This is a genomic window from Streptomyces sp. NPDC044984 (assembly GCF_040646935.1).
Taxonomy (GTDB): Bacteria; Actinomycetota; Actinomycetes; order Streptomycetales; family Streptomycetaceae; genus Streptomyces.
This window is the reverse complement of sequence record NZ_JBEZBE010000016.1, coordinates 55,239-109,497: the sequence shown is the minus strand read 5'-3', so window position 1 is coordinate 109,497 and position 54,259 is coordinate 55,239. Positions and strand designations below refer to the sequence as shown.

General features: G+C 73.8%; 57 protein-coding genes and 1 riboswitch (1 of these 58 running past the window's edge). Of the genes, 32 read left to right on the top strand and 25 right to left on the bottom strand.

Annotation, left to right across the window (positions count from 1 at the left end; translation table 11 throughout):
* Positions 1 to 10 precede the first annotated feature (10 nt).
* The 3 genes from AB0A94_RS19290 (at position 11) to AB0A94_RS19280 (ending at position 1,975) form a co-directional block, all read left to right on the top strand.
* Positions 11 to 646, top strand: coding sequence for an ATP-dependent Clp protease proteolytic subunit (locus AB0A94_RS19290; protein WP_361745764.1), 636 nt, complete (start codon positions 11 to 13; stop codon positions 644 to 646).
* A gap of 7 nt (positions 647 to 653) precedes the next feature.
* Positions 654 to 962, top strand: a complete 309-nt coding sequence (locus tag AB0A94_RS19285) for a hypothetical protein (RefSeq protein WP_361745762.1) — start codon at positions 654 to 656, stop codon at positions 960 to 962.
* A 333-nt stretch (positions 963 to 1,295) separates the two neighbouring features.
* A riboswitch (cyclic di-AMP (ydaO/yuaA leader) is annotated at positions 1,296 to 1,498 on the top strand.
* 3 nt (positions 1,499 to 1,501) lie between these two features.
* Entirely contained in the window at positions 1,502 to 1,975 is a 474-nt protein-coding gene (locus AB0A94_RS19280) for a C40 family peptidase (RefSeq protein WP_361745760.1), read from the top strand.
* A gap of 69 nt (positions 1,976 to 2,044) precedes the next feature.
* Here the strand turns inward: AB0A94_RS19280 and AB0A94_RS19275 are convergent, their stop codons facing one another.
* Positions 2,045 to 2,506 (bottom strand): ATP-binding protein, encoded by a 462-nt coding sequence (locus AB0A94_RS19275; RefSeq protein ID WP_361745759.1) that lies wholly within the window; start codon positions 2,504 to 2,506, stop codon positions 2,045 to 2,047.
* Positions 2,507 to 2,718: 212 nt separating this feature from the next.
* Here AB0A94_RS19275 and AB0A94_RS19270 point away from each other — a divergent pair, with 212 nt between their 5' ends.
* On the top strand, positions 2,719 to 3,579 hold the full coding sequence (locus AB0A94_RS19270; protein ID WP_361745757.1) for a helix-turn-helix transcriptional regulator: 861 nt from the start codon (positions 2,719 to 2,721) through the stop codon (positions 3,577 to 3,579).
* Between the two features lie 9 nt (positions 3,580 to 3,588).
* Entirely contained in the window at positions 3,589 to 3,813 is a 225-nt protein-coding gene (locus tag AB0A94_RS19265) for a DUF397 domain-containing protein (RefSeq protein ID WP_217135416.1), read from the top strand.
* A 53-nt stretch (positions 3,814 to 3,866) separates the two neighbouring features.
* On the opposite strand, the gene AB0A94_RS19260 is transcribed toward AB0A94_RS19265, so the two are convergent.
* Entirely contained in the window at positions 3,867 to 4,994 is a 1,128-nt protein-coding gene (locus AB0A94_RS19260) for an 8-amino-7-oxononanoate synthase (protein ID WP_361745755.1), read from the bottom strand.
* A 147-nt stretch (positions 4,995 to 5,141) separates the two neighbouring features.
* Here AB0A94_RS19260 and bioB point away from each other — a divergent pair, with 147 nt between their 5' ends.
* The 4 genes from bioB to AB0A94_RS19240 all read left to right on the top strand — a co-directional run bounded on the left by bioB (position 5,142) and on the right by AB0A94_RS19240 (position 9,055).
* A complete protein-coding gene (gene bioB, locus AB0A94_RS19255) occupies positions 5,142 to 6,293 on the top strand; it encodes a biotin synthase BioB (protein ID WP_361745753.1) in 1,152 nt (383 codons plus the stop codon).
* Positions 6,286 to 7,566 carry an adenosylmethionine--8-amino-7-oxononanoate transaminase gene (locus AB0A94_RS19250; RefSeq protein ID WP_361745751.1) on the top strand — a complete coding sequence of 427 codons (1,281 nt, stop codon included), beginning with the start codon at positions 6,286 to 6,288 and terminating at the stop codon, positions 7,564 to 7,566. Before bioB ends, AB0A94_RS19250 begins: the two co-directional genes overlap by 8 nt.
* A 1-nt stretch (position 7,567) precedes the next feature.
* Positions 7,568 to 8,284 carry a dethiobiotin synthase gene (gene bioD, locus AB0A94_RS19245; RefSeq protein ID WP_361745749.1) on the top strand — a complete coding sequence of 239 codons (717 nt, stop codon included), beginning with the start codon at positions 7,568 to 7,570 and terminating at the stop codon, positions 8,282 to 8,284.
* Positions 8,285 to 8,353: 69 nt separating this feature from the next.
* Complete coding sequence (locus tag AB0A94_RS19240; RefSeq protein WP_361745747.1) at positions 8,354 to 9,055, top strand: class I SAM-dependent methyltransferase; 702 nt, start codon at positions 8,354 to 8,356, stop codon at positions 9,053 to 9,055.
* Here the strand turns inward: AB0A94_RS19240 and AB0A94_RS19235 are convergent, their stop codons facing one another.
* Positions 9,056 to 9,430 carry a fic family toxin-antitoxin system, toxin component gene (locus tag AB0A94_RS19235; protein WP_361745745.1) on the bottom strand — a complete coding sequence of 125 codons (375 nt, stop codon included), beginning with the start codon at positions 9,428 to 9,430 and terminating at the stop codon, positions 9,056 to 9,058. It lies immediately after the preceding gene.
* Positions 9,431 to 9,434: 4 nt separating this feature from the next.
* Positions 9,435 to 9,674, bottom strand: coding sequence for a toxin-antitoxin system HicB family antitoxin (locus AB0A94_RS19230; RefSeq protein WP_361745743.1), 240 nt, complete (start codon positions 9,672 to 9,674; stop codon positions 9,435 to 9,437).
* Between the two features lie 112 nt (positions 9,675 to 9,786).
* Between AB0A94_RS19230 and AB0A94_RS19225 the strand changes: the two genes are divergently transcribed.
* The 6 genes from AB0A94_RS19225 (at position 9,787) to mug (ending at position 15,689) form a co-directional block, all read left to right on the top strand.
* Positions 9,787 to 10,212, top strand: coding sequence for a GNAT family N-acetyltransferase (locus AB0A94_RS19225; RefSeq protein ID WP_361745742.1), 426 nt, complete (start codon positions 9,787 to 9,789; stop codon positions 10,210 to 10,212).
* 159 nt (positions 10,213 to 10,371) lie between these two features.
* The gene (locus AB0A94_RS19220) at positions 10,372 to 11,784 is read left to right on the top strand and encodes a hemolysin family protein (protein ID WP_361745740.1); all 1,413 of its coding nucleotides are present in this window, start codon (positions 10,372 to 10,374) and stop codon (positions 11,782 to 11,784) included.
* Entirely contained in the window at positions 11,781 to 12,794 is a 1,014-nt protein-coding gene (locus AB0A94_RS19215; RefSeq protein WP_361745738.1) for a hemolysin family protein, read from the top strand. Before AB0A94_RS19220 ends, AB0A94_RS19215 begins: the two co-directional genes overlap by 4 nt.
* Before the next feature lie 58 nt (positions 12,795 to 12,852).
* On the top strand, positions 12,853 to 13,629 hold the full coding sequence (locus AB0A94_RS19210; protein WP_361745736.1) for an SGNH/GDSL hydrolase family protein: 777 nt from the start codon (positions 12,853 to 12,855) through the stop codon (positions 13,627 to 13,629).
* Between the two features lie 72 nt (positions 13,630 to 13,701).
* Complete coding sequence (gene purB / locus AB0A94_RS19205) at positions 13,702 to 15,144, top strand: adenylosuccinate lyase (RefSeq protein ID WP_361745734.1); 1,443 nt, start codon at positions 13,702 to 13,704, stop codon at positions 15,142 to 15,144.
* Entirely contained in the window at positions 15,141 to 15,689 is a 549-nt protein-coding gene (gene mug, locus AB0A94_RS19200) for a G/U mismatch-specific DNA glycosylase (RefSeq protein ID WP_361745884.1), read from the top strand. Before purB ends, mug begins: the two co-directional genes overlap by 4 nt.
* Before the next feature lie 10 nt (positions 15,690 to 15,699).
* On the opposite strand, the gene AB0A94_RS19195 is transcribed toward mug, so the two are convergent.
* The 3 genes from AB0A94_RS19195 to AB0A94_RS19185 are packed head-to-tail and all read right to left on the bottom strand — an operon-like array spanning position 15,700 to position 17,826.
* On the bottom strand, positions 15,700 to 16,122 hold the full coding sequence (locus tag AB0A94_RS19195; protein WP_361745882.1) for a hypothetical protein: 423 nt from the start codon (positions 16,120 to 16,122) through the stop codon (positions 15,700 to 15,702).
* A 55-nt stretch (positions 16,123 to 16,177) separates the two neighbouring features.
* A complete protein-coding gene (locus AB0A94_RS19190; protein WP_361745732.1) occupies positions 16,178 to 16,903 on the bottom strand; it encodes an ABC transporter permease in 726 nt (241 codons plus the stop codon).
* Between the two features lie 2 nt (positions 16,904 to 16,905).
* On the bottom strand, positions 16,906 to 17,826 hold the full coding sequence (locus tag AB0A94_RS19185; protein ID WP_361745730.1) for an ABC transporter ATP-binding protein: 921 nt from the start codon (positions 17,824 to 17,826) through the stop codon (positions 16,906 to 16,908).
* A 108-nt stretch (positions 17,827 to 17,934) separates the two neighbouring features.
* Here AB0A94_RS19185 and AB0A94_RS19180 point away from each other — a divergent pair, with 108 nt between their 5' ends.
* The 3 genes from AB0A94_RS19180 (at position 17,935) to AB0A94_RS19170 (ending at position 21,034) form a co-directional block, all read left to right on the top strand.
* Positions 17,935 to 19,104 (top strand): histidine kinase, encoded by a 1,170-nt coding sequence (locus AB0A94_RS19180; RefSeq protein ID WP_361745729.1) that lies wholly within the window; start codon positions 17,935 to 17,937, stop codon positions 19,102 to 19,104.
* Positions 19,105 to 19,118: 14 nt separating this feature from the next.
* Positions 19,119 to 19,781, top strand: a complete 663-nt coding sequence (locus AB0A94_RS19175; RefSeq protein ID WP_361745727.1) for a response regulator transcription factor — start codon at positions 19,119 to 19,121, stop codon at positions 19,779 to 19,781.
* Positions 19,782 to 19,876: 95 nt separating this feature from the next.
* A complete protein-coding gene (locus AB0A94_RS19170) occupies positions 19,877 to 21,034 on the top strand; it encodes an ROK family transcriptional regulator (protein WP_361745725.1) in 1,158 nt (385 codons plus the stop codon).
* A 267-nt stretch (positions 21,035 to 21,301) separates the two neighbouring features.
* Here the strand turns inward: AB0A94_RS19170 and AB0A94_RS19165 are convergent, their stop codons facing one another.
* Both AB0A94_RS19165 and AB0A94_RS19160 read right to left on the bottom strand, forming a co-directional pair.
* Positions 21,302 to 22,063 (bottom strand): GntR family transcriptional regulator, encoded by a 762-nt coding sequence (locus AB0A94_RS19165; RefSeq protein WP_361745723.1) that lies wholly within the window; start codon positions 22,061 to 22,063, stop codon positions 21,302 to 21,304.
* 174 nt (positions 22,064 to 22,237) lie between these two features.
* Complete coding sequence (locus AB0A94_RS19160) at positions 22,238 to 23,125, bottom strand: RNA polymerase sigma-70 factor (protein ID WP_361745721.1); 888 nt, start codon at positions 23,123 to 23,125, stop codon at positions 22,238 to 22,240.
* Positions 23,126 to 23,280: 155 nt separating this feature from the next.
* Here AB0A94_RS19160 and AB0A94_RS19155 point away from each other — a divergent pair, with 155 nt between their 5' ends.
* From AB0A94_RS19155 to AB0A94_RS19140, 4 genes are all read left to right on the top strand, one after another.
* On the top strand, positions 23,281 to 24,111 hold the full coding sequence (locus AB0A94_RS19155; RefSeq protein ID WP_361745719.1) for an alpha/beta fold hydrolase: 831 nt from the start codon (positions 23,281 to 23,283) through the stop codon (positions 24,109 to 24,111).
* 54 nt (positions 24,112 to 24,165) lie between these two features.
* Positions 24,166 to 25,605, top strand: coding sequence for a PLP-dependent aminotransferase family protein (locus tag AB0A94_RS19150; RefSeq protein ID WP_361745717.1), 1,440 nt, complete (start codon positions 24,166 to 24,168; stop codon positions 25,603 to 25,605).
* 113 nt (positions 25,606 to 25,718) lie between these two features.
* Positions 25,719 to 27,305: an alkaline phosphatase D family protein gene (locus tag AB0A94_RS19145; RefSeq protein ID WP_361745715.1), complete on the top strand. Its 1,587-nt coding sequence runs from the start codon at positions 25,719 to 25,721 to the stop codon at positions 27,303 to 27,305.
* 97 nt (positions 27,306 to 27,402) lie between these two features.
* Positions 27,403 to 28,674 (top strand): GNAT family N-acetyltransferase, encoded by a 1,272-nt coding sequence (locus AB0A94_RS19140; RefSeq protein WP_361745714.1) that lies wholly within the window; start codon positions 27,403 to 27,405, stop codon positions 28,672 to 28,674.
* Positions 28,675 to 28,857: 183 nt separating this feature from the next.
* On the opposite strand, the gene AB0A94_RS19135 is transcribed toward AB0A94_RS19140, so the two are convergent.
* Positions 28,858 to 30,033 carry a PLP-dependent transferase gene (locus tag AB0A94_RS19135; RefSeq protein ID WP_361745712.1) on the bottom strand — a complete coding sequence of 392 codons (1,176 nt, stop codon included), beginning with the start codon at positions 30,031 to 30,033 and terminating at the stop codon, positions 28,858 to 28,860.
* A gap of 72 nt (positions 30,034 to 30,105) precedes the next feature.
* Here AB0A94_RS19135 and AB0A94_RS19130 point away from each other — a divergent pair, with 72 nt between their 5' ends.
* Positions 30,106 to 30,597 carry an Lrp/AsnC family transcriptional regulator gene (locus AB0A94_RS19130; RefSeq protein WP_030822187.1) on the top strand — a complete coding sequence of 164 codons (492 nt, stop codon included), beginning with the start codon at positions 30,106 to 30,108 and terminating at the stop codon, positions 30,595 to 30,597.
* Between the two features lie 32 nt (positions 30,598 to 30,629).
* Entirely contained in the window at positions 30,630 to 32,318 is a 1,689-nt protein-coding gene (locus tag AB0A94_RS19125) for a DUF885 domain-containing protein (protein WP_361745710.1), read from the top strand.
* 24 nt (positions 32,319 to 32,342) lie between these two features.
* On the opposite strand, the gene AB0A94_RS19120 is transcribed toward AB0A94_RS19125, so the two are convergent.
* The 3 genes from AB0A94_RS19120 to AB0A94_RS19110 form a co-directional block, all read right to left on the bottom strand.
* Positions 32,343 to 33,188 (bottom strand): SDR family oxidoreductase, encoded by an 846-nt coding sequence (locus AB0A94_RS19120; RefSeq protein WP_361745708.1) that lies wholly within the window; start codon positions 33,186 to 33,188, stop codon positions 32,343 to 32,345.
* 215 nt (positions 33,189 to 33,403) lie between these two features.
* Entirely contained in the window at positions 33,404 to 33,916 is a 513-nt protein-coding gene (locus tag AB0A94_RS19115) for an immunity 21 family protein (protein ID WP_361745706.1), read from the bottom strand.
* A gap of 43 nt (positions 33,917 to 33,959) precedes the next feature.
* Positions 33,960 to 34,436 (bottom strand): rhodanese-like domain-containing protein, encoded by a 477-nt coding sequence (locus tag AB0A94_RS19110; RefSeq protein WP_361745704.1) that lies wholly within the window; start codon positions 34,434 to 34,436, stop codon positions 33,960 to 33,962.
* A gap of 93 nt (positions 34,437 to 34,529) precedes the next feature.
* Between AB0A94_RS19110 and AB0A94_RS19105 the strand changes: the two genes are divergently transcribed.
* Positions 34,530 to 34,976, top strand: a complete 447-nt coding sequence (locus tag AB0A94_RS19105; protein WP_361745702.1) for an Lrp/AsnC family transcriptional regulator — start codon at positions 34,530 to 34,532, stop codon at positions 34,974 to 34,976.
* Between the two features lie 7 nt (positions 34,977 to 34,983).
* On the opposite strand, the gene AB0A94_RS19100 is transcribed toward AB0A94_RS19105, so the two are convergent.
* Together AB0A94_RS19100 and AB0A94_RS19095 are read right to left on the bottom strand one after the other, a co-directional pair.
* The gene (locus AB0A94_RS19100) at positions 34,984 to 37,980 is read right to left on the bottom strand and encodes an SMC family ATPase (RefSeq protein ID WP_361745700.1); all 2,997 of its coding nucleotides are present in this window, start codon (positions 37,978 to 37,980) and stop codon (positions 34,984 to 34,986) included.
* A complete protein-coding gene (locus tag AB0A94_RS19095; RefSeq protein ID WP_361745698.1) occupies positions 37,977 to 39,140 on the bottom strand; it encodes an exonuclease SbcCD subunit D in 1,164 nt (387 codons plus the stop codon). Before AB0A94_RS19095 ends, AB0A94_RS19100 begins: the two co-directional genes overlap by 4 nt.
* Positions 39,141 to 39,909: 769 nt before the next feature.
* Here AB0A94_RS19095 and AB0A94_RS19090 point away from each other — a divergent pair.
* Positions 39,910 to 41,127 (top strand): MFS transporter, encoded by a 1,218-nt coding sequence (locus tag AB0A94_RS19090; RefSeq protein ID WP_361745696.1) that lies wholly within the window; start codon positions 39,910 to 39,912, stop codon positions 41,125 to 41,127.
* A 509-nt stretch (positions 41,128 to 41,636) separates the two neighbouring features.
* Here the strand turns inward: AB0A94_RS19090 and AB0A94_RS19085 are convergent.
* From AB0A94_RS19085 to AB0A94_RS19075, 3 genes are read right to left on the bottom strand one after another with little or no spacing between them, the layout of a single operon-like run.
* Positions 41,637 to 42,263, bottom strand: coding sequence for a YigZ family protein (locus AB0A94_RS19085; protein ID WP_361745694.1), 627 nt, complete (start codon positions 42,261 to 42,263; stop codon positions 41,637 to 41,639).
* A gap of 28 nt (positions 42,264 to 42,291) precedes the next feature.
* Entirely contained in the window at positions 42,292 to 42,834 is a 543-nt protein-coding gene (locus tag AB0A94_RS19080; RefSeq protein ID WP_361745693.1) for a histidine phosphatase family protein, read from the bottom strand.
* Positions 42,831 to 43,544, bottom strand: coding sequence for a hypothetical protein (locus AB0A94_RS19075; protein ID WP_361745691.1), 714 nt, complete (start codon positions 43,542 to 43,544; stop codon positions 42,831 to 42,833). The genes AB0A94_RS19080 and AB0A94_RS19075 overlap by 4 nt, the downstream gene beginning before the upstream one ends.
* Positions 43,545 to 43,747: 203 nt before the next feature.
* On the opposite strand from AB0A94_RS19075, the gene AB0A94_RS19070 reads away from it, so the two are divergent.
* Positions 43,748 to 44,155 carry a CoA-binding protein gene (locus tag AB0A94_RS19070; protein ID WP_361745689.1) on the top strand — a complete coding sequence of 136 codons (408 nt, stop codon included), beginning with the start codon at positions 43,748 to 43,750 and terminating at the stop codon, positions 44,153 to 44,155.
* A 39-nt stretch (positions 44,156 to 44,194) separates the two neighbouring features.
* Positions 44,195 to 45,418, top strand: a complete 1,224-nt coding sequence (locus tag AB0A94_RS19065; protein WP_361745687.1) for a 4-hydroxybenzoate 3-monooxygenase — start codon at positions 44,195 to 44,197, stop codon at positions 45,416 to 45,418.
* Positions 45,419 to 45,431: 13 nt separating this feature from the next.
* Here AB0A94_RS19065 and AB0A94_RS19060 read toward each other — a convergent pair whose 3' ends face one another.
* The gene (locus tag AB0A94_RS19060) at positions 45,432 to 45,791 is read right to left on the bottom strand and encodes a metalloregulator ArsR/SmtB family transcription factor (RefSeq protein ID WP_361745685.1); all 360 of its coding nucleotides are present in this window, start codon (positions 45,789 to 45,791) and stop codon (positions 45,432 to 45,434) included.
* A gap of 61 nt (positions 45,792 to 45,852) precedes the next feature.
* Here AB0A94_RS19060 and AB0A94_RS19055 point away from each other — a divergent pair, with 61 nt between their 5' ends.
* The gene (locus tag AB0A94_RS19055) at positions 45,853 to 46,890 is read left to right on the top strand and encodes a cation diffusion facilitator family transporter (protein ID WP_361745683.1); all 1,038 of its coding nucleotides are present in this window, start codon (positions 45,853 to 45,855) and stop codon (positions 46,888 to 46,890) included.
* Positions 46,891 to 47,032: 142 nt separating this feature from the next.
* Here the strand turns inward: AB0A94_RS19055 and AB0A94_RS19050 are convergent, their stop codons facing one another.
* The 4 genes from AB0A94_RS19050 to AB0A94_RS19035 all read right to left on the bottom strand — a co-directional run bounded on the left by AB0A94_RS19050 (position 47,033) and on the right by AB0A94_RS19035 (position 50,007).
* Positions 47,033 to 47,851 (bottom strand): siderophore-interacting protein, encoded by an 819-nt coding sequence (locus AB0A94_RS19050; protein WP_361745681.1) that lies wholly within the window; start codon positions 47,849 to 47,851, stop codon positions 47,033 to 47,035.
* A 71-nt stretch (positions 47,852 to 47,922) separates the two neighbouring features.
* Positions 47,923 to 48,480 carry a YbaK/EbsC family protein gene (locus tag AB0A94_RS19045; RefSeq protein ID WP_361745679.1) on the bottom strand — a complete coding sequence of 186 codons (558 nt, stop codon included), beginning with the start codon at positions 48,478 to 48,480 and terminating at the stop codon, positions 47,923 to 47,925.
* Between the two features lie 23 nt (positions 48,481 to 48,503).
* The gene (locus AB0A94_RS19040; protein WP_361745678.1) at positions 48,504 to 49,076 is read right to left on the bottom strand and encodes an XRE family transcriptional regulator; all 573 of its coding nucleotides are present in this window, start codon (positions 49,074 to 49,076) and stop codon (positions 48,504 to 48,506) included.
* Positions 49,077 to 49,209: 133 nt separating this feature from the next.
* Positions 49,210 to 50,007, bottom strand: a complete 798-nt coding sequence (locus AB0A94_RS19035; protein ID WP_361745880.1) for an acyltransferase — start codon at positions 50,005 to 50,007, stop codon at positions 49,210 to 49,212.
* A 115-nt stretch (positions 50,008 to 50,122) separates the two neighbouring features.
* Between AB0A94_RS19035 and AB0A94_RS19030 the strand changes: the two genes are divergently transcribed.
* Positions 50,123 to 50,653: a gamma carbonic anhydrase family protein gene (locus AB0A94_RS19030; RefSeq protein WP_361745676.1), complete on the top strand. Its 531-nt coding sequence runs from the start codon at positions 50,123 to 50,125 to the stop codon at positions 50,651 to 50,653.
* Between the two features lie 92 nt (positions 50,654 to 50,745).
* On the opposite strand, the gene AB0A94_RS19025 is transcribed toward AB0A94_RS19030, so the two are convergent.
* Together AB0A94_RS19025 and AB0A94_RS19020 are read right to left on the bottom strand one after the other, a co-directional pair.
* Positions 50,746 to 51,375, bottom strand: coding sequence for a DedA family protein (locus AB0A94_RS19025; protein ID WP_361745674.1), 630 nt, complete (start codon positions 51,373 to 51,375; stop codon positions 50,746 to 50,748).
* Positions 51,376 to 51,477: 102 nt separating this feature from the next.
* Positions 51,478 to 51,915, bottom strand: coding sequence for a DUF4442 domain-containing protein (locus tag AB0A94_RS19020; protein WP_361745878.1), 438 nt, complete (start codon positions 51,913 to 51,915; stop codon positions 51,478 to 51,480).
* 135 nt (positions 51,916 to 52,050) lie between these two features.
* On the opposite strand from AB0A94_RS19020, the gene AB0A94_RS19015 reads away from it, so the two are divergent.
* Entirely contained in the window at positions 52,051 to 53,073 is a 1,023-nt protein-coding gene (locus AB0A94_RS19015) for a hypothetical protein (protein WP_361745672.1), read from the top strand.
* 60 nt (positions 53,074 to 53,133) lie between these two features.
* Positions 53,134 to 54,259 carry the 5' portion of an MFS transporter gene (locus AB0A94_RS19010; RefSeq protein WP_361745670.1) on the top strand. The gene runs 176 nt beyond the window's last position, so 1,126 of the gene's 1,302 nt are visible here — the first part of the coding sequence; the start codon lies at positions 53,134 to 53,136; its stop codon lies off the right edge, out of view.

Sequence of the window (54,259 nt, the reverse complement as noted above, 5' to 3'; positions counted from 1 at the left end):
AGGGGCCCTCATGACCCGACCGTCCGCCCGCCACGTCCTGCCCGAGCTCACCGAACGCACGGCAGCCGGGAGCCGGACGACCGACCCCTACTCGAAGCTGCTCGAGGAGCGGATCGTCATCCTCGGGACACGGATCGACGAGACCTCCGCCAACGATGTGATGGCGCAGTTCATGTACCTGGAGCACCACTCTCCCGACCGGGACATCTCGCTCTACGTCAACTCCCCCGGCGGCTCCTTCCACGCCATGTCGGCGATCTACGACACGCTGCGCTACGTCACCTGTGACGTGGAGACGGTCTGCCTGGGCCGGGCGGAGGGCGCCGCCGCGCTGCTGCTGGCCGCCGGCACCCCGGGCAAGCGACTCCTGCTGCCCGGCTCCCGTCTGGTGCTCCGCCAGCCCTCCCTCCTGGAGCCGGTCGAGGGACAGACCAGCGATCTGGCGATCCAGGCCGAGGAGTTGACCCGTGTCCGGTCGCGGATGGAGGAGATCCTGGTCCGGCACACGGGCCGCACCGCGGAGCAGGTCCGGGCGGACGTCGAGCGGGACAGGGTCCTCGACGCGCGGGCGGCGGTGGAGTACGGCCTGGCGGACCGGATCGTGCCCGGCCGCAGGAGCGCGTCCCCCGCTCCCGGCGCGAGGTGAGCCGCGGATGCTGCCACCGGAACTGCCGCCGCTGCCCGCGCTGACCCGCGCGGAGGCCGAGTTGATCGACCGTTACCTCGAGGCCGTCGACCTGCTCGGCCGGGTCAACCCGGCCCTGGGCGGTGACACCTACCGCGGACTGCGCGCCGCTCAGGCCCTGGTCGGCAAGGCCGTCGCGCTGCGCGACGCGCTGACCCTGATGCACCGGCGCGGTGAGAGCGAGCTGCACTCCGGCACGCTGGCCCGGGCCCTGCGGGTGCTGGACGGCGAGCGGCGCACGGCCCGGGTCACACTGCCGCCGGATCCCGGCAGTTGACGTCCGGGTCACCCGGACGGCGGCCCCGGTCGACAGTGCGCTCCTGCCGGGGTTGAAACGGACCAAACGACGTACCCCCGTCCGGCGTAGACGAACCTGCTGTTTTCGGGCCTTCGAAGTTGCGCAGCGTGCGTACCGCACGACCGGAACGATGCTTTTCATCCCTGGTCCGGGGCTCCCCGGGCCCTCGTCGGGGACCCGGACAGGAAGGTGTCCACCCGAACGGATGAGTGGTGAGTAACAACACAAATCCCTCGTTCCGTTGGGATTTCGATCGCGTCATGAGCCAAGATCCCTGACTGACGACAAGACCCCGCCGCCGCGGCGGGGCGATCCGGGCGGACGCCGAGTCCTGCCGCCGCCCGGGTGACCGGTCGACAGGAGTGGATCGGCAGGAGTGGAGGACCCAAGCACGACGGGCCGCCGGGACGTCAGTTCCGAGCAGTCCTTGGGGTGAAGCCGCACGTGTGCGGCCGGGCCACTTCGCCAGCCCGAATCCGACAGGTCATCCTTCACAGGCGGCTGACGAAGGGTTGCGCATGACTGCGCTCAATCGTGTCCCGTCTCTCATGGCCCGGGCCGGTACGGCCTCGGCTCTCACCCTGGCCGCGGTGGGCGGCTCCATCGTGGTCCCCGGAGCCGCCTCGGAGGCGGCCGCCGCGAGCCCGGCCACCAAGGCGCTGCGCATCGCCGCCTCCAAGCAGGGCGCGCCCTACAAGTGGGGCGCCACGGGGCCGTCCCGGTTCGACTGCTCGGGTCTGACGCTGTATTCGTTCAAGAAGGCGGGCAAGAAGCTGCCGCGCACCGCCGCCCAGCAGTACAACAAGACGCGTCACATCTCCGCCGGTAACCGCAGGGCGGGAGACCTGGTGTTCTTCCATTCGGGCAGCTACGTCTACCACGTCGGCATCTACGCGGGTAAGGGCAAGATCTGGCACGCCCCGAAGACCGGGGACGTGGTGCGCCTGCAGAAGATCTGGACCCGCAGCGTCTGGTACGGCCGGGTGAAGTGACCGCGGGGGCCGGGGCGGCGGCGCCCCCGCCGTGCCGCCGCCCCGCCCCCTTCGGCCGAGGTGCGATTCCTACTGCTCCTGCTGTCCGGCCGCCGTGGCCGCTTCGGCGGCCCGGACGGCCCACGGGAGTTCGACCGATACGGTCTTGCCGCCCTCACGCGTGGGGCGGACTCTGAGCCTGCCGCCGCATTCCGCGGTCAGCCAGCGGATGATGACCAGCCCGCGGCCGTTGTCCTGCTGGACCGCCGCGGGCAGCCGCCTGGGGAGCCGCGGGTGGCTGTCCGTGACACCGATGTGCAGCCGTTCGTCCCGGACCAGGACGACGTCCACGGTGAAGGTGGGCGACTGCCCGAACGTGTGCTGCACGGCGTTGGTGGCGAGTTCGGAGACGATCAGCCGGACGGTTTCGCACAGTTCCGTGTCCGCCGGCACGCCCCATTCCTCCAGTGCGCCCACCACATGGGCACGGGCGGCCGAGACCGAGGCGGGATCGCTCGGCAGAGTGACGGATGCTTCCAGATGGTCTGCCATGGCGACGTCGTCCCTTTCCCACGGGACCGCGGTCCGACACGGAGCGGATGGTTCGAGTACGGTCCCGCACTGGTGGTTCGCCGCCAGACTGCCATCACCGCGCGGCACAGGACGGCGATCCGCCAAGATGTGCATATATCTGTCGCTCGAAGCGGTGAACTCTGCGACGGGAGACCGTATCCGGGCGACTCGGAAGGAGTAAGGAGAAGCCCATGCAGCACGGTCCCGCGGTGCGCCGCCGGAAACTGGGCGCCGAACTGCGCGCGCTGCGCATCTCGGCGGGACTCACCAGCGGCGAGGCGGCCCGCCTCGCGGGCTGGCACCAGTCGAAGGTGAGCCGGATCGAGACGGGCACGAGCGGGGTGAAACCGCCCGACGTGCGGTTACTGCTCGACGTCTACGGCGTGGCCGACCGGCAGTTGCGGGAGTTGCTGCTGGTGCTGTCGGGCTCCGGCGACGGGGACGGACGGCACCACTGGTGGCACGCCTACCGCGGGGTACTGCCGCCGACCTACCGGGACTTCATCAGCCTGGAGTCGCAGGCGAGCACGATGCGCACCCTGGAGACCACGGTGATCCCGGGACTGCTGCAGACGCCGGAGTACGCGCGTGCGGTGACGGAGGCGGCCCTGGAGGACGCGTCGGAGGAGCGGCTGGACGCGCTGGTGGAGGTGCGGCTGGCCCGGCAGGACGTGCTGCGGGCGACGCCGCCGCTGGAGCTGAGCGCGGTCCTGGACGAGGCGGTGCTGCGCCGGGAGGTCGGCGGTCCCGGCGTGATGACCCGTCAGCTCAACCGGCTGGTCGAGGCGGCCCGACTTCCCCAAGTGCGGTTGCAGGTCCTGCCGTTCGGCGCCGGCGCACACATCGGCATGACCGGTCCTTTCGTAATCTTTTCATTTTCGCGCACTTCTGATCTGGACGTGGTTGTTCTCGACCACTTGACGAGTAGCCTCCATCTGGAGCGGAAAGAAGACCTCCGGGTGTACTCGGAGGCCTTCGACGCCCTCTCGATCCACGCCCTTTCACCCGAGGACTCGTTGGATTTCATCGCCGGTGCAGCCACCGGCGCGTAAGGAGGCACGATGCCCGTACCGCCTCGGACCATCCCTTCCGGCCTCGCACTGCACGATGTGAGGTGGCTGCGCAGCAGCTACAGCACGGGTGCGAACAACTGCGTGGAGACGGCCCGGCCGGCCGCCGGCCCCCTGGCCGGACTGCTCGCCGTGCGCGACTCCAAGGCCCCCGACGGGCCCGCGCTGCTCTTCTCCCCCGCCAGCTGGACGGAGTTCGTGACCGCGGTCGGCTGACGCCCCGACCGGTCAGCCCGTCATCGGGCGACACACGGCCGTGTCCCGCCGACTCATGGCCGCGTCTCGCCGATCACCCGTACAGCGCGTTCGATCTCCGCCCCGGACAGGTCCGCGCGGGCGGTCAGTCTGAGCCGTGAGACGCCGTCGGGCACGGAAGGAGGACGGAAGCAGCCCACGGACAGGCCGGCCGCCCGGCAGTCGGCCGCCCATCGCACGGCCTGCTCCGGGGAAGGGGCCCGCACGGAGACGACCGCGGCGTCCGGACGCACCGCTTCCAGACCCGCGGCCGTCAGCCGGTCGTGCAGTTCCCGCGCCACCTCGCCCGCCCGCGCCGCGCGCCCGGGTTCGCGGCGCAGCAGCCGCAGGGCCGCCAGGGCCGCACCCGCGGCGGCGGGCGCGAGTCCCGTGTCGAAGATGAACGTCCGGGCCGCGTTGACCAGGTGCTCGATCACCCGGGCCGGGCCGAGCACCGCTCCGCCCTGGCTGCCGAGCGACTTGGACAGCGTCACCGTCACGACGACGTCGTCGGCGCCCGCCAGTCCCGCCGCGTGCGGGGCCCCGCGCCCGCCGTCGCCGAGCACGCCGAGACCGTGCGCGTCGTCGAGCACCAGACCCGCGCCGTGCTCCCGGCACACCGCGGCGAGCCCGGTGAGCGGGGCGGCGTCGCCGTCCACCGAGAACACCGTGTCGGACACCGCGACCGCGGGTCCTTCGTGCCCGTCCAGCGCCTTGCGCACAGCGTCGGGATCGGAGTGCGCCGCGACCTGTGTCGTCCCGCGGGCCAGCCGGCAGCCGTCGATCAGCGAGGCGTGGTTGCCCGCGTCGGAGACGATCCTGGAGCCGTGCGGGGCCAGTGCGGTGACGGCGGCGAGGTTGGCCGCGTAGCCGGAGGAGAAGACCAGGGCCGCCTCGAAGCCGCAGAAGGCGGCCAGTTCGCGTTCCAGTTCGGTGTGGAGTGCGGTGGTGCCGGTGACGAGCCGGGAGCCCGTCGACCCGCCGCCCCAGGTCCGCGCCGCCCGTGCGGCGCCCTCGGTGACCTCCGGATGCCGGGCCAGGCCCAGGTAGTCGTTGCTCGCCAGATCGAGCAGCGGCGTGTCGGCGGCCCGGGGACGCAGGGTGCGTACGAGTCCGGCCCGGCGGCGCAGTTCCGCCTGCTCGTCGATCCAGCCGAACGCCATGGGTCCTCCGGGGTTTTTGTAGGCAGTGCACAGACATTAGCGGGAGGCCGGACGGACCACTGTGTGGCAATACCCACACCTCGAAGTGCCCCTGTTGTACGAACCCGCCTTGGCCCGGACGGGTCGGGTAGGACAGGATCGGCTCCCATGGACCTGCTGAACACGCTGGTGGACAAGGGGCTTCGGCGCGAGACGCCGTCCCGCGGGGAAGCTCTGGCCGTGCTGGCCACCTCCGACGACGACCTGCTCGATGTGGTGGCCGCGGCCGGGAAGGTGCGGCGGCACTGGTTCGGCCGACGGGTGAAACTCAACTATCTCGTCAACCTCAAGTCCGGCCTGTGCCCGGAGGACTGCTCCTACTGTTCCCAGCGGCTCGGCTCCAAGGCCGACATCCTGAAGTACACCTGGCTCAAGCCGGACCAGGCGTCACAGGCGGCCGCCGCCGGTCTCGCGGGCGGCGCCAAGCGGGTGTGCCTGGTGGCCAGCGGCCGGGGTCCGACCGACCGGGACGTAGACCGGGTCTCCGACACCATCAGGGCCATCAAGGAGCAGAACGAGGGCGTCGAGGTGTGCGCCTGCCTGGGACTGCTCTCCGACGGCCAGGCGGAGCGGCTGCGCGAGGCGGGCGCGGACGCCTACAACCACAACCTCAACACGTCCGAGGCGACGTACGGGGACATCACGACCACGCACACCTACGCCGACCGCGTGGACACGGTGCGGAAGGCGCACGCGGCCGGGCTGTCCGCCTGCTCGGGCCTGATCGCCGGCATGGGCGAGAGCGACGAGGACCTGGTCGACGTGGTCTTCTCGCTGCGCGAGCTGGACCCGGACTCGGTGCCGGTCAACTTCCTGATCCCGATGGAGGGCACGCCGCTCGCCAAGGAGTGGCACCTGACCCCGCAGCGCTGCCTGCGCATCCTGGCGATGGTGCGGTTCGTCTGCCCGGACGTCGAGGTGCGGATCGCCGGCGGCCGTGAGGTGCACCTGCGCACGATGCAGCCGCTCGCGCTGCACCTGGCCAACTCGATCTTCCTCGGCGACTACCTCACCAGCGAGGGCCAGGCCGGCAGGGCGGACCTGGAGATGATCGCCGACGCCGGGTTCGAGGTGGAGGGCACCGGCGAGGTGACGCTGCCCGAGCACCGCGCGGGGGGCGGCTGCGGGTCCCACGAGGGCGGCGGTGCGTGCGGTCCGGCGACGACGGGTTCCTGCGGGAGCACGGCGGACGAGCCTCGTACGGACCTGGTCGCCGTCCGCCGCCGGGGAGCCGGAACGGACCTCGCGCCCAATGCCTGAGCGGTCCGTCGCCGAACTGCTGGAGCTGGACCGGCGGCACGTCTGGCACCCGTACGGGCCCATGCCGGGCCGTCAGGAACCGCTCGTCGTGGAGTCGGCGAGCGGGGTGCGGCTGAAACTCGCCGACGGCTCGGGCGAACTGGTCGACGGGATGTCGTCCTGGTGGTCGGCGATCCACGGCTACAACCACCCGGTGCTCAACGAGGCCGCGCGCGGGCAGCTGGAGCGGATGAGCCACGTGATGTTCGGCGGGCTCACCCACGAGCCCGCCGTGCGGCTGGCGAAGCTGCTCGTCGACATGTCCCCGGAGGGTCTGGAGCACGTGTTCCTCGCCGACTCCGGATCGGTGTCGGTCGAGGTCGCGGTCAAGATGTGCCTGCAGTACTGGCGTTCGCTGGGCCGGCCGGAGAAGCGGCGGCTGCTGACCTGGCGGGGCGGCTACCACGGCGACACCTGGCAGCCGATGTCGGTGTGCGACCCCGAGGGCGGGATGCACGAGCTGTGGTCCGGGGTACTGCCGCGTCAGGTGTTCGCCGAGGCCCCGCCCGCGGAGTACGAGGAGTCCTACGCCGGCCATCTGCGGGAGACGGTCGAGCGGCACGCCGGCGAGCTGGCCGCGGTGATCGTGGAGCCGGTGGTGCAGGGCGCGGGCGGGATGCGGTTCCACTCCCCCGCGTATCTGCGGGTGCTGCGCGAGGCGTGCGACGCGCACGGCGTGCTGCTGGTGTTCGACGAGATCGCGACCGGGTTCGGGCGCACGGGCGCGTTGTTCGCGGCGGGGCACGCGGCGGTGACGCCGGATGTGATGTGCGTGGGCAAGGCGCTGACCGGCGGTTATCTGACCATGGCGGCGACGCTGTGCACCGCGCGGGTGGCTGGGGGCATCTCGCGCGGTGAGGTGCCGGTGCTGGCGCACGGTCCGACGTTCATGGGCAATCCGCTGGCGGCGGCCGTGGCCTGCGCCTCCGTCGAGCTGCTGCTCGGCCAGGACTGGCGCGCGGAGGTCGAACGGATCGAGGCGGGCCTGCGGGAGGGGCTGGCACCGGCGGCCGGGCTGCCCGGGGTGCGGGACGTGCGGGTGCTCGGTGCCATCGGGGTCGTCCAGCTCGATCACGCCGTCGACATGCGGGCGGCCACGGAGGCCGCCGTGCGTGAGGGCGTGTGGCTGCGGCCGTTCCGCGATCTGATCTACACCATGCCGCCGTACGTCACGGGTGACGCGGACGTGGTGCGCATCGCCCGCGCGGTGTGCGCGGCGGCGAAGGAGGGATGACATGCCGGTGTGGGTGATCACGGGCACGGGCACCGAGGTCGGCAAGACGGTGGTGACGGCCGCCCTCGCCGCGACGGCGCTGGCGGCGGGCCGGTCGGTGGCCGTGCTGAAGGCGGCGCAGACGGGGGTGCGGCCGGACGAGGCCGGGGACGCCGAGGAGGTCGCGCGGCTCGCCGGTGCGGTGACGACGGCCGAACTGGCCCGGTACCCGGACCCGCTGGCGCCGGCCACGGCGGCCCGCCGGGCCGGCCGGGCGCCGGTGCATCCGCACGAGGTCGCGGAGCGGGCCGCCAAGCTGGCCACGGAGCACGATCTGGTGCTGGTGGAGGGCGCGGGCGGGCTGCTCGTACGGTTCGACGCGGCCGGCGGGACGCTGGCGGACGCGGCGGCGCTGCTGTCCGCGCCGGTGCTGGTGGTGGCGTCGGCCGGGCTCGGCACCCTGAACGTCACGGAGCTGACGGCCCGTGAGCTGCGCGGCCGGGGGCTGGACCTGGCGGGTGTGGTGATCGGCAGCTGGCCCGCCGAGCCCGACCTGGCCTCGCGGTGCAATCTGCTGGACCTGCCGGACGTGACCGGTGTCCCGCTGCTGGGCGCCGTACCGGCCGGGGCGGGCGCGCTGGACCCCGCCGGGTTCCGGGCCTCGGCACCGCACTGGCTGGCGCCCCGGCTGGAGGGAACCTGGGACGCGGAGACGTTCCGGGTGCGCGAGGCGCCCTGACGGCGAGCGGGGGTGCGGGGCGCCCGTCCGGGGGAGAATCGGCATAGGCCCGTCCTGGGGGAGGCCCTCATGCAGCTGTCGTCCGGCCGGTCCACGAAGGTGGAGCGGGATGCCGTGCACCATCCGCTGTTCGCGCGGTACTACGCCCGGCTCAGCGTCGCCGCCGAGACCCGCGCGGGAATGGCCGGGGTGCGGCGCGGACTGGTCGGCGGGCTGTCCGGCCGGGTGATCGAGGTCGGCGCGGGCAACGGCCTGAACTTCGCGCACTATCCGGGCACCGTCTCGGAGATCGTCGCCGTCGAGCCGGAGCGGGGGCTGCGGGCGTCGGCCGTGGAGGCCGCCCTGCGCGCCCGGCTGCCGGTGGACGTCGTGCCGGGGGTGGCGGAGGCGCTGCCGGTCAAGAGCGAGGCGTTCGACGCGGCGGTGCTCTCCCTGGTGCTGTGCAGCGTCCGGGACGTGCCGCGGGCGCTCGCGGAGCTGAGGCGGGTGCTGCGGCCGGGCGGCGAGGTGCGGTTCTTCGAGCACGGCCGGGGCGGCGGCCCGGTCATGCGCCTCACCCAGCGGGTGCTGGACCGGACGGTGTGGCCGCCGCTGGCCGGTGGCTGCCATCTGGCGCGGGACCCGGTCGGCGCGCTGCGTCGGGCGGGGTTCGAGCTCGGCCCCTACCGGCGGGTGCTGATGCCGGAGAAGGGACCGGCGCTGCCCACCTCGTACTGCGTCATGGGCACCGCGTGGCGGCCGGCGGGCGACGCGGCGGCCGGCGGGAGCTGATCACTCGCACCAGCGGCGCAGCTCGGCCGCGATGTCGTCCACGGTCGCCTCGCCGTCCTTGACCAGGCGGGCCAGATCGCGCACCTGTTCCGGCGAGGTGACGACCTTGAGACCACTGGCGACGAGATAGGCGTACGCGACGGCGGAGGCGAAGAGGGCGTTGGACCGCTCCAGCGCGGGGATGTGGATCAGCAGCTGGAGCAGTGAGGCGGCGCGGGCGTGCGGACCTTCGTAGACGGGGACGTCGAAGATCTCGGCCTCGTGGCGTGCGACGGCGGCGACGAGGGCGCCCCAGTCGGTGACCTGGGGGTCTCCCGGGGTCTGCCGCTCGGCGAGCATGAGCAGCCACGCGAGGTCGATGCGCAGGTCGTTCAACGGCTCAGCGACGACCTTCGCGCGCGCCCTCGCGGTCCTTGCCGAACTCCTCGGCGAAGACGCTCTCGTACTGCTTCATGAAGTCGGCGGCGGCGTCGACGAAGGCGCGGCCCGCCTCGCCGGTGTCCTGCCGGACCAGTTCCTCGATGTAGCGGTTCACGCTCATCCCGCGCGCCAGGGCACGTTCCCGCGCCGCGCGGGCGGTGCCCTCGTCCACGCGCACGTTCAGCTGGGTCTTCGCCATACCTCGAAGCTAGTGCCGGGACGCTAGCAACGGCAAGTGCCGCGGCGGGGCGGCCGGAGTCCGGATCGTGGAATGCCGTGCCGTGCGGGATTCCGCGTGCTGTGATCACCACATGACCGAGCTGCGCATACGGGCCGCGACGCCCGAGGATCTCGACACCGTGCTGGTCTTCTGGAAGGTGGCCGCCGAGGGCACGAGCATCAGTGACGACCGGGACGGCGTGGAGCGGCTGGTCGCCCGCGATCCCGGGGCGCTGATCCTCGCGGAGAGCGGCGGCGAGCTGGCCGGCACGGTGATCGCGGGCTTCGACGGCTGGCGGTGCCATCTCTACCGGCTGGCGGTGCACCCGGACCGCCGTCGCCGGGGCGTCGGCTCCGCGCTGCTGGCCGCCGCGGAGGAGCGGTTCGTACGGCTGGGCGGGCGCCGTGCGGACGCGATGGTGCTCCAGGACAACGAGACGGCCCACCATGCATGGGGCGCCGCGGGGTACGCGCGGGAGGAACGCTGGCGGCGCTGGGTGAAGCCCCTCACCGGGTGATCCACGGCCCGGCGGCGCCCTTTTGCCGATCCTTTACCCTTGGACGGCCATTCGGTCCTCCATGAAAGGTTGTGTGCGTCCTCCCATGGGCGAACCCTCCGGTCCGCGACATCGCGCATCCGTCCCCGTCCTGTCCGACCATGGGACAGAGGTGACCCGATGACCGAAGTGCTCCTCCTTCTGGCGGCGATCCTGCTGTCACTCGCCTGCGGCGCCTTCGTCGCGGCCGAGTTCTCCCTCACCACGGTCGAGCGGGCCGAACTGGAACGGGCCGCCGAGCGCGGCGAGCGGGGGGCCGCGGGCGCCCTCAAGGCCGTACGGAACCTCACCTTCCAGCTCTCCGGCGCGCAGCTCGGCATCACGGTCACCAACCTGGTGGTCGGCATGCTGGCCGAGCCGTCGATCGCCGCGCTGATCGCGGGCCCGCTGGAGGACGTCGGCGTCTCCGGTTCGGTGGCTCGCTCCCTCGCCCTGGTGATCGGCACGGCCCTGTCGACGGTGTTCCTGATGGTGGTCGGCGAGCTGGTGCCCAAGAACTGGGCGATCTCCTCGCCGCTCGCCGTCGCCAGACGGGTGGGCAACGCGCAGCGCTGGTTCAGCGCCGCCTTCCGCCCGTTCATCACCCATCTGAACAACACGGCCAACCGCATAGTGCGCCGCATCGGCGTGGAGCCCGCCGAGGAGCTGGAGTCCGCGCGCGGGCCACAGGAACTCGCGGCGCTCGCCCGGCACTCCGCCCGGGAGGGCGCCCTGGAGCCGGACACCGCCGAGCTCTTCGTCCGCACCCTGAACCTCGCCGACCTCACCGCCGAGAACGTGATGACACCGCGCGTCCAGGTCATCGCGCTGGAGGTGCACGCCACCTGCGAGGACGTGGCGAACGTGACCCGGGCGACCGGACTGTCCCGGTTCCCCGTCTACCGCGACACCCTCGACGCGGTCGTCGGCACCGCGCACGTCAAGGACGTACTGGCACTGCCCGCGGAGCGCCGTGCCCAGGTGCCCGTGTCGGAGCTGATGCGCGAGCCGCTGCTGGTCCCCGGATCGCTCACCGTCGACCGTCTCCTGGACCGGCTCTCCGGGCGGCGCACCATGGCCGTGGTGATCGACGAGTACGGCGGCACGGCCGGTGTGGCCACGCTGGAGGACATCGTCGAGGAGGTCGTCGGCGAGGTCCGCGACGAGCACGACCCGCACGAGACCCCCGACCTGGTCCGGGCCGGCACCGACGAGAGCGGGCGCTCCCTGTTCTCGGCCGACGGCTTCGCGCGCGTGGACCAGCTCGCCCGGGTCGGCCTGCGCGCGCCGGACGGGCCCTACGAGACCCTCGCCGGACTCGTGGCCGTCGAGCTGGGCCGGATACCGGCCGCCGGCGACACCTTCGAGGTCGCCGGCTGGCGCCTGGACGTGGTGGACGCCACCGGCCGCCGCGCGGCACGCGTCCTGCTGCACGCGCCCCTCGACGACCGGCACACGACGGACCGGCACACGACGGGCCAGTACACGACGGGCCAGTACACGACGGAACGGCGGACGGCCGGGACCACGGATGACAGGGGGACGCGGCGATGACCGCCGTACAGCTGCTGATCGGTCTGGCGACGCTGGTCGTCAACGCCTTCTTCGTCGGCGCCGAGTTCGCGCTGATCTCGGTCCGCCGCAGCCAGATCGAGCCGTACGCCGACCGGGGCGACCGGCGCGCGAAGAGCGTGCTGTGGGGTCTGGAGCACGTGTCCGCGCTGATGGCGGCCGCGCAGCTCGGCATCACGCTGTGCACGCTGATCCTCGGTGTCGTCGCCGAGCCGGCCATCGAGCACCTGCTCGAACCGGTGTTCCACGCGGTGGGTGTCCCGGAGGGCGCGGGGCACGCGGTGTCGTTCGTGATCGCGCTGACGCTCGCGACGTATCTGCACATGCTGCTCGGCGAGATGGTGCCGAAGAACATCGCGCTCGCCGAACCGGTGCGCAGCGCCCTGGTGCTGGGTCCGCCACTGGTGGCGCTGTCCCGCGCGCTGCGCCCGGTGATCTTCACGATCAACGCGTTCGCCAACGCGCTGCTGAAGCTGCTGCGGGTCGAGACCCGCGACGAGGTCGTCGCGTCCTTCTCGGACGCCGAGCTGGCGCAGATCGTGAAGGACTCCGGCGAGGCGGGCCTCATCGACGAACGCGCGCTGGAGCGGCTGCACGACGCGCTGGAGCTGGGCCGGCGGCCCGTGCGGGACGTGGTGCTGCCCCTGGAACGCGTCGTCTACGCGAGCGTGGGGGTCACCCCGGAAGGGCTGGAGCGGCTGTCGGCGGAGTTCGGGTTCTCCCGCTTCCCGGTGGTGGACGAGCAGCGGCGGATCGTCGGCTACCTGCACGTGAAGGACGCCCTGGACGCCTCGCCGCGGGACCTTCCGTTCCGGCTGGGCGACATGCGGCCCATCGCGCGGGTGCGGGAGAGCACGCCGATGGACGACGTCCTCACCGCCATGCGGGGCAGCCGGACGCATCTGGCGGCCGTCCTCGGGACCGACGGGCGGCTCGCCGGGCTGATCACCATGGAGGACGTGCTGCGGGAGCTGTTCGGACAGCGGACCTGAGTCCGGGACCGGGCGACCGACCGACGGGTATGTGCCGCGGGATACCATCTGTGTCGCCATGCAGACGAACCCCACATACAGCAGCCTCGTCGCCCTGGGCGACTCCTTCACCGAGGGCATGTCGGACCTCCTCCCCGACGGCACCTACCGGGGCTGGGCCGACCTCCTCGCCGCGCGGATGGCGGCCACCACGCCCGGTTTCCGGTACGCCAACCTCGCGGTGCGCGGCAAACTGATCCAGCAGATCGTCGACGAGCAGGTCGAGGTCGCCGCCGCCATGCGGGCCGACGTCGTCACCCTGGTCGGCGGGCTCAACGACACCCTGCGGCCCAAGTGCGACATGGGGCGGGTGCGGGACCTGCTGACGGAGGCCGTGGAGCGGCTGGCGCCGCACTGCGGGCAACTGGTGCTGATGCGCAGCCCCGGCCGCCAGGGGCCGGTCCTGGAGCGCTTCCGCCCGCGCATGGAGGCGCTGTTCGAGTGCGTCGACGAGCTCGCCGGGAAGCACGGCGCGCTGGTCGTCGACCTGTACGGGGCGCCGTCGCTCGCCGACCCCCGGCTGTGGGACGTGGACCGGCTGCACCTGACCGCGGACGGGCACCGCAGGGTCGCCGAGGCGGTCTGGCAGACGCTGGGCCACACACCGGAGGACCCCGAGTGGCACCTGCCCCCGGAGGCGACGCTGCCGCCGCGCTGGGTGGCGCGGCGGGTCGAGGACGCGCGGTTCGCCCGGCAGCACCTGCTGCCGTGGATCGGCCGCCGGCTCACCGGCCGTTCCTCCGGCGACGGTCTGCCGCCGAAGCGGCCCGAGCTGCTGCCGTACAAGGGCCTGTAGCGCCTCCTTGTGCTTTCCTCCAGGTCACCCGGTGGCGCCGACCTGCAGGAATCGCCAGTAGACTCCGTGCACGTGACTGCTGCGCCCGCCAAGCCCCGTATCCCGAACGTCCTCGCCGGACGCTACGCCTCCGCCGAGCTCGCCACGCTCTGGTCGCCCGAGCAGAAGGTGAGGCTGGAGCGGCAGCTCTGGCTCGCCGTGCTGCGGGCCCAGAAGGACCTCGGGATCGAGGTGCCCGACGCGGCGATCGCCGACTACGAGCGTGTCCTCGACACCGTCGACCTGGCCTCGATCGCCGAGCGCGAGAAGGTCACCCGGCACGACGTGAAGGCGCGGATCGAGGAGTTCAACGACCTCGCCGGGCACGAGCACGTGCACAAGGGGATGACCTCCCGCGACCTCACCGAGAACGTCGAGCAGCTGCAGATCCGGCTCTCGCTGGAGCTGATGCGCGACCGTACGGTGGCCGTGCTGGCGCGCCTCGGCAAGCTGGCCGGCGAGTACGGCGAGCTGGTCATGGCCGGCCGCTCCCACAACGTGGCCGCGCAGGCCACCACCCTCGGCAAGCGGTTCGCCACCGCCGCCGACGAGCTGCTCGTCGCGTACGGCCGGGTGGAGGAGCTGCTGGGCCGCTACCCGCTGCGCGGCGTCAAGGGCCCGGTCGGCACCGCGCAGGACATGCTGGACCTGCTCGGCGGCGACGCGGACAGGCTCGCGGAGCTGGAGCGGCGGGTCGCCGGGCACCTGGGCTTCTCGCAGGCGTTCACGAGCGTCGGCCAGGTCTACCCGCGCTCGCTGGACTACGAGGTCGTCACCGCGCTGGTGCAGCTGGCCGCCGCGCCGTCGTCGCTGGCGAAGACGATCCGGCTGATGGCCGGGCACGAGCTGGTGACCGAGGGCTTCAAGCCGGGCCAGGTCGGCTCGTCCGCGATGCCGCACAAGATGAACACCCGTTCCTGCGAGCGCGTCAACGGCCTGATGGTGATCCTGCGCGGCTACGCCTCGATGACCGGCGAGCTGGCCGGCGACCAGTGGAACGAGGGTGACGTGTCCTGCTCGGTGGTGCGCCGGGTCGCGCTGCCGGACGCGTTCTTCGCGCTCGACGGCCTGCTGGAGACGTTCCTGACGGTGCTCGACGAGTTCGGCGCCTTCCCGGCGGTCGTGGCCCGCGAGCTGGACCGCTACCTGCCGTTCCTCGCCACCACCAAGGTGCTGATGGGCGCCGTGCGCGCGGGCGTCGGCCGCGAGGTCGCGCACGAGGCGATCAAGGAGAACGCCGTCGCCACCGCACTGGCGATGCGGGAGCGGGGTGCCGAGCGCAACGACCTCCTCGACAAGCTGGCCGCCGACGAGCGGCTGCCGCTCGACCGGGCCGGGCTGGAGGCGCTGATGGCGGACAAGCTGTCCTTCACCGGTGCCGCGAGCGACCAGGTCGCCACCGTCGTCGGCCGCGTCGACGAGATCGTCAAGCAGCGCCCGGAGGCTGCCGGGTACACCCCGGGGGCGATCCTCTGACGCGCTTCACCCAGGCGGAGCTGGAGGCCGCCCGCGACCGCCTCGTACCGGATGTGGTCGCGGACGGCCTGCGCGTGCTGTTCTGCGGCATCAACCCCGGTCTGATGACGGCCGCGACCGGCCACCACTTCGCCCGCCCAGGCAACCGCTTCTGGCCGGCCCTGCACCGCTCCGGTTTCACGCCCCGGCTGCTGCGGCCGTCGGAGCAGCGGGAACTGTTGTCGTACGGGCTCGGGATCACCAATGTGGTGGCGCGGGCGACCGCGCGGGCCGACGAGCTGAGCGCCGAGGAGTACCGGGAGGGCGGGCGGCTGCTCGCCCTGAAGGTGGCCCGGCTGCGGCCGCGGTGGCTGGCCGTGGTGGGGGTCACCGCGTACCGCGCGGCGTTCGACGACCGGAAGGCGCGGGTCGGACCGCAGGCCCGGACCATCGGCGACACCCGCGTGTGGGTGCTGCCCAATCCCAGCGGGCTGAACGCCCACTGGACGCCGGAGACGCTGGCGGAGGAGTTCGGACGGCTGCGGGAGGCCGCGGCCGGGCGGTGACGGCCGGTGGTCAGGGCGGGGGTGTCTCCGCGACCACCGCCAGCAGCTGGATCACGTCGGCCGGGCCCCGGTCGGCGACCGCGACGGCGACCCAGCGGCCGGTGCCCTGCACCTCCCACAGCCGGGCCGAACCGGCGCGGGCGCCGAGCCAGGCCCACGGCCCGGGGGTCTCCTCCCGCTCCGTGCGCGGGTTCCAGGGATCGGTGTCCCCCCAGCGGGAGGCCAGCACCTCGTACACGGCGTCGCGGGCCTTCTCGAACCGGTCCACCGTGACCGCCCGCCGCGCGGGATCGCCGTCCGGTCCGTCATCGGTCTCCAGCACGGCGACGTGGTGGCCCGGCCCCCCGAAGCCGGTGTCCGACGGGCCGTGCTCCGCCGGGAAGGGGCGGAAGCACAGCTCGTCGATGAGGGCGATGTGCCGGGCGATGTTCACGGGTCCAGTAAACCCGCCGCCCTCGGTGATCGGCGGGGCGACGGCCGACTTCCGGTCAGGCGTCACGGCGGCGCAGGCTCCACGCCCCGGCCAGAAGAGCGGCGGCCGTCCACAGCGCGGTCACCGCGAGTCCCGGCCAGGGGCCGAGGGTGCCGTCGTGGGTCTCGTGCAGGACCACCTGTCCGGCCCGGTCGGGCAGGAAGTCGGTGACGGTGCCGACCGCGTCGCCGATCACGAAGGACACGACGAGGATGAAGGGGATCAGCACGGACAGCGTGGCCACTCCGCTGCGCAGCAGGGTCGCGAGGCCCGCGGCGAACAGGGCCATCAGCGTGAGGTAGAGGCCGCAGCCCACGACACCGCGGACCTGCTCGGCCGGGGTCAGGCCGCTCGCCGCCGGACCGAGCCCCGCCCGCGCCGCCAGGAGGGCGGCCAGGGAGGTCGGCAGGCTCACGGCCAGCACGGGGACGGCGATGGCCGTGGCCTTCGCGGCGAACCAGCGCCCGCGCCGCGGGACCGCGGCCAGCGAAAGCCGCAGGGCGCCGTCGTGGTACTCCGCCGACACGGCCATGGCACCGAAGGAGATGGCGGCGATCTGGCCCAGTGTGACACCGGACAGGGCCGTGAACAGCGGGTCGAGCTCCGGGTCCGAGGCGCCGTCCACCCCGGCGATGGCGGAGAACGCCGTGGTCACGGCGAACAGCGCGAACAGGGCTCCGGGGAGCGAGCGGACGGTGCGGATCTTCAGCCACTCGGCGTGGAGAACAGGTGCGAACTGCATGGTCAGGCCTCCTGGGGCTGCGCGGCGAACTCGGTCTCGGTGGCGGTCAGGTCCAGATAGGCCTGTTCCAGCGTGCCCTCGTCCGCAGTGAGTTCGAGGATCGGCACCCCGGCGGTGGAGGCGAGGCGTCCGACGTCGTCCACGCGCGCGTCCGGCACGGTCCAGTGGCCGTCGGGGTGTTGCACGACGTCGTGGCCGTGTCCGGCGAGGACCCTCCTGAGGGCGGCGGGGTCGGAGGTGCGGACGCGGACGGCGGGGCGCACGCGCGCGTCGATGAACTCCCGCATCGGGGTGTCCGCGAGGAGACGGCCCCGCCCGAGGACGACGAGGTGGTCGGCGAAGGAGGCGGTCTCGTTCATCAGGTGGCTGGAGACCAGGACGGTCCGCCCCTCGTCCGCGAGCCGGCGCAGCAGGGTGCGGATCCACACGATGCCTTCCGGGTCGAGGCCGTTGGACGGCTCGTCGAGCATGACGACCTCCGGGTCCCCGAGCAGCGCGGCGGCGATGCCCAGCCGCTGGCGCATGCCCAGGGAGTAGGTCCGCACCCGGCGGCGCCCCGCCTGGCCCAGGCCGGTCTCCTCCAGCACCTCGTCGACCCGGCGGTCCGGGATCCGGTGGCTCGCCGCCAGGACGCGCAGATGGTCGCGGCCGGTGCGGGAGCCGTGCGCGGCCTGCGCGTCGAGCAGGGCGCCCACGTGGCGCAGGGGGTCCTGGAGGGTGGCGTACGCACGGCCGCCGAGGGTCGCGGAGCCGGACGTGGGGTGGTCGAGGCCGAGCACCAGGCGCATGGTGGTGGACTTGCCGGCGCCGTTGGGGCCGAGGAACCCGGTGACGCGGCCGGGCAGGACGCGGAAGGAGAGGTGGTCGACGGCTCGCCGGGTGCCGTACTCCTTGGTGAGGTCCTGGACGTCGATGCTGGTCATGGCAGCAGCGTGACGCCTCGTACGGGGGCGGGGCCTCCCCCGCCGGTGGAGATCGTCTCCCCCGTGCGGGGGAGGTCTCCTGTCGGTGGCGGCTGGCACGATGACGCAATGGTCCGCTTGCTGCGCCCGTTCGGCCGGGCGGTGACGTACACACGGTTGCTGCACCTGTTCATCGCGATCGTGTGGCCGTCGCTGTGGCTGTTCGTCCAGGAGGCGTGGTGGACCTGGGCCGCGGCGGCCCTGGTGCTCGTACCCGTCGGGCTGGTGCCCGCGATGCGCACCGCGGAGGGGTTGCAGGCCAGGCTGCTGCTGACCGGTCAGCGGCACGACAGCGAGAGCGCCGGCGTCGTCGTCGCGCCGTCCGCCTCCTGGAGCGACCGGGGCAGGCTCGTCGTATGGCTCCAGGCGCGGCTGCTGATCGGCTGCGCGACCTCCCTGGCCACCGTGCAACTGCTCATGGTCACGGTGGACTTGGCGGCGGCGGCGTTCGGCAGGGACACGGCCTCCGGCGAGTTGCTCCTCCTCGAGGGCCACGCCTGGTGGCACGTCCTCCTGCTGCCCCCGGCCCTGGTGACCCTGGCGGCGCTCGTGGTCGCCTCGGGCCGCCTGATCACGGCACTGGCCCACCGCCTGCTCGGCCCCTCCCCCGCCGAACGGCTGGCCGCCCTGGAGGAACGCACCGAGCAGCTCCTGGAGCGCACCCGCATCGCCCGGGAACTCCACGACTCCATCGGCCACGCCCTGACCGTGGCCGTCGTGCAGGCGGGCGCCGCCCGCGCGGCCGGCGATCCCGCCTTCACCGACCGGGCCCTGGAGGCCATCGAGGAGACCGGCCGGGCCGCGCTGGAGGACCTGGAGCGGGTCCTCGGCGTCCTGCGCGAATCCGGGCGGCCGGTCGGCGGGCGGCCGACCCTCACGGACGCCGGCCGGCTGCTGGAGTCCGCGCGGGCTTCCGGCGCGCAGGTCGACGCCGGTATGACCGGACCCCTGGACACCGTGCCCGGGCCGGTCTCCCGCGAGGGGTACCGCATCCTCCAGGAGGCCCTGACCAATGTGCTGCGGCACGCGGGCGCCGTCCCCGTGCGGGTCCGTATCGCGGTCGACGACGGCTCGCTCGGCCTGGAGGTCCGCAATCCGCTCACCGGGGCGATACCCGGGCCCGGCCGGGGCAGCGGCCTGCGCGGCATACGCGAGCGCGCGGTCCTGCTGGGCGGGCAGGCGCACACCGGTCCCGACCGGGGTGACTGGCAGGTGCGGGTGGAACTGCCGTTGCGCTGATCTACGCTGGCCGGATGCCGGTCACCGTTCTGCTCGTCGACGACGAACCCCTCGTACGCGCCGGCCTGCGCGCCGTGCTGGAGGCGCAGCCCGACATCGAGGTGGTCGGGGAGGCGGCCGACGGCGCGGCGGTGATTCCGCTGGTGCGGCGGCTGCGGCCGGACGTGGTCGCCATGGACGTGCGCATGCCGCTGCTGGACGGGATCGAGACCACGCGCGCGCTGCTGCGGTCGGTCGACGCACCGCCGAAGATCCTCGTCGTGACGACGTTCGAGAACGACGAGTACGTGTACGGGGCGCTGCGCGCGGGCGCCGACGGGTTCCTGCTGAAGCGGGCGCGGCCCGCGGAGATCGTGCACGCGGTGCGGCTGGTCGCCGAGGGCGAGTCGCTGCTGTTCCCCGCCTCGGTGCGCCGGCTCGCGGCCGAGTACGCCGACGGTGACGGCAACCGCGCGGCCCGCGACGTGCTGGAGCGGGCGCGGCTGACCGGGCGCGAGGAGGAGGTGCTGCGGCTGATGGCGCGGGGCCTGACGAACGCGGAGATAGCGGCGCGGCTGGTGGTGGGGACGGAGACGGTGAAGTCCCATGTGAGTGCCGTGCTGGCGAAGCTGGGGGCGCGGGACCGGACCCAGGCGGTGATCGCCGCCTACGAGTCGGGCTTCGTGGCGCCGGGCTGAACCTCCTCCCCGGGCCGCTCCCGCCCGGAGGTCGCCGGGGTCCGCCGCGCCGAGTACGATCCGCCCAACACGCGCACGAGCTGGGAGGACGGACGGTGGGTCGGCTGACCGGCGGGGACCCCTCGCTGCTGCGAAGGATCAACTCCGCGGTGGTGCTGCACGCGTTGCGGGCCACGGACTGCGCGACGCTGACCGAGGTGACCCGGGTGACGGGGCTGTCCCGGCCGACCGTCGAGGGCGTCGTGGAGGGGCTCATCGAGGCGGGCCTCGTCGTGGAGACGGCGGCCGAGGAGGGCGCCGCGCGGCGGCAGGGGCGGCCAGCGCGGCGGTTCCGGTTCCGGGCGGAGGCCGGGCATCTGCTCGGCCTGGAGATCGGGGTGCACCGGGTGGCGGCCCTGCTGGCCGATCTGGACGGCCGGGTGATCGGCGCGCAGGCGCGGGACGTCGACGAGACCGTCGACGCCGACGAGCGGCTGGAGCGGATCGGCACGGCCGTCGCGGAGCTGTTGCGGCGGGCCGGTGTTCCGCGCGGTTCGCTGCGGGCCGTGGGGGTGGGCACGCCGGGGATCGTGGAGGCGGACGGCACGGTGCGGCTGGGCACGGCGCTGCCGGGCTGGACGGGCCTCGGCCTCGGCGAGCGGCTGAGCCGGTCCTTCAAGTGTCCGGTGCTGGTGGAGAACGACGCCAACGCGGCCGTCGTCGCCGAGCACTGGAAGGGCGCCGCCAGGGGGACCGACGACGTGGTGTTCGTGCTGGCCGGGCTGAGCCCGGGCGCCGGCTCACTGATCGGCGGGCGGCTGCACCGGGGGTACGGCGGGGCGGCCGGCGAGATCGGGGCACTGCATCTGCTGGGCCGGGAGGCGACCCCCGAAACCCTGCTGTCCACCACGGACGAGCCGCTGCACCCGCTCGACGAGCAGGCGGTCGCCGAGGTCTTCGCCCAGGCCCGTGAGGGTGACACGCGGGCGCTGGCGGCCATGGACCGGTTCATCCGCCGGCTCGTCCACGACGTGGCGGCGCTGGTGCTGGCCCTCGACCCGGAGCTGGTCGTGATCGGCGGCTGGGCGGCCGGTCTGGACGGCGTCCTGGAGCCGCTGCGCCGCGAGCTGGCCCGCTACTGCCTGCGCCCGCCGAAGGTCACCCTGTCCCACCTCGGCGAGGCGGCGGTCGCCACGGGCGCGGTGCGCCTGGCTCTCGACCATGTCGAGGAGCAACTCTTCGCGGTGGAGGGCACGGTGACGGCCCGCCGGTAACGGGCACGCCGCATCGGCGCCCAGCGCCCGGGGGTCCCGGCTCGCCGCGTCCCCGACTCCCCGCGTCCCCGACTCCCCGCGTCCCCGACTCCCCGCGTCCCCGACTCCCCGCGTCCCCGCTCCCGCGGGCAGTCGTGCCGCCCTGGGAGTACCTCCCAGGCCCTTCAGGCACTGGGGAGGCACGACTGCCCGCGGCTGCGGCGGTGCGGCTGCCCTCAGCCGCGGGGTGGCTACGGCGGTGCCGCGGCACGCGGCTACGGGGGAAGGTCAGGACGCGCGGCGTTCCGGGCCGTGGTGGATCTCGACGCCGCCGCTGTCCCCGAAGGTCAGGCGGCAGGTGTCCGCGCGGTAGGTGGCCACGGAGAGCGCGGCGGTGCGGCCCCGGGCGATGAAGCGGGTGGTGACGACGAGGACGGGCGCACCGGGCAGGCGGTCCAGTTCGCGCGCGTCGTCCGCGCGGGCGGAGCCGAGCTCCACCGCGTTCTCCTGCCGCTCCAGCTCCAGGCGCTGCAGTTCCCGCAGCACGGCACGCGCGCGTGCCGTGCCGGACGGCGCGTCGATGGCGGACAGGTCCGGGACCGAGTCCGCCGGGATGTAGAGGAGTTCGGCGGCGACGGGCTGGCCGTGGGAGACGCGGGAGCGCCGCACGACGTGCACGGACTCGTCGCGGCCGGTCACCAGCGTCTCGGCGACGGCGGCGGGCGGCACCTCGAGCGCGCAGTCGAGGGTCTGCCAGGCGTCGTGCGGCCCGCCCGGCCAGGCGTGCCGGGCCGTGCCGACGGACACGCCCATGCGCGGCGGGGCGACCGTGGTGCCCACACCGCGGCGGCGCTGCAGCCTGCCTTCGAGTTCGAGTTGTTCCAGGGCCTGCCGGAGCGTGGCGCGGGCGACGCCGAAGCGGGCGGCGAGGTCGCGCTCGTTGGGCAGGACCTCACCCACGGAGAACTCCGAGTCCAGCGCCTCGCTGAGCACGGTCCTGAGGTGCCAGTACTTCGGTTCCGGCACCGTTTCCAGCTGCGTGGTCCCCACCCTGTCCTCCACGATCGCCGTGTCCGGCCGCGTTTTAGCGCCCTTGTTTATTAAAGGTTGTTTCACTTATCTGCGACCATAAGGCGCCCCTCACCCTTGGTCAATACCAATCGGGCACGACGACGGGCTCCGCCGCGGCGGGGACGTCGGTGCGGGGCGCCGGTGCGGGGGCTTCTACCGGACCGCGGCGAGCGGACGCAGCTTGTCGGGATTGCGGATGACGTACACCGTCCGGACGCGCCCGCCGGCGACGTCGAGCTGGACGACGGAGTCGGGCTCGTCGCCGGACAGGACGAGCACCGCGGGGCCGCCGTTGAGCTCCAGGAAGCGGAAGGAGAGGTCCGGCACGCTCTTGCGGGCGACACCGAGGAGGAAGCGGCCCACGTGGTCGGCGCTCTCCAGGACCCGCAGCGGGGCACGCGACTTCCCGCCGCTGTCGCCGACCAGACGCGCGTCCGGGGCGAGCAGTTCCAGCAGGCCCTCCAGGTCGCCGTCGGCCGCCGCGGCCAGGAAGCGTTCGGTGAGGTCGCGGCGCTCGGCGGGGTCGACCTCGTAGCGCGGGCGGCGTTCCTCGACGTGCTTGCGGGCCCGGCCGGCGAGTTGGCGTACGGCCGGTTCGCCGCGGTCGAGCACGGCCGCGATGTCGGCGTACGGATAGCCGAACGCCTCCCGCAGCACGAACACCGCGCGCTCCAGCGGCGACAGGGACTCCATGACGACGAGGACGGCGAGGGAGACGGAGTCGGCGAGGACGGCCCGTTCGGCGGCGTCCGGGACGGTGTCGCCGAAGTCGGTGACGTAGGGCTCGGGCAGCCACGGGCCGACGTACGTCTCGCCGCGCGCCTTGATCTGGCGCAGCCGGTCGATGGCGAGGCGGGTGGTGACGCGCACCAGGTAGCCGCGCGGTTCGCGCACCTCGGCCCGGTCGCCGCCCGACCAGCGCAGCCACGCGTCCTGCACCACGTCCTCCGCGTCGGCCACCCGGCCCAGCATGCGGTAGGCGACCCCCAGGAGGACGGGGCGGTGTTCCTCGAAGACGTCGGTCACGGTGTCGGTGGTCACGGCACCATCCCAGCCGACCCGCGCGACCGTGTCCAGGCGGCACCGGCCGTCGGGACCCGCCCACCGGGGGCTACCCGTCGGTAGCAATTGCTGACAAGCTGTCTACGACGCCGGGCGGCGTCCGTTTCCGCGAGTCCCAGACGAGGAGCACCCTCATGTCCGCGACCGTCTCCTTCGAGGTCACCTCTCCCCTCGGCCCGCAGACCGTGACCCTGTCCTACGCCCGCGCGGGCCGCGGCGAACCGCTGCTCCTGCTGCACGGCATCGGCCATCACCGCCAGGCCTGGGACCCGGTGGTGGACATCCTGGCGACCGAGCGCGAGGTGATCGCCGTGGACCTGCCCGGTTTCGGCGCCTCCCCGCCGCTGCCCGGCGGCCTCGTCCACGACCTGCCGACCATGAACGCCGCCCTGGGCGCCCTGTGCGAGGAGCTGGAGCTCGGCCGGCCGCACGTCGCGGGCAACTCGCTCGGCGGCCTGCTGGCCCTGGAACTCGGCCGGGAACGGCTCGTACGGTCCGTCACCGCCCTGTCCCCGGCGGGTTTCTGGACGCAGGCCGAGCGGCGGTACGCCTTCGGCGTGCTGATCGGCATGCGGCGGATCGCGGAGCGGATGCCGCTTCCGCTGGTCGAGCGCCTCGCCCGCTCCGCGGTCGGCCGGGCGGCGCTGACCAGCACCATCTACGCCCGCCCCGGTCGCCGTTCCCCCGAGGCCGTGGTCGCCGAGACGCTCGCGCTCGCCGGGGCCACCGGTTTCGCCGAGACCCTCCGCGCGGGCACCGCCGTACGGTTCACCGACGACGTGCCCGGCATCCCGGTGACCGTCGCCTGGGGCGCCCGGGACCGGCTGCTGATCCCCCGGCAGGGCGTCCGCGCCAAGCGGACCATCCCCCGGGCCCGGCTGGTCCGGCTGCCCGGCTGCGGCCACGTCCCGATGAACGACGACCCGGCGCTGGTCGCGCGCGTCATCCTCGACGGCAGCCGCTGAGGGCGGGCCGTACGGCGCCGCCCCCTTTCCCGGAACGCCTAGTGTGGCCCTGTCATGACGTCACCGCAGACCGGCCCCGAAGAGCCCGCCGCCGCCTCCACCTCCTCCGCCTGGGAGTTGCTGCTGCCCGCCGCCTCCGCACCGGCACGCGCACGCGGCCGTTCGCTGCAGGCCGCGCTGCGCGAGGCGGTGCGGTCGGGGCGGCTCGCCCCGGGGACCCGGCTGCCGTCGAGCCGTGACCTGGCCGCCGACCTCGGCGTCTCGCGGGGGCTGATCACGGAGGCGTACGAGCAGCTGACGGCGGAGGGTTATCTGCGCTCCGGCCGGGGCTCCGGGACGTGGGTGGGAGCGGCGGTGCGGGCCGCCCGCCCGCGCGCCCTCGACCTCGCCCCGCGCACCCCCGGCGCCCGCGCGGACTTCGTCCCCGGCACCCCCGACCTGTCGCTGTTCCCCCGCGCGGCGTGGGCGGCGGCGCAGCGCGGGGTGCTCGCGGACCTTCCGCACCAGGAGCTGGGTTACCCCGATCCGCGCGGACTGCCCCGGCTGCGCACGGCGCTGGCCGGACTGCTCGCGCGGCGCCGGGGCGTGGTGGCCGATCCCGAGCGGATCGTAGTGGTCTCCGGGGTGGCGCAGGCGACGGCGCTGCTCGGTTTCGCCCTCCGCGCGCGCGGGTCGCGCACCGTCGCCGTGGAGGATCCCGGCAGTCCGCAGCACGAGTCCCTGTACGCCGCCGCCGGGGTCACCGCCGTACCCGTACCGGTGGACGGCGAAGGGCTCGCGATGGAGCCGCTGCGGGCCTCGGGGGTGCGGGCGGCCGTCGTGACGCCGGCGCACCAGTTCCCCACCGGCATCGCGTACTCCGCGCGGCGCCGGGCCGAACTGCTCGACTGGGCGCGGTCCGTGGACGGGATCGTCCTGGAGGACGACTACGACGGCGACTTCCGCTACGACCGGGCGCCCGTCGGCGCCCTCCAGGGGCTCGACCCCGAGCACGTGGCCTACACCGGCTCGGTCAGCAAGTCCCTCGCCCCGGGGCTGCGGCTCGGCTGGCTGCTGGTGCCGCAGGGGTGGGCCGAGGAGGTGGTGGAGCGCAAGCGCACCATGGATCTCGGCCACCCCACCCTGGACCAGGCGCTGTTCGCCCGGTTCCTGGAGCGCGGCGACTACGACCGTCAGCTGCGCCGCTGCCAGCGCGCCTACCGCGAGCGGCGCGACGCCCTGGTCGCCGCCCTCGGGGAGCACTTCCCGGGCGCCGGGGTCTCCGGGATCGCGGCGGGGCTGCACGTCATCGTCTCGCTGCCCGGGCGTTACGGGCCGCGGGAGCGTTTCCTCGCGCGCGTGGCGGAGGCCGGTGTGGCGGTGCGCCCGCTCACGGAGTACGCGCACGACGAGGTGCCGGAGGAGGGCGTACGGCTCGTGCTGGGCTACGCGCACGTGGCGCCCGCGCGGATCCACGAGGGGGTGCGTCTGATGGCGGAGGCCGCCGCCCGGTAGGTGCCCGCTCCCCGCCCGTGCGAGTTGTTCACCCGGTGTTCGCGTGCGGGCCGCGCCGTCCGAGTAGGTGTGGTCGCGCACACTGGCCGGATCCCGTCCCTGGAGGCGCATCCATGTCACACCGTCCGCTCCCCGGCCGCCGCGCCGTTCTGCGCGGCTCGCTCGCGGCCTCGGCGGCCCTGACCCTGCCCACCGCGCTCGGCGCGGCGCCCGCCTTCGCCCTCTCCGGGCGCCCGCGGGCCGAATGGGGCGTGCAGACCGGCGACGTCACCCGTGACTCGGGGCTGGTGTGGGTGCGCTCCGACCGTCCGGCGCGGATGATCGTCGAGACGTCGGCGACCGAATCGTTCCGCCGCCCGCGCAGATGGCACGGTCCGCTGCTCGGCGCGGGCACCGACTTCACCGGTACGACCCGGCTGCACGGGCTGCCGTCCGGCGAGCAGATCCACTACCGGGTGCTGCTCGCCGACCCCGACGACCCGCGCCGCACCGGTGAGCCGGTCACCGGCACGTTCCGCACGGTCGCCGCCCGGCGCCGGGACGGGGTGCGGTTCCTGTGGTCGGGCGACCTGGCGGGGCAGGGCTGGGGCATCAACCCCGACTTCGGCGGCTACCGCATCTTCGACGCGATGGCCCGGCTCGACCCCGACTTCTTCCTGTTCAGCGGTGACACCGTCTACGCCGACGGACCCATCTCCGCGACCGCCGCCCTGCCGGACGGCGGCGTCTGGCGGAACGTCACCACCGAGGAGAAGGCCAAGGTCGCCGAGACCCTGGCCGAGTTCCGGGGCAACTTCCGGTACAACCTGCTCGACGAGAACCTGCGCCGGTTCAACGCCCAGGTGCCGTCCATCGTGCAGTGGGACGACCACGAGGTGCGCAACAACTGGTACCCGGGCCAGCGGATCGCGGAGACGGACGCCCGGTACACGGAGAAGAGCGTCGACGTGCTGGCCGCCCGGGCGCGGCGCGCGTTCAGCGAGTACTTCCCGATGTCCACGCTGCGGCCGGGCGCCCGGGAGGGCCGGGTGTACCGGGTGCTGCGGCAGGGACCGCTGCTCGACGTGTTCGTGCTGGACATGCGGACGTACCGCAACGCCAACTCCCCCGGCGACCAGACCGTGGACCCGCAGGGCATCCTCGGGCGGGAGCAGCTGGAGTGGCTCAAGCGGGAGCTGTCGCGGTCGCGGGCGGTGTGGAAGGTGATCGCCGCCGACATGCCGATCGGCCTCGTCGTGCCCGACACGAGTGAGGGCGGCCGGCACGTCGAGGCGGTGGCCCAGGGCGACCCGGGGGCGCCGCTGGGCCGGGAGCTGCAGATCGCGGAGCTGCTGCGGTTCGTCAAGCACCGGCGGATCACCGGCACGGTGTGGCTGACGGCCGACGTGCACCACACCTCGGCGCAGCACTACCAGCCCTCGCGGGCCGCGTTCGGCGACTTCGAGCCGTTCTGGGAGTTCGTCTCCGGTCCACTGAACGCGGGCGCCTTCCCGGCCAGCGCGCTCGACGGCACCTTCGGTCCGGAGCGGGTGTGGGTGAAGGCGCCGAGCGCCTCGAACGTCTCGCCCGCCGGCGGTTACCAGTTCTTCGGCGAGGTCGACATCGACGGCGACAGCGGCGAGTTGACGGTGCGGATGCGGGAGCAGGACGGCACCGTGCTGTTCACGAAGACGCTGCGGCCGGGTCTGGTCGGTCAGTAACTCAACAAAACGGGCAGAAGCGCGCTTTACCCATCAGTCACAGTGCGTTCGTGATCACGAAACACGATTCCTTCACAGTGACTGTATGAGTCGAGACATGTCTGAAGTGACGAACACCCGGCACGGCGGCCCCGTGCACCGCCGGTGGAACCCCGTCGGGCTCACCGCGCGGTGCACGGCCGCCTTCCACGCGTGGTGGGCACGGCGCCACGGCCACGCACCGCCGGCGCACGATACCGGCGGTGCCCGGCCGTCCGCCGCCGTGGCCGGGGACAGCGTGCTGTGGCGGATGCGGACGACGGTGAAGGACGAACCCGGCGCGCTGGCCACGCTCTGCACGGCGCTGGCCGAGCGGCGGGTCGACATCCTGAGCCTGCAGACGCACCCGCTGGGCGAGGACACCGTCGACGAGTTCCTGCTGCGGGCGCCCGAGGGAACGGACCTCGTCGCCGCCGTGTCGCTCGCCGGGGGTGCGGACACCTGGACCGAGCGGGCCGACGCCCACGATCTGGTGGACGCGCCGACCCGGGTCCTCGGACTGGCCGCCCGCACCGCGCAGGACGCGGCCGAACTGCCGCTCGCACTGCGCCAGTTGCTGGGCCGGTGCACGATCCGCTCCCGGCCCGCCACGTCCCCGGGCGGCCGGCGGGTGGACGGGACCGTGCCCGAGGAGGGCTCCCTGGAGGACACCGTGATCCGGCTGCGCGCCCCGGAGGGCGGGGAGATCACCGTGGAACGGCCGTATCTGCCGTTCACGCCCACCGAGTTCGCCCGCGCCCGCGCGCTGGTGGAGCTGGACGCCCGGCTCGGTCCGCGGATCCCGCGCGGCCGGGACGTCCTCACCCTGCCGGAGGGCGGTGACATCTCCGTGCGCCGCGCGGACACCGGCGATCTGGCGGCCGCGCGGGCGATGCACGAGCGGTGCTCCGCCGAGACCCTGCGCATGCGCTACCACGGGCCGGTCGGCGACGCGGACCGCTATCTGAACCACCTGCTCAGCCCGCGCTTCGGCCGCACGCTCGCCGCGCAGACCGCCTCGGGCCGCATCGTCGGCCTCGGTCATCTGCTGTGGGACGGCGACGAGACCGAGGTCGCGCTGGTCGTGGAGGACGCCTGGCAGCGCCGGGGCATCGGCGCCGAACTGCTCACCCGGCTGGTGGCGATGGCGGCCGAGGACGGCTGCGCCCAGGTGTACGCCGTGACGCAGGCGTCCAACACCGGCATGGTCGCCGCGATGCGCGGCCTGGGGCTGCCGCTCGACTACCAGATCGAGGAGGGCACCCTGGTCGTCACGGTCCGCCTGGACGCCGTGGCGGACCGCCGCGTGCCCGGGGGGCGGGAGCACGGCGAGCGGATCGGCCGGTCGTAGCCCGTCGCGCGCGGACACGCGGCGCCCGCGCCGGCACCGTGCTCGAGCACGAAGCCGTGGCCGGCGAGCGACCGCGGGGCGCCGGCCGGCGAGCGCGCGAGCGCGGGGTTCCGGCCGCCGCGCGGGCACACGGGGAACGGCCCGGCGGTTCGCGCCGCCGGGCCGTTCCCCGTGTGCGCCGCCTCAGACCCGGGCCGGCGCCTCCGCCGGTGCGGGCGTCCCGGCCCGCTCCCCCAGGGCCGCGTCCAGATCGGCCCACAGGTCCTCGACGTCCTCCAGGCCGACCGAGAGCCGCAGCAGCCGGTCGCTCACCCCGGCGTCCCTGCGGTCGTCGGCGTCGACGATGCGGTGGCTGATGGAGGCCGGGTGCTGGATGAGGGAGTCCACGCTGCCCAGGCTGACGGCCGGGGTGATCAGGCGTACGCCGGCGATCACCTCGTGCGGGTCCCCGTGCACCTCGAAGGAGACCATCGCCCCGCCGATGCGCGGGTAGTGCACCCGGGCCACGCGCGGGTCGGCGGCGAGCCGGGCGGCGAGTTCGGCGGCGTTCGCGGACGCGGCCCGCACCCGTACCGGCAGGGTCGCCAGGCCGCGCAGCAGCAGATAGCCGGCCAGCGGGTGCAGCACGCCGCCCGTGGCGAACCGCACCTGGCGCAGCCGCCCGGCGAACTCCTCGTCGCAGGCCACCACGCCCGCCAGCACGTCCCCGTGCCCGCCGAGGTACTTGGTGGCGCTGTGCAGCACCAGCCGCGCCCCGTGTCCGGCCGGGCGCTGGAGGACCGGCGTGGCGAAGGTGTTGTCGACGAGCAGCGGCACGGAGCCGCAGGCGTGGGCGACGGCCCGCAGGTCGATCTCGGCGAGCGTGGGGTTGGCCGGGGTCTCCACGAGCACCAGGCCGGTGTCGGGGCGCAGCGCGTCGGCGACCCCGGCCGGGTCGGTCCAGGTCACCTCGGAGCCGAGCAGCCCGGCGGTCAGCAGGTGATCGCTGCACCCGTACAGGGGACGCACGGCCACGACGTGCCGCAGCCCCATCGAGCCGCGGACCAGCAGGACGGCGCTGAGCGCGGCCATGCCACTGGCGAACGCGACCGCCGATTCGGTGCCTTCGAGCCGGGCCAGGGCGGTCTCGAAGCGGGCGACGGTCGGGTTGCCGAGCCGCCCGTAGACGGGCGGACCCTCCGGCTCGGCGCCGGTGGTGGCGAAGGCGTCGATGCGGGCCGCCTCGGCGCGGCTGTCGTACGAGGGGTAGGTGGTCGACAGGTCGATCGGCGGGGCGTGCAGTCCCAGTCCGGCGAGATCGTCGCGGCCTGCGTGCACGGCCTCGGTGGCGAGTGCGCGTGGGGTGCGTCGCGTGTCCATGCCCAAGTCCATGGACGGAAGGGTGAACACCGAACGGGCCAGGGGAGCGGAATCCCGTGTTACGTTCGGCCAATGGCCGAATCTGTCGTACTGGATCCGGTCGACCTCCATCTGCTGCGGCTGTTGCAGAACGACGCCCGGACGACGTACCGGGACCTCGCCGCGCAGGTCGGGGTCGCGCCGTCGACCTGTCTGGACCGGGTGACCCGGCTGCGCCGCTGTGGCGTGATCCTCGGGCACCGGCTGGAGCTGGACCCCGCCAAGCTGGGGCGCGGGCTCCAGGCGCTGCTGTCGGTGCAGGTCAGACCGCACCGGCGGGAGCTGGTGGGGCCGTTCGTGGAGCGGATCCGGGCGCTGCCGGAATCGCTGACCGTGTTCCATCTGACCGGCCCCGACGACTATCTGGTGCACGTCGCGGTCGCGGACATGGCTGACCTGCAACGGCTGGTGCTCGACGAGTTCACCGCCCGGCGGGAGGTGGCCCGCGTGGAGACCCGGCTGATCTTCCAGCGGTGGGACTGCGGGCCGCTGCTGCCGCCTTCGCCCACAGCTCAAACGGGATGACGTACCGCGGGCCCGGTACCAGGATGGTCCGCATGTCTCAGACCCACAGCGCGCTTCCCCGTCAGGTCGCCGACGCCTACGTCGACGAGCTCATCGCCCTCGACCCGGTCACCGGAACGTTCCTCGGAGTGAAGGAGAGCTCCTCCCGTCTGCCCGACCTCTCGCCCGCCGGGCAGGAGGCGCTCGCCGAGCTCCAGCGGGCCACCCTCGCGCGGCTCGACGAGGCCGAGCGGCGGCCCGGCGCGGACAGCGGCATCGAACGCCGCTGCGCCCGTCTGCTGCGCGAGCGGCTCACCGCCGAACTGGCCGTGCACGAGGCCGACGAGGGCCTGCGCTCGGTCGGCAACCTGGGCACGGTCGCGCACTCGGTGCGCGAGGTGTTCACCGTGACGCCGGCGGAGACGGAGGAGGACTGGGCGGCGATCGCCGAGCGGCTGCGCGCGGTGCCGGCCGCGCTGGCGGGCTACCGGGAGTCCCTCGCGCTGGGCCTGGAACGCAAGCTGTACGCGGCTCCGCGCCCGACGGAGACCTTCGTCGGGCAGCTCACCGAGTGGGCGGACACCGGCGGGGGCCGCGGCTGGTTCGAGGACTTCGCCGCCGCGGGACCGGACGCGCTGCGCACCGAGCTGGACGAGGGCGCCCGCGCGGCGACCGCGGCCGTCGTGGAGCTGCGGGACTGGATGCGCGACGTGTACGCGCCGTCGATCGAGGGCGCGCCGAACACGGTGGGCCGGGAGCGCTACGCCCGCTGGGCCCGCTACTACAACGGGACCGATCTCGACCTGGACGAGGCGTACGCGTACGGCTGGTCCGAGTACCACCGGCTGCTCGGCGAGATGAGGAAGGAGGCCGAGAAGATCCTGCCCGGCGCCGCGACGCCGTGGGTGGCGCTGGCGCACCTGGACGAGCACGGCCGCCACATCGAGGGCGTCGACGAGGTCCGCGCGTGGCTCCAGGGCGTGATGGACCGGGCGATCGAGTCCCTGGACGGCACCCACTTCGACCTCGCCGAGCGGGTGCGGAGGGTGGAGTCGCGGATCGCCCCGGCGGGGAGCGCGGCGGCGCCGTACTACACGCCGCCGTCGGAGGACTTCTCCCGCCCGGGCTGCACCTGGCTGCCCACGATGGGCCTGACCCGCTTCCCGGTGTACGACCTGGTGTCGACCTGGTACCACGAGGGCGTGCCGGGCCATCACCTCCAGCTCGCGCAGTGGGTGCACGTGGCCGCGGACCTCTCCCGCTACCAGGCCTCCGTGGGCATGGTCAGCGCCAACGCCGAGGGCTGGGCGCTGTACGCGGAGCGGCTGATGGACGAACTCGGCTTCCTCGCCGACGCGGAGGAGCGGCTGGGGTACCTGGACGCGCAGATGATGCGGGCGGCCCGGGTCATCGTCGACATCGGCATGCACCTGGAGCTTCGGATCCCGGCGGACTCGCCGTTCCACCCGGGTGAGCGCTGGACTCCGGAGCTGGCCGAGGAGTTCTTCGGGGCGCACAGCAGCCGCCCGGCGGACTTCGTGGAGAGCGAGCTGACCCGCTATCTGACGATCCCGGGCCAGGCGATCGGCTACAAGCTCGGCGAGCGGGCGTGGCTGCTGGGCCGGGAGAAAGCCCGCGAGCGGCACGGCGACGCCTTCGACCTCAAGGCCTGGCACATGGCCGCGCTGTCCCAGGGCTCGCTGGGCCTGGACGACCTGGTGGACGAACTGTCGGCGCTGTGAGCCGGGCCTACGCCGTCAGCGCCGTCAGCGCCGGAACCCGCCCTCGGAGTCGATGACCTGGCCGGTGATCCAGTCCGCCTCGTCCGTGGCCAGCCACGCGATGAGGCGGGCGGGGTCGTCGGGCATGCCCCAGCGGCCGGCGGGGAAGCGGGCGGCGACGGCGTCATAGGCGTCGCCGGTCAGGTAGTCCGTGTCCACGGGACCGGGGTTGACGGTGTTCACGGTGACCGCGTGCCCGGCCAGGGCGGTCGCCAGGGAGCGGGTGATCGAGGCGAGCGCGCCCTTCTGGAGGGCGTAGGCGATCTCGCCCGGCATACCGCCCGCGATGTCCTGCCCGGAGGTCATCATCACCACGCGCCCGCCCGGGCTGTGCGGGGGCAGCGCGGCGCGGTGCCGGGCGTGGGCCTGGACGAGCAGCAGCACCGAGCGGGCGTCGACGGCCCAGTGCGCGTCGAGCATGGCGGCGTCGACGGTGTCGAGGTCGCCGTCGGAGCCGCTGAGGGCGTGGTTGGCGACGAGGATGTCGAGCCGTCCGCCGAGCGCCTCGGCCGCCCGGGCGTGCAGTTCGGCGGGGGCCGCGGGGTCGGTGAGGTCGCCGGGACCGGCGAGCACGCGGGCGTCGGGGTCGCCGAGGGCGTCGCGCACGGAGGCGGTCACGTCCTCGGTCCGGTCGGCGCCCCAGGGCATGGCGGCGTCGTGCGGCACGTGGTGGTGCAGGTAGACACTGGCTCCATAAGCGGCCAGCCGCCGGGCCACGGCATGACCGATGCCGCCGCGCCGGCTGGCCCCGGTGACCAGCGCGGTCCGGCCCCGCAGGGGCAGGGGGTCGCGGCGGAGTGCTTCAGGTGCGGGATGCGGAAGCCTGGGCATGATCGCCCATCATGCGGGGCCGGGCGGGCCGGCGCACGCGAATATCGGCCGGACGGTCCGCCCGCCCGGCGGTGCGGCCGCCACGGTGCTCCCGGCCGAGCCGTGCGCCGTGGCCGTCCACGGTGCGCACGGACCGAGGCCGGCGGGGTCGCCCGGGGGCGCTCGTCCCCGCCGGCCCGGTGGCGGGCGCCGCCCCCGTGGCGGCGGACCGCCGGTCAGGCCAGCGGCCGGACCTGGACGAGGACCAGCCAGGTCTCCGGGCCGGGCTGCACCTGGGCCGCGCGGACCGCGTAACGGCCCGGGGTGAGCGTGAGGCGCGCGTGGTCGGTGCCCGTGGAGTCGCTGCCGGGCCAGGCCGCGTCGAACAGGACGACCGTGCCGGGCACCTTCCAGTGCACCTCGGGCTGCCACCGCGCGGTGTGCAGCGCCGCCGGGACGCTCGCCAGGAGTTCCGCCTCACCGTCACCGGCGATCCAGCGGACGAGGGTGCCGTGTTCGGGGAGGAAGGCGGTCGCGGCGGGCTCGTCGCCCAGGACCAGGGCCGCCGCGTCGCCGACCGGGAGGAGCCCGACGAGTCCGTCCACCTCGCAGGCCCGGTCGTAGTCCGAGGCCGTCTCGTCGCCGTCGGCGCCCGTCCAGAACGGCAGCACCGTCTCCGGCACCGCGACGAGCGGCCCGCCGCCCGACTCCACCCACTGGACCGTGCCCGGCTCCGCGTGTCGCACCATGCGCAGAACCTACCGGGTCGGCTCCCTCACCGGATCCGGGGGTTCAGCATCCGCAGTCGTCGGCGCCCACGGGCGCCGTCAGCGGGTCGGGGGCACGGCGCTCCCGGCCCCGCCAGGTCTCGAACTCGAAGCCCTCACGCACCCAGTACTCGAATCCGCCGAGCATCTCCTTGACCCGGTAGCCGAGTTCGGCGAGGGCGAGCGCGGCGCGGGCGGCGCCGTCGCAGCCGGGGCCCCAGCAGTACGTCACGACCGGGACCGACGGGTCCAGGAGCTCGGCGGCCCGCTCGGGGACGAGCGCGGTGGGAAGGTGCACGGCGCCGGGGACATGGCCCTGGTCCCAGGCCTCGGTGGAACGGGAGTCCACCAGGACGAACCCGGGGTCGCCGCCGGCCGCGAGCGCGGCGGCCACGTCGGAGACGTCGGTGTGGAAGGCGAGGCTCGCGCGGAAGTGGGCGGCGGCCTCCGCCGGGGAGGCGGGGGCGACGCGCAGGACGGAGTTCACGGTGGTGGTGGTCATGGGAGAGAAACTACGGCCGCGGGACCCGGGCCTGAAGTGGAGAACCCCGGCCTCCACCTTGATCGGCCGGGGATTCCCTGCTACTTCTCGGGAATGACCGCGTATTCCCCGGACGCCACCGACTGGCGCATCCTCGACGTCCTCCAGCGGGAGGGACGGACCGGTTTCGCCGAACTCGCCCGCGCCGTCTCGATGTCCGCGAGCGCGGTCACCGAACGGGTGCGCCGCATGGAGGAGGCCGGGGTCATCCAGGGCTACGCGGCGGTGGTGGACCCGGAGCGGATCGGGCTGCCGATCCTGGCCTTCGTACGGCTGCGCTACCCCGCCGGCAACTACAAGCCCTTCCACGACCTCGTCGCCGTGATGCCCGAGATCCTGGAGGCGCACCACGTGACGGGCGAGGACTGTTTCGTCATCAAGGTCGCCGCCCGTTCGATGCGGCACCTGGAGGAGGTGGCGGGCCGGATCGGCGCGCTCGGCTCGGTGACCACCAGCGTCGTCTACTCCTCGCCGCTGCCGCGCCGCCCGCTGGGGCGGTGAGCCGGCCTCAGCGGGCCCCGCGCAGGCGCAGTTCCGAACCGGAGCGTCCCTTCACGACCTCCAACTGGGCGTGTATCCGTCGCCGCAGATCGCCGACGTGACTGACGATGCCCACGCTGCGGTCGCGTTCCCGCAGGGAGTCCAGGACGTCCAGGACCTCGTCGAGGGTCTGGTCGTCGAGGCTGCCGAAGCCCTCGTCGATGAAGAGGGTGTCCAGCCGGACCCCGCCCGCCTCGTCGGTGACGACGTCCGCGAGGCCGAGCGCGAGGGCGAGGGAGGCGAAGAAGGTCTCGCCGCCCGAGAGGGTCGCGGTGTCGCGCTCCCGTCCGGTCCAGGCGTCGACGACGTGCAGTCCGAGTCCGCTGCGGCCGCGGCCGGTGCGGTCGTCGGAGTGGACGAGGGTGTACCGGCCGGACGACATGCGGTGCAGCCGTACGGTCGCGGCGGCGGCGACCTGTTCCAGGCGGGCGGCGAGGACGTACGACTCCAGGCGCATCTTCCGCTCGTTGTCCGCCGAGGTGCCCGCGGTGAGTCCGGCCATGCGGGCCACCCGGTCGTACTCCTGGCGCAGTGGTCCCAGCCGACGCACCGAGGCGGCGGCCCGCACGGAGAGCCGGTCGAGTTCGGCGCAGCGCCGGTCGGCGGCGTCCCGCGCGGAGGCCGCCTCGCGCACCCTGCGGCCGGCGTCCTCGGCGGCCCGCTGTGCGGTGGTGAGGTCGGCGGGCGGCTGCTGTGCGGCGGCCACGGTCTCCGGTTCGGCGAGGACGGCCCGTACGGCGGCCTCCTCCTGCTGCCAGGCGTCCAGGCTCTGCTGGAGTTCGCGGTGTGCGGTGTCGTCGAGGAGGGCCTCGGCGGCGGCCTGCGGGGTGTCGAAGCCCGCGCGGAAGGCGGCGTCGGCGAGCCGGGCGTCGGCTTCCTTGAGCCGCTGGGCCGCGTCCTCGGCGGCGCGGGCGGCGTCGGCGGCGTCCGTGAGCCGTGCGACGTTCCGCTCCAGCTGCGCGGCGCGCGCGGCCACGCTGGTGGCGTCCCCCCGCGCCTGCGTCAACTCCTCGGTCAGCGCGGCGTGTTCTTGGTCCAGCCGCTCGCGGTGGCCCACGCGGGAGGCGGCCCGGACGGCCGCCTCCCGCTGGGCGGTGATCCTCAGTTCGTGCTCCCGCTCGGCGCGGCGCAGCCGCTCCTGCTCGGCGTGCAGTACGGAGGCGGCGTCCCGGGCCTGGGTGTACTGCCGCTCCAGCTCCTCCGCTTCACGGGCGAGTTGTGCGGTCGCGGTGTCCCCGGCCTCCGCGCTCGCGGCGGCCAGCGCCTCCCGGACGGCGCCGAGCCGCCGCTCGGCCTCGGCGCGCTGGTCGTCGGCGCGCTGGTGGTCGGCGAGGGCGCGTTCCTCCGTCGCGCGGTCGACGTGCCCGTCGACCTTGCGGGCGGGGGCGGGGTGTTCGGTGGCGCCGCAGACCGCGCAGGGTTCGCCGTCGGTGAGGCCGTCGGCCAGTTCGGCGGCGATGCCGTTCAGGCGCTGTTCCTTGAGGTCGAGCCAGTGCTGCTTCGCCGCGAGCGCCTGTTCCCGGGCGGCGCGGGCCTGTTCCTCGGCCGCTTCCGTCTCCCCGGCCAGCCGGTCGCGCAGCCGCGCGGCGTTCAGCCGCTGCCACGCGGGGTCGCGCAGCACGGCGAGTTCACGGGCCGTGGTCTCGGCCCGCCGAGCGGACTCGATACCGGTCTGCAGACCGGTGCGGGTCTCCTCCCAGTCCGCGAGCCAGGTCTCCGCGTCCTCCCGCACCTCGTCGTCGGCACGTTCCTGGCGGTCCAGGTCGGCGCGCTCGTCGAGGAGTTCCGTCAGCCGCCGCTCGGCGCGGCGGGCCGACTCCAGCCCGCCCAGTTCCTCGGCGGCCCGGCGGGCGGCGGCCGCGAGCCCGGCCGCTCCCGCGTCCGCGAGGGGCGCCGGGAGCAGGGCACGCGCGCGCAGTTCGGCACCGGCCGCCCGCCGGTGCCCGTCCTCGGCGGAGTCCCGCAGGTCCAGGGCGGGGGCGACGGTCTCGGCCTTGCGGGCCCGCTCCAGGCGGGTCCGCGCCTCGTGGTGGGCGCCGGACCGCTCCTCGAGCCGAACCGCCCGCTCCCGTGCCTCGGCGAAGCGCCGTTGCAGCCGGTCCCGTTCGCGTACGGCGTCCAGGACGCGGTCGGCGTCGGCGAGGGCGGACTCGGCGGTGGCGAGGCGGCAGCGGGCGGCGGCGAGCTGTTCCCGCGCGGTGCTGCGGGCGACGGCGGCCGCGCCCAGCACGGCCTCGGCCAGTCCCGGTTCGCCGGGCGTCAGCTCGGGCAGCTCCATGGAGTCGCCCGCGGCCTGCTGCATCCGGTGCGCGTCGGCGAGCAGGTCGGCGTCGCCCTCGCGCACCCGGGCCTCGGCGGCCCGCCGGCGTTCGGCGAGGCGCTTCTCCACGTCGGCGAAGCGGCGGGTGTCGAAGAGGCGGCCCAGCAGCCTGCCGCGGGCTTCGGCGTCGGCGCGCAGGAAGCGCGCGAAGTCGCCCTGGGGCAGCAGCACGACCTGGCAGAACTGCTCCCGGCTCATGCCGAGGAGCTGGGTGATCTCCTCGCCGATCTCCTGGTGCGAGCGGCTGAGGTCCTTCCAGGTGCCCGAGGCGGCGTCGCGTTCACGCAGCCAGGTCTGGGCCTTGTCCACGGTGGTGCCCGTGCGGCGGCCCTTCTTGGGACGCTCCCAGGGCGGCTGCCGGGTGATCTCCAGCCGGCGGCCGGCGACGGTGAGTTCGAGGGTGACCTCGGTGCGGACGCCCGGGGCGGCGTGGTCGCTGCGCAGGGTCATGCCCTGGCCGCTCTGCCGGGCACCGGGGACGGAGCCGTACAGCGCGTAGCAGACGGCGTCCAGTACGGAGGTCTTGCCGGCGCCGGTGGGTCCGTGCAGCAGGAAGAGCCCCGCGGCGGACAGCTCGCCGAAGTCGACGCTCTGGGTGCTCCCGAAGGGCCCGAAGGCGGTGATGTCCAGCCGGTGCAGCCTCATCGCGCCACCTCCCGCACCGCGTCGTCCGCGCGGACCGCGTCGAAGGCGTCCCGCAGGACGGCCCGTTCGTACGCGTCGGGTCCCGCACCACGCACGTGGGTGACGAAGTCCTCGGCGATCTGCTGGTCGTCGCGGCCGGCGAGGCGGCGGGCGTAGGAGACCGCGGGGTCGTCCGCCACCCGGTCCGGGTCGAAGACCAGGCTGAGAGTGTGCGGGAAGCGCTCGGTGAGCCGGGCCATGGGGTCGGCCGGGCGGACCGGGTCGGTGAGCGTCGCCTCGACCCACGCCTCCGTGTGCGGTGCCAGCGCGGGATCGGCGAGCAGTTCCTCGAGGGTGCCGCGGATCCGGGCCAGCGGGCGCGGCACCGGGCAGTCCACGCGCTCGGCGGTGACCGCCCCGTCGGCGGCCAGGTCGACGAGCCACATGCTCTTGCGGTGGCCGGCCTCGGAGAAGGAGTACGGCAGCGGGGAGCCCGAGTAGCGCACGCGTTCGGTGAGGGTCTGGCAGCCGTGCAGATGCCCCAGCGCCACGTAGTCGACGCCGTCGAACACCCCGGCGGGCACGGCGGCCACCCCGCCGACGGTGATGTCCCGTTCGCTGTCGCTGGGTTGGCCGCCGGTGACGAAGGCGTGCGCGAGGACGACCGAGCGGGTGCCGGGCGGGCGGGCGGCGAGGTCGGCGCGGACGCGGTCCATGGCGGCGGCGAGCACCGTCTCGTGGCCGGCCCTCTCCACCCCGAAGGTGTCCTTCACCAGGGCGGGTTCGAGGTACGGCAGCCCGTAGAAGGCGACGTCCCCGTGCCCGTCGGACAGCACCACGGGCGTGCCGCACGCGGACGGTTCGGTGCGCAGGTGGATGCCGGCGCGCCCCATGAGCCCGGCGCCGACGCCGAGGCGGCGGGCCGAGTCGTGGTTGCCGGAGATCATCACCGTCGGCACGCCGAGACCGGCGAGACGGTGCAGGGCGTCGTCGAACAGCTCGACCGCGGCGAGCGGCGGCACCGCACGGTCGTACACGTCCCCCGACACGACCACCGCGTCCACCTCGCGCTCACGCACGGTGCTGACGAGGTGGCCGATGAACTCCGCCTGGGCTCCGAGCATGCCGACCCGGTGGAAGGACCGGCCGAGGTGCCAGTCGGAAGTGTGCAGCAATTTCACGAAATCGCCCCGACCTGCACGTTTACCCCCACCGCACCTCAAATACCAGCACGAACCAGCACGAGGCTCGCGTCACGCCCACCACGCTAACTCATGTTGCCCCCCGGTCCACCACTCACCTCGAATCACCCCCGTGATCCGAGTGCGATTCCGGTGTGTCCGCGTAATCACCTGTCACCGGTTCTTCGAGGCCGGGTGTGCGGGGTCCCGGCTCCACGTCATCGTGTCCGCCGTGCGAAGGCCCTGCGGCTCCGGCCGGGGCGGAGTCGTGCTCGCGAAATGAACGGCCCCGGGTGCGCGGCTTCCTCGAGGGTGTTCGTCGGCTCCGAAACTGCCGCCACTCCGCCATTGGATCGACGGCGCTGAAGAATGCCCGCAACTCTTCCACCGCACCTGCCGGCACGCGGTCGGTACCGAACGTGGGCGAACAGCCTCCCGTTCTCCCGAACAGCTCATGGATACGACGGGATTTCCCTGGGCGGCAGGGACGTTGCGTGCTGTCGTTCCGTCGGATCGAGCACGTGGGTCCGTCCGGCAGGTTCGCGACGTCAGCCGTCACACGGAGGAAGAAGCCGCCCTCCGGTACGCACACATACGCAACTCGGCTGAGTCTCGCGGGTCAAGAAGGCTCCACAGCGTGCCGCGGCTCCGGAGGCGCGCCGAGGGCGGAGTGGTGGTTGGCGTCGGGAACCTGCCAGAGAATGGCGCCCGTTCCTGCTGGACTGGAATTCACGCTCCGCTTTGTGAGGCCCGACTCAGGACGGAATCCATGTCCACAGCGACCACCACTTCTGCCCGTTCCCCCGTACCCCCGGACCGCTCGCCCCTGATCTCCTGGCTGGCCGTCATCTCGGTGATGCTGGGAATCTTCTCCATCGTCACCACCGAAATCCTCCCCATCGGCCTGCTCACCTCGATCGGAGCGAGCTTCACCGTCTCGGACGGAATGGCGGGTCTCATGATGACCATGCCGGGATTCCTCGCCGCGGTCTCAGCACCCCTCGTCACCGTCGCCACCGGCCGCATCGACCGCCGCACCATGCTCGCCGTCTTCATCCTCCTGCTCGCCCTGGCCAACTTCCTCGCCGCCGCGGCGTCCAGCTACTGGCTCGTCCTGGTCTCCCGCATCATGGTCGGCATCACCATCGGCGGCTTCTGGTCCATCGGGGCCGGACTCGCCGCCCAGCTCGTCCCCGCCGCATCCGTCGGCCGGGCCACCTCCGTCATCTTCTCCGCCGTCCCCCTCGGCTCCGTCCTCGGCGTCCCCCTGGGCACCTTCATCGGCGACACCGCCGGCTGGCGGACCGCCTTCCTCGTCATGGGCGGCTTCACCCTCGCCGTCCTCGCCCTGCTCCTCCTGGCCGTCCCGCCCCTCCCCGCCCACCAGGCCACCCGCCTCCACGTCCTCACCCACATGCTCCGCAACACCAACACCCGCTACGCCCTCGTGACGACCTTCCTCGTCGTCCTCGCCCACTTCGGCACCTACACCTACGTCACCCCCTTCCTCGAACAAGTCACCCGTGTCAGCAGCGGCCTCATCACCATCTACCTCCTCGTCTATGGAGCAGCCGGCATCGCCGGCAACTTCCTCGGCGGATCCACCGTGGGACGTCATCCCCGCGCCACCTTCGCCACAGCCGCCGTGCTCATCGCCGCAGCAACCCTCCTCCTACCAGTCCTGGGCAGGTCGGACGCCGGTGCCGTGGCGCTCCTGATCGTCTGGGGCATCGCCTACGGAGCCGTCCCCGTCTGCTCCCAGGCCTGGTTCTCCCAAGCCGCACCCGACTCCCCCGAAGCCTCCTCCGTCCTGTTCACCGCCTCCTTCCAGGCCACCATCTCCCTCGGAGCCCTCGTCGGAGGAGCCGTCCTCGACCGTTCCTCCCCCTCCACCGTCATGATCCTCGGCGGCCTCGCCGCCACCCTCATGGTCCTGGCAGCCTGGGCCCACCACGCGCGAAAGCACACATGGCCCCAGGCGACGTGAGCTCACCGCCCCGAGTGCGGCCGGTCTCCCCGGCACACCCTTGCGTTCGTCCCCTCGTCCGGTCGTGCCCGCCCCCGCAGTGACCGGCCCGGCGGAGGGAGCGGGAGATCCGTGACGACCTCCACCGCAGGCCGCTCCACGGCATCCCTCACGAGTTGGTGCGTGATGGCGGGTGAGGCGTGTCCGTCCTGTTCACGGCCGTTCTCAGGTCACGGCTCAGGCCCAGGTGGCCGTCGTCGAGCAGCACTTCGACCAGGTCGAAGTGGTGGAGGCAGCCGGTCCACGAACACCAACCGGCACCGGGCACCCGCACCCGGTGCACGTCTCCTCACCCCACCCCGCATCCGCAAGGCAGCTGCCCACGGACAGGCCGACTCCTCGGCCGGAGAAGCCAGATGTTCCGTCGGGATACCCGTGAACAACGGATGCGCCGACACTGCCCGATCGACCGTGCCCCTCACCGCAAGAGCGTGCCCGCCCGCTGTCACGCACCAACTCGTGAGGACCGGTCACGCGTCCCCGTACGCCTCCCCGCCCAGCTCGAACCCGGCCGTCCCGGCGGTCGCGTCGGCGAGCCACGCGCGGAAGGCGGGTACGTCGGCGTCCGGGAGGCCGATCTCGATCGTGACCTCCTCGCCGTAACGCACGTCCCGCACCTCGCGTCCGGTGGCGCGCAGGTCGTTCTGGACCTTGCCGGCACGCTGGTGGCCGACCGTCACGGTGGCCAGCCGGAAGCGGCGCCGGGTGATCGTGCCGAGGGTGTCCAGCGCCTCGCCGACGGCACCGCCGTACGCGCGGATGAGGCCGCCGGCGCCGAGCTTGACGCCGCCGTAGTAGCGGGTGACGACGGCGACGACGTACCGCATGTCGCGGCGGAGCAGCATCTGAAGCATGGGGACGCCGGCGGTGCCGCCGGGCTCCCCGTCGTCGCTGGCCTTCTGGGTGGAGGCGTCGGCGCCGATGACGTACGCCCAGCAGTTGTGGGTGGCGTCGGCGTGCTCCTTGCGGACGGCCGCGACGAAGTCCTGCGCCTCCTGCTCGGTGGCCGCCGGGGCGAGGGCGCACAGGAAGCGGGAGCGGTTGATCTCGGTCTCGTGCACGCCCGCGCGGGCGACGGTGCGGTACTCGTCCTGCATCCGGCCAGCCTATGCGTCCCCGCGCGGGCTACCGGCGCCCGCCCCGGGGCACGGTCAGCGACGTCAGGAGGGCGGCGCCGGGGGCGAGGTCCCGCCACGCGGCGCCGCGCCAGGACAGGACGGCGATCGCGGAGGTGGGGAACTTGGCGCGGACCCGGTCCAGGGTGTCGTCCAGGCCGTCGCCGGCCAGGGTCAGGACGAGGTCCTCCAGTCCCGGGTTGTGTCCGATCAGCAGCAGCGTCTCGACCTCGGCCGGGGTCTCGCGCACCACGTCCAGCAGCTCGGGCACGCCGGCGTGGTACAGGCGGGGGTCGTGGCGGACCGGCGGGGGCGTGCCCCACTGCGCGGCGACCAGCTCCCAGGTGCGGCGGGCCCGGACGGCGGTGGAGCACAGCGCGAGGCCCGGCAGGCAGTCGGCCTCGGCGAGCGCGCGTCCGGCGGCGGGGGCGTCCCTGCCGCCGCGCGGGGCGAGCGGACGCTCGTGGTCGGTGACGCCCTCCGGCCGGGCGGACTTGGCGTGGCGCAGGACGACCAGACGGCGCAGCGGTCCCGGCCCGGCACGCTCGATCACGCCGGGACTCCCAGGTCGCGGGTGAGGTCGAGGCCGAGCAGCCGGTCGGCGTAGGCGTACGTCTCGAAGCGGGCGCCGTCCGCCAGGTCGGGGTCCGTCTCCACCGCGCGGAGGACGCCCAGCACTCCGGCCGTGTCGAGATCGTCCTCCCACGCGGTGCGCAGACCGGCGCGCACCGCGTCGGGGACCGGCCGCGAGGGCCGCCGTGCCCAGTCGGCGACCGCACGGCGCCAGCGGTCGAGGGTCCCGGCGGCGTCGGCCAGGGCGGCCGGGCCGACCGTCACGGGCTCGCTCCTGGGGCGGGCGAGCAGGGTCAGGCGCAGGGCGGCGGGGTCGGCGCCGTCCGCCTCCCCGTGCACGGCGGCCACGGCGACGCGCACCCCGTCGGGTGCCGCGCCGCCCTCGCTCACCACGTGCAGCACCTGGGCCTCGCCCAGGCCGGTGCCGGTGTCCCCGCCGTCCTCGAAGGGCCGGACCCCGAGGGCCGCGCCCGCCGCGCGGAGTTCCGCCCGCTGCCGATCGCCGGTGAGCAGTGCCCAGACCGGCGTGCCGCCGAGTTCCAGGGCGCGTACGAGCAGGTCGGCGACGAGCAGCACACGCAGGTTCGTCGGGTCGGACCCCTGGGTGTGGGCCTCGACCCGGGTCAGGCCCCGCCGGGCGGGGGCGGCGTCCACGGGTTCGCCGGTTCGGGCGTCGGTGATGCGCAGCACGAGGCGAGCGTAGGCGCGTGAGCGGGCGTACGCAGGTATCCGGGCCGCTTTTCGGGGCGCCGTGTGCGGTTCCCGGCGCCGGACGGCCCGGTGGCCGGTACAGTCCGCCGGCCCCGGGGGGAACGAGTGGTGCCGGGAATCACCGTGCGCCCCGGTTCGTTGTGCGGAGCGACAGCCCTTTCACGACTCCCGGGAGGCCGACGGTGTACGGCGACGAGGCGACGGTCCGCAAGATCCTCACCGGACTCGGTGACACCTGGGCCGTGGTCGGCCTGTCGTCGAACCGGCAGCGCGCGGCGTACGGCGTGGCCCAGGTGCTCCAGCGGTTCGGCAAGCGCGTGGTGCCGGTGCACCCGAAGGCCGAGACCGTGCACGGCGAGCAGGGCTACGCCTCCCTCGCCGACATCCCCTTCGAGGTGGACGTCGTGGACGTGTTCGTCAACAGTGAGCTGGCCGGGGCCGTCGCGGACGAAGCGGTGGCCAAGGGCGCCGGGGCGGTGTGGTTCCAGCTCGGCGTCATCGACGAGGCGGCCTACGAGCGGACCCGCGCGGCGGGCCTGGAGATGGTGATGGACCGCTGCCCGGCGATCGAGATACCCCGGCTCGGCTAGGGCCCGTCCCGGGGGGCGCCGTGCCGCCATAATGGCGCGATGGATGAGAGCTCCTCCCACCTCGATTCCCCTCCCCCGCAACGCTTTCCGGTCGTCGTCGTGGGTGCCGGGCCCGCCGGGCTCACCGTGGGCAACATCCTGCGGGCGGCCGGCCTGGAGTGCCTGGTCCTGGAGACGGAGAGCCGGGAGTTCGTCGAACGGCGGCCGCGGGCCGGGGTGATCGAGGAGTGGGCGGTACGGGGCCTGGAGCGGCGAGGCCTCACGCGGAACCTGCTGGAGCGGGCCGAGCCGCACACCGCGTGCGAGTTCCGGTTCGGCGGGGAGCGGTACCGCTTCTCGTACCAGGAGCTGACGGGTCGCCACCACTGGGTGTATCCGCAGCCGTTGCTGGTGACCGACCTGGTGCGGGAGTACGCGGACGTGCGGGGCGGGGACATCCGGTTCGGCGTGCGCGACGTGCGGCTGCACGACCTGGACGGCGACCGTCCGTCGGTGTCGTACGTCTGCCCGGAGACCGGCCGGCGGGAGGTCGTCGCCTGCGACTTCGTCGCGGGCTGCGACGGGGCCCGCGGGGTGACCAGGGCCTCCCTCGCTCCGGAGCGGGCCCGGGTGGCACGGCACGACTACGGCATCGGCTGGCTGGCCCTGCTCGCCGAGGCGCCGCCGTCCGCCGACTGCGTCCTGTTCGGCTGCCATCCGGACGGCTTCGCCGGTCAGATGCCCCGGGGCCCCGAGGTGACCCGCTACTACCTGCAGTGCCCGCCCGGCGACGACCCGGACAACTGGCCGCACGAGCGCGTCTGGGCTCAGCTGCGGCGCCGGCTCGGGGCGGCCGGAGCGGCCCCGCCGGCCGAGGGTCGGCTGCTCGAGAAGCGCGTGCTGGACATGCACGACTACGTCACCGAGCCGATGGCGTCCGGCCGGCTCTTCCTGGCCGGGGACGCGGCACACGTGGTCGCGCCGATCGCCGCCAAGGGCATGAACCTCGCCCTGCACGACGCGTTCCTGCTCGGCGACGCGCTGGTCGCCCGTCTCACCGAAGGCGACGACAGCGGACTGGCCGGCTACTCCGCGGCCTGTCTGCGGCGCGTGTGGGACTACCAGGAGTTCTCGCAGTGGCTGTCCGAGCTGTACCACGGTGCCGCGGCGGGGGATCCGTTCCGTGCGGGCACCACGCTCGCGCGGCTGCGCCGCCTGTTCTCCTCCCCCGCCGCCGCTGCCGCCTTCGCCGAGCAGTACCTCGGCACGGCGGCCCGGTACTGAGGCCGCGGCCCCGTCAGTCGTGCGGCGGCCGGTCGCCGATCCGGTGGTCGGCCACGTTCAGCGCCTCGTCCACCAGCCGCCGCAGATGGCCGTCGCGCAGGGAGTAGATCACCCGGCGGCCCTCCTTGCGGGTGTCCACCAGACCCGCGAGCCGCAGCCGCGCCAGATGCTGGCTGACCGCGGGCCGGGCCGCGCCGCAGGCCTCGGTGAGTGTGGTGACATCGGCCTCGCCGCCGGTCAGGGCGTGCAGCAGGGCCAGCCGGGTGCGGTCGCCGAGCAGGGCGAGCAGCTCCGCCGCGAGCGCGTAGTGCTCCTCGCCGGGTGTGCGCGGGTGCTCATCGTGCGCAGGTGACAGGTGCATGCGTGCGCTCATACGCACATAATGGCGGGGTGGGCGCCGCCGCGTCCACCCCGCGCACCGGAAGGGGACGACCGTGAGCGACCGCCACCACCACAATGAGCACGAGCACCGCCGGGCTTCGCCGCTCCACCGCCTCGCCCATCTCCTCACCCCGCACTCCCACGAGACGACCGGCAAGCTCGACTCCGCGCTGGAGTCCTCGGCGAGGGGCGTGCGCGCCCTGTGGGTCTCCCTGGCGGTGCTGGGCGTGACGGCGCTGGCGCAGGCGGTCGTGGTGGCCGTGTCGGGCTCGGTGGCGCTGCTCGGCGACACGGTGCACAACGCCGCGGACGCGCTGACCGCCGTACCGCTGGGCATCGCCTTCGTCCTGGGGCGACGCGCCGCCACCCGCCGCTTCACCTACGGCTACGGGCGCGCGGAGGACCTGGCGGGCATCGCGATCGTGCTGACGATCGCCGCGTCCGCGGCCTTCGCCGGCTGGACGGCGTTCGGCCGGCTGCTGGACCCGCGTCCGGTCGAGCACGTCCCGGTGGTCGCCGTCGCGGCGCTGCTCGGGTTCGCGGGCAACGAGTGGGTGGCCCGGTACCGCATCCGGGTCGGGCGTGACATCGGCTCGGCCGCGCTGGTCGCCGACGGGCTGCACGCCCGTACGGACGGGTTCACCTCGCTGGCGGTGCTGCTGGGCGCCGGCGGCTCGGCCCTGGGATGGCGGTACGCCGACCCGGTGGTGGGGCTGGCGATCACGGCGGCGATCGTCCTGGTGCTGCGGGACGCCGCGCGGGAGGTGTTCCGGCGGGTGCTGGACGCCGTCGATCCGGCGCTGGTGGACCGGGCCGAGCGGGCCCTGGCCCGCGTGCCGGGGGTGCGCGGGGTGGGTGAGCTGCGGCTGCGCTGGATCGGCCATCGGCTGCGCGCCGAGGTGGCGGTCGTGGTGGACGGCGGGGCGACGGTGCGCGAGGCCCATCGTGTCGCCGTCGAGGCCGAGCACGCGCTGCTGCACGCCGTCCCCCGGCTGGCCTCGGCCCTGGTCCACGCCGATCCGGAGCCGGTGCCGGGCGAGGCGGATCCGCATCTCGCACTGGCCCATCACGCGGCACGCCGGACGCCCTGATCCCGGCGCCGACGGAGAGGACCCGGCCGCCCTCGCTCCGGCGGTGACCGCCGCACCCGCGCCGGCCTCCCGGGCCGTCACGCCCCGGGAGGCCGGCCGGGGGCGTGACGGCCCCGCGTCGCCGCGGGGCCGGACCGGCGCTTCAGGCCGCCTGGAGCACCTCGTGCTTCCAGAAGCCCGAGAAGGTGATCCTCTCCTTCGGCAGGCCGGCCCGGTGCAGGTGCCTGCGTCCCTCGGTGGCCAGCGTCGACTCGCCGACGACGAAGGCGTATCCCGCCGGGTCGGCGGAGCGGTGCCGCAGGAGTTCACCGAGCGCGGCGCTGCCCGGAACGGACGTGTCACCCTCGCGGAGCACCCAGGTCACGGTCACTCCGGGCGGAGCGTCGAGCTCGCGCCGGTCGCCCGCGGTGGGCACCTCCTGGATGAGCCGGCCCCTCGTCCCGCGCGGCAGGGACCGCATGATGCCCGAGGTGGCGGGCAGTCCCGTCTCGTCGGCCACGACCAGGACCTCCGAGGCGTCCGGCGGACAGTCGAACAGGACCCCCTGGTCGAGGACGGCGAGCGCGTCACCGGGCCGGGCACCGCAGGCCCAGATCGCCGCCCGGCCCTCGAGTTCGCCCGTCGGCCCGCGGTGCACGACGAAGTCGATGTCCATCTCCGCCGCCTCGGGGCGGAAGTCGGCCACGGTGTAGTTCGCGCAGTGCGGGCGCTCGTCCTCCGGTATCGCCAGATAGGGCTGCCACCAGCGGGATCCGGTGAAGTCCGGCAGCCGCAGCCGTTGCTGATGGGGCAACTGGAGGAACAGGCGGAACCAGTGGTCGTAACCCCGCCAAGGGAACTCGGCGAGGTCCGGCCCCGTGACGCACACGCGGTGCAGAGAAGGGGAGACACGCTCGGTGCGCACGACCTCGGCGCGGAACATCCTGGGATTCGTCGGCATCAGCCGGGGGGTCTTCGACACGAAAGAAGGCTAGCCTAAGCTAACTTCACTCGAACAGGGGCGGCCCCGTCTCGGTGCCCGGCCGGTGCCGGTCAGGCCACTCCCAGCCCCTCCAGCACGACCGCTCCGGGCAGCTCCGCGAACGCCTTGCCCGGCACCAGCAGCTTGCCGCGCCGCCGGCCGCTGCCGACGAGCACGTACGGCAGGTCCATGACGGCCGCGTCCACCAGCACCGGCCAGTCCCCGGGCAGTCCGATCGGCGTGATGCCGCCGTACTCCATGCCGGTCTCCCCCGTGGCCGTGTCCATCGGGGCGAAGGAGGCCTTGCGGGCACCGAGGTGACGCCGTACGACGCCGTTGACGTCGAGCCGGGTGGTGGACAGGACGACGCACGCGGCGAGCGTGGTCCCTCCGCCGCGCCTGCCCGCCACCACCACGCAGTTCGCCGACCGCTCCAGCAGGTCGCGGCCGTAGTGCTCGACGAAGACGGCGGTGTCCGCCCAGCGCGGATCGGTGTCGACGTAGAGCAGCTGGTCGGCGGGGACGCTGCCGCTCCAGGCGCGGACGGCGGCGGCGACCGGTGCGGTCAGCTCGTCGAGGCGGTCGGGGGCGGGGGTGGCGTGGTCGAAGTCTCCGATGGGTGCGCGCATGGCCGCACCGTAACAGGGGCTCCTCAACGCACGGGAGGCACCGAGACCGTCATGATCATCTCCATCGGGACATCGCCCTGATTGCCGTACGTGTGCGGCGTGTTGGCCTCGAAGGAGGCGCTGGCACCGGCCGGCACCCGGTGCTCCGCCCCGTCGACGGTGAGGGTCAGTTCCCCGGACGTGACGTGGACGAGTTCGACCGTGCCGGCGGGGTGCGGGTCGGAGTCGCTGCTCTCGCCCGGCATGAGCCGCCAGTCCCACATCTCCAGCGGGCCGGGCGCCTCGGTGCCGGCGAGCAGCCTGCTGTAGCTGCCGTCCTCGGTGTGCCAGAGCCGCACCGCCTGGTCGGCGGGGACGATCCGGACCCTCGGGCCCCGCTCGTAGTCGAGCAGGGTGGGGACGCTGACGCCGAGCGCGTCGCCGATCTTGACGACCGTGCCGATGCTCGGGTTGGTGCGGGCCTGTTCGATCTGGATGAGCATGCCGCGACTGACGCCGGCCCGGGCCGCGAGCGCGTCCAGCGTGAAGCCGCGCTCGGTGCGCCAGCGTTTGACGTTGCGCGCCAGGCACCGGGTCAGCAGGTCGAGGTCCGACACGTTCGTCCGTTCCGTCCAGCGGGTTGGGCGGCGACCGGGTCCCGGTGTCCGGCTGTCGCGGGACGGCCCCGATCGTCCACCGCACTGTACTGCGACCGGAATCGGCGCCGGCCACGACCGGGGTGAGGGCGGCTCAGCCCTCGGGTTCCAGCTCGGCGAGCCGGGTCACGCCCTCCTCGTCCAGTTCCGCGAGCCGCGCGGCGCTCTCCTCGTCCAGTTCCGCCAGCGCCCGCAACTGCTCCGGGGTGATGCCCTCCGGGATCGGTACGGGCGCCGGGGTGCGCAGCGGCGGCTGCCAGCCGTCGGCGGGGGTCCAGCGGCGTACGACACGGGCCGGGGCACCCGCGACCACGGCGTGGTCGGGCACCGTGCCCCGGACCACCGCGCCCGCGGCCACCACCGCGTTCCGCCCGATGCGCGCCCCCGGCAGGATCACCGCACCGGTGCCGATCCAGCAGCCGGGACCGATCTCCACCGGCTCCATCCGCGGCCACTGCTTGCCGATGGGCTCGTGCGGATCGTCGTAGGAGTGATTGGTGGAGGTGACGTAGACGTACGGCCCGAAGTAGCAGTCGCTGCCGATGGTGACCGTCGTGTCGGCGATGACATGGCTGCCGCGGCCCAGCACGACCCCGTCGCCGATGCGCAGGATCGGCTCGGGACCGAGGTCGAGACCGGGCATCAGTCCGGCGGTGAGGGTGACCTGCTCGCCGACGATGCAGTGCGCGCCGATCCGGATCCAGGGCTCGCCGAAGACCGTGCCGAGCGGGAAGGCGAGCCTGGTACCTGTTCCCATCGCCCCGAAGCGGAAGCGGCCGGGGTGCTCGGCGGTCACCGAACCCGTGCGCTGCGCCCAGGCCCAGCCCGCGTGGACCGCGCGCTGAGCGAGGCGGCGCGGCCAGGACGAGAACGTGTTCTTGCGCTTCGGCACCCGCTCACCGTAGTCGGCGGGCGGCTCGCCCACGGGCCGGCGACCCTGTGATCTTCACCCCACCGGGTTGGCGTACGGTGCGTGGTGTCCACGACGTCGGTGAAGGGAGAGGGCGATGACGCACCGCGCGCTGATCACGGGTGTCGGAGGCAGGGAGCCGAAGGTGGACCGGGAGGCCTTCGTGGCACCCACGGCCTCGGTGATCGGGGACGTGACGCTGCACGCGGGCGCGAGCGTCTGGTACGGGGCGGTGCTCCGCGGTGACGTGGAGCGGATCTCCGTCGGGGCGGACAGCAACGTGCAGGACAACTGCACGTTGCACGCCGATCCGGGGTTCCCGGTCAGCGTGGGCGAGCGGGTTTCCGTCGGGCACAACGCCGTGGTGCACGGGGCGACCGTCGAGGACGACTGTCTGATCGGGATGGGGGCGACCGTGCTCAACGGCGCCGTGATCGGCGCCGGGTCTCTTGTCGCCGCGCAGGCGTTGGTGCCGCAGGGGATGCGGGTGCCGCCGGGGTCGCTGGTCGCGGGGGTGCCGGCGAAGGTGCGGCGGGAGCTCAGCGTGGAGGAGCGGGAAGGGCTCACGCTCAACGGCACGATGTATGCGGAGTTGGCCGAGGTTCACCGGGAGGAGCACGGGGCCTAGGGTCGCAGGCGGTCTGCGGGCCGTGGGGGTTTCCCGCGCCCACGCGACGGAGCCGCGGAACGACACGGCCCCGCGCCCCTGAGGGGCGCGTCTCAGTCGCCGGCGACGACCGGCTCGGGGACTGCCTTCCTCGCCTTGCGCTTCAGCACCAGCATCGATGTCACGCCGATCAGTACCGCCAGCACCAGGCCCAGCCACGAGAAGCGCTTCAGCCAGGACTCGGCGACGATGCCGACGTAGTAGATGACGGCGGTGGTGCCGCCCGCCCAGACGATGCCGCCGAGGACGTTGGCGATCAGGAACTTCCAGTACGGCATCCGCAGCACACCCGCGAGCGGGCCGGCGAAGATGCGCAGCAGGGCCACGAAGCGGCCGAAGAAGACGGCCCACATGCCCCACTTCTGGAAGAACCGCTCGGCGGTCGCGATGTGCCCCTCGCCGAAGTGGCGGGGGAACCTGGCGCCCAGCCAGGCCAGCAGCGGCCGTCCGCCCTTGCGGCCGATGGCGTAGCCGATCGAGTCGCCGACGATCGCGCCGGCGGTGGCGCAGGCGCCGAGGACCACCGGGTCGATGTCGCCGTGCTGGGAGGCGAGCAGCGCGGAGGAGACCAGGATGATCTCGCCCGGCAGCGGGATGCCCAGGCTCTCCAGTCCGATGACCAGCCCCACCAGGGCGTACACGGCGACCGCGGGCACGGTCTCGAGCCACTCCTGCACGTGCAACGCCCCGTCCTCCCGGTCCGCCGTTCGTGCGCCCGGGTCCCGGCGCACGAACGGGAAGCCTACCGGGCCGTGCCGTCTCCCGGTCGGCCGCGGAGCCGGTGGTCAGCCGCCCGGACGCAGGGTCCAGACGACGGTCATCTCGCCGGTGACGGCGCCGTCCTCGCGGCGGATGACGACCGGGACCGGGAACTCGGGGCGCACGCCCCCGTCGAGTTCGGCGACGACCTCGGCGGCCGGGCGGCCGAGGGTCGCGGTGGCGGTGACCGGGCCCATCGCCAGCTTCTTGTAGGCGATCTCGGCGCGGACGGCCAGCGGCACGGCCCGTGCGAGCTGGTCCCCGAACGCGGCGAGCACGATCGCGCCGCTCGCCGACTCACCGAGGGTGAACATCGCGCCGGCGTGCGGCCCGCCCACGTGGTTGTGGTAGTCGGCCTGGTCCGGCAGGGCCACCACGGCCCGCTCGGGTGTGGTCTCCAGGAACCGGAGGTCGAGGGTCCGGGCCATGGGCACCGTGGCGGCGAGCATCTCGCCGATGGACATCTGGTCTGCGCTCATGAGCGGCAGGTTACCCGCGAGTAGCCTCAAGTCGCCATGCCGTGCGGCACCCGGTTCGCTACGTCCTCGTCAAAGGGCGGTGACCCAATCGTGTCCCTGGCGCGGCTAGGGTTGCTGCCCATGTGGCCAGGACAGCAGCCGCCCGGGGGCGAGCAGAACCCGCAGTCGGACAACCCGTACCAGCAGCCGGGGTACCAGCCGGGGTACCAACAGCCGAATCCGTACCAGCAGCCCGGCTATCAGCAGCCGAACCCGTACCAGCAGCAGCCGGGGTGGGGCGCGCAGACCGTGGTGGGCGGCCCGCGGCCGCCGCAGGACGGGGGCGGCGGGAACCGGACGAAGCTGGTGGCGATCGTGGCGGCGACGGCCGTGGTCGTGGCCGCCGGTGTCACCGGGTTCCTGGTGCTCGGCGGCGACAAGGACGACGAGGCCGGCGGCAAGAAGGACGCCAAGCCGACCGCGACCGTGTCCAAGGACACCTCCGCCGAACCGAGCGCCTCCGCCTCGGACGACAACCCGCGCGGCGGCGAGGAGGAGAAGGCGACCGTTCCGGGCTGGCAGGTCGTCGTCAACGCCCGCTTCGGCACCGAGTTCGACGTCCCGGCCGACTGGGAGATCGAGACGCCCGGCACCAGCGTGGGCTTCGAGTGGGAGGAGAAGGACGGTGAGCTGAGCAGCACCACCGTCAACGCCCCCGCGTATCTGAAGTCCAAGTGGTGCACGAGCGACACCAACAAGGACGGTCGCGAGGAGGACACCGCCCTCGCCACCGCCGGAACCCGCGGTGAGAACGGCGCCAAGACCACGCAGGAGGCGGCCGAGACCCGGGTCCCGTGGTGGATCTACGGCGGGTACACACAGCCCGACAAGAAGAGCCTCACGTACGAGAAGCCGAAGGCGTACACCACGGCGTCGGGCATCGAGGGCCACGTCGCCACGGCGCGCTCGGAGAACACGCCGCAGAACGGCAAGTGCGACAGCGACGGCAAGGCGATCACCTTCGCCTTCAAGAACGGCGCCGGGGACTTCGTCACCTGGAACCTGTACGGCGCCAGGGGCGTCAAGGACGAGATCCCGGAGGCGACCGTGCAGAAGATCCTCAGCACGGTGCGCCTCACCGAGGAAGCGCCGACGGAGTCCTAGCAGGTCCGGGGGCCGGCATCCCATTTGGCAAGTCGGCCCCGGCCCGGCGATAGTCACGGGGTGCCGACCACCGCATCCCGCCGCCGTCCCGCCTGGACCGGCCGCAACCACTCCCTGCTGACCGCCGCCGCCGTGGTGACCAACCTGGGCAGTCACGGCGCGCTGATCGCCGCCGCGTTCGCCGTGCTGGAGGCGGGCGGCGACGGCGGCGACGTGGGTCTGGTGGCCGCCGCCCGCACCCTGCCGCTGGTGCTGTTCCTGCTGATCGGTGGTGCCGTCGCGGACCGGCTGCCGCGCCACCGGGTGATGGTCGCGGCCAACGCCCTGAACTGTGTCTCGCAGGCCGCTTTCGCGGCGCTCGTCCTGGCGGGCGAGGCACAGCTGTGGCAGATGATGCTGCTCAGCGCGCTCGGCGGTACCGGTCACGCGTTCTTCAGCCCGGCCGCCGAGGGCATGCTGCTGTCCTCGGTCGAGGGCGAGCAGGCCGGCCGGGCGTTCGCGGTGTTCCGGATGGCGATGCACGGAGCGACGCTCGGCGGCGCCGCGCTGGGCGGGGCCATGGTCGCCGCGATCGGGCCGGGCTGGGTGCTGGCGGCGGACGCGGCGGCCTTCGCGGTCGCGGCGGCGCTGCGGGCGTTCCTCGACGTGAGGCACATACCGCCGCGCGCCCCCGGCGGCGGCATGCTCACCGATCTGAAGGAGGGCTGGCGGGAGTTCACCGGCCGGCCCTGGCTGTGGGGCATCGTCGTCCAGTTCTCCGTCGCCAACGCGGTCGTCGGCGCGGCCGACGCGGTCTACGGGCCGCTCGTCGCCCGGGACCATCTGGGCGGCGCCGGTCCGTGGGGCGTGGCGCTGGCGTTCTTCGGCGGGGGCACGGTGGTGGGCGCGCTGCTGATGACCCGCTGGCAGCCGCGCCGTCTGCTGTTCGCCGGCACCCTGTGCGTGTTCCCGCTGGCCCTGCCGTCCGCCGCGCTCGCCGTGCCGGCGCCGGCCGCCGTGCTGTGCGCGGTGATGTTCGTGACCGGCGTGTCGCTGGAGGTGTTCGGCGTCTCCTGGATGACCGCGCTGCACCAGGAGATACCGGAGGAGAAGCTGTCCCGGGTCTCGGCGTACGACTGGTTCGGCTCGGTCGCGCTGGTGCCGGCGGCGATGGCCCTGGCGGGCCCGGCGGAGACGGCGTTCGGCC

Coding starts and splice junctions, on each gene's coding strand:
- AB0A94_RS19285 (WP_361745762.1), top strand. CDS start 654: ATGCTGCCACCGGAACTGCCGCCGCTGCCCGCGCTGACCCGCGCGGAG.
- AB0A94_RS19180 (WP_361745729.1), top strand. CDS start 17,935: ATGGTCCGCTTGCTGCGCCCGTTCGGCCGGGCGGTGACGTACACACGG.
- AB0A94_RS19155 (WP_361745719.1), top strand. CDS start 23,281: ATGTCCGCGACCGTCTCCTTCGAGGTCACCTCTCCCCTCGGCCCGCAG.
- AB0A94_RS19030 (WP_361745676.1), top strand. CDS start 50,123: ATGACGCACCGCGCGCTGATCACGGGTGTCGGAGGCAGGGAGCCGAAG.
- AB0A94_RS19115 (WP_361745706.1), bottom strand. CDS start 33,916: ATGGTGCGACACGCGGAGCCGGGCACGGTCCAGTGGGTGGAGTCGGGC.
- bioD (WP_361745749.1), top strand. CDS start 7,568: ATGCCGGTGTGGGTGATCACGGGCACGGGCACCGAGGTCGGCAAGACG.
- AB0A94_RS19270 (WP_361745757.1), top strand. CDS start 2,719: ATGCAGCACGGTCCCGCGGTGCGCCGCCGGAAACTGGGCGCCGAACTG.
- AB0A94_RS19150 (WP_361745717.1), top strand. CDS start 24,166: ATGACGTCACCGCAGACCGGCCCCGAAGAGCCCGCCGCCGCCTCCACC.
- AB0A94_RS19130 (WP_030822187.1), top strand. CDS start 30,106: ATGGCCGAATCTGTCGTACTGGATCCGGTCGACCTCCATCTGCTGCGG.
- AB0A94_RS19110 (WP_361745704.1), bottom strand. CDS start 34,436: ATGACCACCACCACCGTGAACTCCGTCCTGCGCGTCGCCCCCGCCTCC.
- AB0A94_RS19220 (WP_361745740.1), top strand. CDS start 10,372: ATGACCGAAGTGCTCCTCCTTCTGGCGGCGATCCTGCTGTCACTCGCC.
- AB0A94_RS19260 (WP_361745755.1), bottom strand. CDS start 4,994: ATGGCGTTCGGCTGGATCGACGAGCAGGCGGAACTGCGCCGCCGGGCC.
- AB0A94_RS19065 (WP_361745687.1), top strand. CDS start 44,195: ATGGATGAGAGCTCCTCCCACCTCGATTCCCCTCCCCCGCAACGCTTT.
- AB0A94_RS19135 (WP_361745712.1), bottom strand. CDS start 30,033: ATGGACACGCGACGCACCCCACGCGCACTCGCCACCGAGGCCGTGCAC.
- AB0A94_RS19020 (WP_361745878.1), bottom strand. CDS start 51,915: ATGTCCATCGGCGAGATGCTCGCCGCCACGGTGCCCATGGCCCGGACC.
- AB0A94_RS19015 (WP_361745672.1), top strand. CDS start 52,051: ATGTGGCCAGGACAGCAGCCGCCCGGGGGCGAGCAGAACCCGCAGTCG.
- AB0A94_RS19045 (WP_361745679.1), bottom strand. CDS start 48,480: ATGCGCGCACCCATCGGAGACTTCGACCACGCCACCCCCGCCCCCGAC.
- AB0A94_RS19145 (WP_361745715.1), top strand. CDS start 25,719: ATGTCACACCGTCCGCTCCCCGGCCGCCGCGCCGTTCTGCGCGGCTCG.
- AB0A94_RS19175 (WP_361745727.1), top strand. CDS start 19,119: ATGCCGGTCACCGTTCTGCTCGTCGACGACGAACCCCTCGTACGCGCC.
- bioB (WP_361745753.1), top strand. CDS start 5,142: ATGGACCTGCTGAACACGCTGGTGGACAAGGGGCTTCGGCGCGAGACG.
- AB0A94_RS19190 (WP_361745732.1), bottom strand. CDS start 16,903: ATGCAGTTCGCACCTGTTCTCCACGCCGAGTGGCTGAAGATCCGCACC.
- AB0A94_RS19240 (WP_361745747.1), top strand. CDS start 8,354: ATGCAGCTGTCGTCCGGCCGGTCCACGAAGGTGGAGCGGGATGCCGTG.
- AB0A94_RS19125 (WP_361745710.1), top strand. CDS start 30,630: ATGTCTCAGACCCACAGCGCGCTTCCCCGTCAGGTCGCCGACGCCTAC.
- AB0A94_RS19265 (WP_217135416.1), top strand. CDS start 3,589: ATGCCCGTACCGCCTCGGACCATCCCTTCCGGCCTCGCACTGCACGAT.
- AB0A94_RS19090 (WP_361745696.1), top strand. CDS start 39,910: ATGTCCACAGCGACCACCACTTCTGCCCGTTCCCCCGTACCCCCGGAC.
- AB0A94_RS19060 (WP_361745685.1), bottom strand. CDS start 45,791: ATGAGCGCACGCATGCACCTGTCACCTGCGCACGATGAGCACCCGCGC.
- AB0A94_RS19185 (WP_361745730.1), bottom strand. CDS start 17,826: ATGACCAGCATCGACGTCCAGGACCTCACCAAGGAGTACGGCACCCGG.
- AB0A94_RS19120 (WP_361745708.1), bottom strand. CDS start 33,188: ATGCCCAGGCTTCCGCATCCCGCACCTGAAGCACTCCGCCGCGACCCC.
- AB0A94_RS19290 (WP_361745764.1), top strand. CDS start 11: ATGACCCGACCGTCCGCCCGCCACGTCCTGCCCGAGCTCACCGAACGC.
- AB0A94_RS19280 (WP_361745760.1), top strand. CDS start 1,502: ATGACTGCGCTCAATCGTGTCCCGTCTCTCATGGCCCGGGCCGGTACG.
- AB0A94_RS19100 (WP_361745700.1), bottom strand. CDS start 37,980: ATGAGGCTGCACCGGCTGGACATCACCGCCTTCGGGCCCTTCGGGAGC.
- AB0A94_RS19085 (WP_361745694.1), bottom strand. CDS start 42,263: ATGCAGGACGAGTACCGCACCGTCGCCCGCGCGGGCGTGCACGAGACC.
- AB0A94_RS19140 (WP_361745714.1), top strand. CDS start 27,403: ATGTCTGAAGTGACGAACACCCGGCACGGCGGCCCCGTGCACCGCCGG.
- AB0A94_RS19210 (WP_361745736.1), top strand. CDS start 12,853: ATGCAGACGAACCCCACATACAGCAGCCTCGTCGCCCTGGGCGACTCC.
- AB0A94_RS19105 (WP_361745702.1), top strand. CDS start 34,530: ATGACCGCGTATTCCCCGGACGCCACCGACTGGCGCATCCTCGACGTC.
- AB0A94_RS19215 (WP_361745738.1), top strand. CDS start 11,781: ATGACCGCCGTACAGCTGCTGATCGGTCTGGCGACGCTGGTCGTCAAC.
- AB0A94_RS19225 (WP_361745742.1), top strand. CDS start 9,787: ATGACCGAGCTGCGCATACGGGCCGCGACGCCCGAGGATCTCGACACC.
- AB0A94_RS19275 (WP_361745759.1), bottom strand. CDS start 2,506: ATGGCAGACCATCTGGAAGCATCCGTCACTCTGCCGAGCGATCCCGCC.
- AB0A94_RS19250 (WP_361745751.1), top strand. CDS start 6,286: ATGCCTGAGCGGTCCGTCGCCGAACTGCTGGAGCTGGACCGGCGGCAC.
- AB0A94_RS19230 (WP_361745743.1), bottom strand. CDS start 9,674: ATGGCGAAGACCCAGCTGAACGTGCGCGTGGACGAGGGCACCGCCCGC.